The sequence below is a fragment of the Streptomyces sp. NPDC002564 genome, from assembly GCF_042889645.1.
GTDB lineage: Bacteria > Actinomycetota > Actinomycetes > Streptomycetales > Streptomycetaceae > Streptomyces.
In genome coordinates this window covers 55,672-111,248 of record NZ_JBIARE010000015.1, presented here as the reverse complement: position 1 = coordinate 111,248, position 55,577 = coordinate 55,672, and the positions used below count along the sequence as shown (strand labels likewise).

The 55,577-nt window shown below is 72.2% G+C and carries 54 protein-coding genes and 3 tRNA genes (2 of these 57 only partly in view); 40 read left to right on the top strand and 17 right to left on the bottom strand.

All coding sequences use genetic code 11. The annotated features are described in order from the left end of the window. From ACFYXE_RS34905 to glmS, 3 genes are all read left to right on the top strand, one after another. Nucleotides 1–349: the final stretch of a DUF4429 domain-containing protein gene (locus ACFYXE_RS34905; RefSeq protein WP_389319565.1), read on the top strand. The gene continues 539 nt to the left of window position 1, outside the view; only the last 349 of its 888 coding nucleotides appear in the window; the start codon falls outside the window, past its left edge; it ends in the stop codon at nt 347–349. Nucleotides 350–511: 162 nt separating this feature from the next. After that, a complete protein-coding gene (locus tag ACFYXE_RS34900) occupies nt 512–769 on the top strand; it encodes a hypothetical protein (protein WP_361178721.1) in 258 nt (85 codons plus the stop codon). 54 nt (nt 770–823) lie between these two features. Next, nucleotides 824–2,641 (top strand): glutamine--fructose-6-phosphate transaminase (isomerizing), encoded by a 1,818-nt coding sequence (gene glmS, locus ACFYXE_RS34895; RefSeq protein WP_389319562.1) that lies wholly within the window; start codon nt 824–826, stop codon nt 2,639–2,641. A 339-nt stretch (nt 2,642–2,980) separates the two neighbouring features. Here glmS and ACFYXE_RS34890 read toward each other — a convergent pair whose 3' ends face one another. After that, nucleotides 2,981–3,505, bottom strand: a complete 525-nt coding sequence (locus ACFYXE_RS34890; RefSeq protein ID WP_361178717.1) for a universal stress protein — start codon at nt 3,503–3,505, stop codon at nt 2,981–2,983. A 359-nt stretch (nt 3,506–3,864) separates the two neighbouring features. On the opposite strand from ACFYXE_RS34890, the gene ACFYXE_RS34885 reads away from it, so the two are divergent. The 7 genes from ACFYXE_RS34885 (at nt 3,865) to ACFYXE_RS34855 (ending at nt 9,082) form a co-directional block, all read left to right on the top strand. Further along, nucleotides 3,865–4,362 carry a hypothetical protein gene (locus ACFYXE_RS34885; protein WP_389319560.1) on the top strand — a complete coding sequence of 166 codons (498 nt, stop codon included), beginning with the start codon at nt 3,865–3,867 and terminating at the stop codon, nt 4,360–4,362. A gap of 414 nt (nt 4,363–4,776) precedes the next feature. Next, nucleotides 4,777–6,006: a helix-turn-helix domain-containing protein gene (locus ACFYXE_RS34880; protein ID WP_361172802.1), complete on the top strand. Its 1,230-nt coding sequence runs from the start codon at nt 4,777–4,779 to the stop codon at nt 6,004–6,006. Between the two features lie 10 nt (nt 6,007–6,016). Further along, a complete protein-coding gene (orn, locus tag ACFYXE_RS34875) occupies nt 6,017–6,619 on the top strand; it encodes an oligoribonuclease (RefSeq protein ID WP_361172804.1) in 603 nt (200 codons plus the stop codon). A 110-nt stretch (nt 6,620–6,729) separates the two neighbouring features. Then, nucleotides 6,730–6,802: transfer RNA gene (locus ACFYXE_RS34870), tRNA-His, on the top strand. A 187-nt stretch (nt 6,803–6,989) separates the two neighbouring features. Further along, nucleotides 6,990–8,225, top strand: coding sequence for a helix-turn-helix domain-containing protein (locus tag ACFYXE_RS34865; protein WP_389319557.1), 1,236 nt, complete (start codon nt 6,990–6,992; stop codon nt 8,223–8,225). Nucleotides 8,226–8,429: 204 nt separating this feature from the next. Beyond that, nucleotides 8,430–8,891 carry a hypothetical protein gene (locus ACFYXE_RS34860; RefSeq protein ID WP_389319555.1) on the top strand — a complete coding sequence of 154 codons (462 nt, stop codon included), beginning with the start codon at nt 8,430–8,432 and terminating at the stop codon, nt 8,889–8,891. Next, nucleotides 8,888–9,082 (top strand): hypothetical protein, encoded by a 195-nt coding sequence (locus tag ACFYXE_RS34855; RefSeq protein WP_389319553.1) that lies wholly within the window; start codon nt 8,888–8,890, stop codon nt 9,080–9,082. Before ACFYXE_RS34860 ends, ACFYXE_RS34855 begins: the two co-directional genes overlap by 4 nt. A 203-nt stretch (nt 9,083–9,285) precedes the next feature. On the opposite strand, the gene ACFYXE_RS34850 is transcribed toward ACFYXE_RS34855, so the two are convergent. The 3 genes from ACFYXE_RS34850 to ACFYXE_RS34840 form a co-directional block, all read right to left on the bottom strand. Continuing rightward, nucleotides 9,286–9,456 (bottom strand): hypothetical protein, encoded by a 171-nt coding sequence (locus ACFYXE_RS34850; protein ID WP_389319551.1) that lies wholly within the window; start codon nt 9,454–9,456, stop codon nt 9,286–9,288. Nucleotides 9,457–9,504: 48 nt separating this feature from the next. Then, nucleotides 9,505–10,116: a hypothetical protein gene (locus tag ACFYXE_RS34845; RefSeq protein WP_389319549.1), complete on the bottom strand. Its 612-nt coding sequence runs from the start codon at nt 10,114–10,116 to the stop codon at nt 9,505–9,507. A 280-nt stretch (nt 10,117–10,396) separates the two neighbouring features. After that, nucleotides 10,397–11,491 carry a LacI family DNA-binding transcriptional regulator gene (locus ACFYXE_RS34840; protein ID WP_389319547.1) on the bottom strand — a complete coding sequence of 365 codons (1,095 nt, stop codon included), beginning with the start codon at nt 11,489–11,491 and terminating at the stop codon, nt 10,397–10,399. A 288-nt stretch (nt 11,492–11,779) separates the two neighbouring features. Between ACFYXE_RS34840 and ACFYXE_RS34835 the strand changes: the two genes are divergently transcribed. From ACFYXE_RS34835 to ACFYXE_RS34805, 7 genes are all read left to right on the top strand, one after another. Further along, nucleotides 11,780–13,114 carry an ABC transporter substrate-binding protein gene (locus tag ACFYXE_RS34835; RefSeq protein WP_389319545.1) on the top strand — a complete coding sequence of 445 codons (1,335 nt, stop codon included), beginning with the start codon at nt 11,780–11,782 and terminating at the stop codon, nt 13,112–13,114. A gap of 5 nt (nt 13,115–13,119) precedes the next feature. Next, on the top strand, nt 13,120–14,127 hold the full coding sequence (locus tag ACFYXE_RS34830; protein WP_361172828.1) for a sugar ABC transporter permease: 1,008 nt from the start codon (nt 13,120–13,122) through the stop codon (nt 14,125–14,127). Between the two features lie 9 nt (nt 14,128–14,136). Further along, nucleotides 14,137–15,003: a carbohydrate ABC transporter permease gene (locus ACFYXE_RS34825; RefSeq protein ID WP_361172831.1), complete on the top strand. Its 867-nt coding sequence runs from the start codon at nt 14,137–14,139 to the stop codon at nt 15,001–15,003. 63 nt (nt 15,004–15,066) lie between these two features. Further along, entirely contained in the window at nt 15,067–16,527 is a 1,461-nt protein-coding gene (locus ACFYXE_RS34820) for a glycoside hydrolase family 1 protein (protein ID WP_389319542.1), read from the top strand. Nucleotides 16,528–16,650: 123 nt separating this feature from the next. Further along, nucleotides 16,651–18,327, top strand: a complete 1,677-nt coding sequence (gene aspT / locus ACFYXE_RS34815) for an aspartate-alanine antiporter (protein WP_389319540.1) — start codon at nt 16,651–16,653, stop codon at nt 18,325–18,327. 4 nt (nt 18,328–18,331) lie between these two features. Then, nucleotides 18,332–20,035 (top strand): aspartate-alanine antiporter, encoded by a 1,704-nt coding sequence (aspT, locus tag ACFYXE_RS34810; RefSeq protein ID WP_389319538.1) that lies wholly within the window; start codon nt 18,332–18,334, stop codon nt 20,033–20,035. Between the two features lie 29 nt (nt 20,036–20,064). After that, on the top strand, nt 20,065–21,717 hold the full coding sequence (locus ACFYXE_RS34805) for a bifunctional aspartate transaminase/aspartate 4-decarboxylase (RefSeq protein ID WP_389319536.1): 1,653 nt from the start codon (nt 20,065–20,067) through the stop codon (nt 21,715–21,717). A gap of 139 nt (nt 21,718–21,856) precedes the next feature. On the opposite strand, the gene ACFYXE_RS34800 is transcribed toward ACFYXE_RS34805, so the two are convergent. The 3 genes from ACFYXE_RS34800 to ACFYXE_RS34790 all read right to left on the bottom strand — a co-directional run bounded on the left by ACFYXE_RS34800 (nt 21,857) and on the right by ACFYXE_RS34790 (nt 25,653). Then, complete coding sequence (locus ACFYXE_RS34800; RefSeq protein ID WP_389319534.1) at nt 21,857–22,906, bottom strand: chitinase; 1,050 nt, start codon at nt 22,904–22,906, stop codon at nt 21,857–21,859. Between the two features lie 657 nt (nt 22,907–23,563). Further along, on the bottom strand, nt 23,564–24,952 hold the full coding sequence (locus ACFYXE_RS34795; RefSeq protein ID WP_361172849.1) for a HAMP domain-containing sensor histidine kinase: 1,389 nt from the start codon (nt 24,950–24,952) through the stop codon (nt 23,564–23,566). Continuing rightward, complete coding sequence (locus ACFYXE_RS34790) at nt 24,949–25,653, bottom strand: response regulator transcription factor (RefSeq protein ID WP_361172852.1); 705 nt, start codon at nt 25,651–25,653, stop codon at nt 24,949–24,951. The genes ACFYXE_RS34795 and ACFYXE_RS34790 overlap by 4 nt, the downstream gene beginning before the upstream one ends. Nucleotides 25,654–25,775: 122 nt before the next feature. Between ACFYXE_RS34790 and ACFYXE_RS34785 the strand changes: the two genes are divergently transcribed. Continuing rightward, the gene (locus ACFYXE_RS34785) at nt 25,776–26,312 is read left to right on the top strand and encodes a hypothetical protein (RefSeq protein ID WP_389319531.1); all 537 of its coding nucleotides are present in this window, start codon (nt 25,776–25,778) and stop codon (nt 26,310–26,312) included. Nucleotides 26,313–26,327: 15 nt separating this feature from the next. Here the strand turns inward: ACFYXE_RS34785 and ACFYXE_RS34780 are convergent, their stop codons facing one another. Further along, on the bottom strand, nt 26,328–27,188 hold the full coding sequence (locus ACFYXE_RS34780; RefSeq protein WP_389319529.1) for a spermidine synthase: 861 nt from the start codon (nt 27,186–27,188) through the stop codon (nt 26,328–26,330). 68 nt (nt 27,189–27,256) lie between these two features. Beyond that, a complete protein-coding gene (locus tag ACFYXE_RS34775; RefSeq protein WP_389319527.1) occupies nt 27,257–27,787 on the bottom strand; it encodes a hypothetical protein in 531 nt (176 codons plus the stop codon). Nucleotides 27,788–28,096: 309 nt separating this feature from the next. On the opposite strand from ACFYXE_RS34775, the gene ACFYXE_RS34770 reads away from it, so the two are divergent. Next, entirely contained in the window at nt 28,097–29,596 is a 1,500-nt protein-coding gene (locus ACFYXE_RS34770; RefSeq protein WP_389319525.1) for a tetratricopeptide repeat protein, read from the top strand. On the opposite strand, the gene ACFYXE_RS34765 is transcribed toward ACFYXE_RS34770, so the two are convergent. Further along, nucleotides 29,593–30,186: a histidine phosphatase family protein gene (locus ACFYXE_RS34765; RefSeq protein ID WP_361172864.1), complete on the bottom strand. Its 594-nt coding sequence runs from the start codon at nt 30,184–30,186 to the stop codon at nt 29,593–29,595. The two genes, ACFYXE_RS34770 and ACFYXE_RS34765, sit on opposite strands and share 4 nt — an antisense overlap. 254 nt (nt 30,187–30,440) lie before the next feature. On the opposite strand from ACFYXE_RS34765, the gene ACFYXE_RS34760 reads away from it, so the two are divergent. From ACFYXE_RS34760 to ACFYXE_RS34730, 7 genes are all read left to right on the top strand, one after another. After that, on the top strand, nt 30,441–31,412 hold the full coding sequence (locus ACFYXE_RS34760) for a phosphatase PAP2 family protein (RefSeq protein ID WP_361172867.1): 972 nt from the start codon (nt 30,441–30,443) through the stop codon (nt 31,410–31,412). Beyond that, complete coding sequence (locus tag ACFYXE_RS34755; protein WP_389319523.1) at nt 31,345–32,502, top strand: hypothetical protein; 1,158 nt, start codon at nt 31,345–31,347, stop codon at nt 32,500–32,502. Before ACFYXE_RS34760 ends, ACFYXE_RS34755 begins: the two co-directional genes overlap by 68 nt. Before the next feature lie 103 nt (nt 32,503–32,605). Beyond that, the gene (locus tag ACFYXE_RS34750; protein ID WP_389319521.1) at nt 32,606–34,201 is read left to right on the top strand and encodes a hypothetical protein; all 1,596 of its coding nucleotides are present in this window, start codon (nt 32,606–32,608) and stop codon (nt 34,199–34,201) included. Next, nucleotides 34,201–35,562, top strand: a complete 1,362-nt coding sequence (locus ACFYXE_RS34745; protein ID WP_389319615.1) for an AAA domain-containing protein — start codon at nt 34,201–34,203, stop codon at nt 35,560–35,562. The genes ACFYXE_RS34750 and ACFYXE_RS34745 overlap by 1 nt, the downstream gene beginning before the upstream one ends. A gap of 124 nt (nt 35,563–35,686) precedes the next feature. After that, the gene (locus tag ACFYXE_RS34740) at nt 35,687–36,037 is read left to right on the top strand and encodes a hypothetical protein (RefSeq protein ID WP_361172876.1); all 351 of its coding nucleotides are present in this window, start codon (nt 35,687–35,689) and stop codon (nt 36,035–36,037) included. A 146-nt stretch (nt 36,038–36,183) separates the two neighbouring features. Next, nucleotides 36,184–36,849 carry a bifunctional DNA primase/polymerase gene (locus ACFYXE_RS34735; protein ID WP_389319519.1) on the top strand — a complete coding sequence of 222 codons (666 nt, stop codon included), beginning with the start codon at nt 36,184–36,186 and terminating at the stop codon, nt 36,847–36,849. After that, nucleotides 36,840–36,913 (top strand) — tRNA-Lys (locus ACFYXE_RS34730). The genes ACFYXE_RS34735 and ACFYXE_RS34730 overlap by 10 nt, the downstream gene beginning before the upstream one ends. 64 nt (nt 36,914–36,977) lie before the next feature. Here ACFYXE_RS34730 and ACFYXE_RS34725 read toward each other — a convergent pair. After that, nucleotides 36,978–38,258: a M6 family metalloprotease domain-containing protein gene (locus ACFYXE_RS34725; RefSeq protein ID WP_389319517.1), complete on the bottom strand. Its 1,281-nt coding sequence runs from the start codon at nt 38,256–38,258 to the stop codon at nt 36,978–36,980. A gap of 327 nt (nt 38,259–38,585) precedes the next feature. Here ACFYXE_RS34725 and ACFYXE_RS34720 point away from each other — a divergent pair, with 327 nt between their 5' ends. After that, entirely contained in the window at nt 38,586–40,403 is a 1,818-nt protein-coding gene (locus ACFYXE_RS34720) for a putative bifunctional diguanylate cyclase/phosphodiesterase (RefSeq protein ID WP_389319515.1), read from the top strand. 262 nt (nt 40,404–40,665) lie between these two features. Here the strand turns inward: ACFYXE_RS34720 and ACFYXE_RS34715 are convergent, their stop codons facing one another. After that, the gene (locus tag ACFYXE_RS34715; RefSeq protein ID WP_389319513.1) at nt 40,666–41,808 is read right to left on the bottom strand and encodes an LLM class flavin-dependent oxidoreductase; all 1,143 of its coding nucleotides are present in this window, start codon (nt 41,806–41,808) and stop codon (nt 40,666–40,668) included. Nucleotides 41,809–41,934: 126 nt separating this feature from the next. Here ACFYXE_RS34715 and ACFYXE_RS34710 point away from each other — a divergent pair, with 126 nt between their 5' ends. Then, nucleotides 41,935–42,183 carry a hypothetical protein gene (locus ACFYXE_RS34710; RefSeq protein ID WP_389319511.1) on the top strand — a complete coding sequence of 83 codons (249 nt, stop codon included), beginning with the start codon at nt 41,935–41,937 and terminating at the stop codon, nt 42,181–42,183. Nucleotides 42,184–42,248: 65 nt separating this feature from the next. After that, nucleotides 42,249–42,440, top strand: a complete 192-nt coding sequence (locus ACFYXE_RS34705) for a hypothetical protein (RefSeq protein WP_361172914.1) — start codon at nt 42,249–42,251, stop codon at nt 42,438–42,440. On the opposite strand, the gene ACFYXE_RS34700 is transcribed toward ACFYXE_RS34705, so the two are convergent. Together ACFYXE_RS34700 and ACFYXE_RS34695 are read right to left on the bottom strand one after the other, a co-directional pair. Beyond that, complete coding sequence (locus ACFYXE_RS34700; RefSeq protein WP_389319509.1) at nt 42,430–43,167, bottom strand: decarboxylase; 738 nt, start codon at nt 43,165–43,167, stop codon at nt 42,430–42,432. The genes ACFYXE_RS34705 and ACFYXE_RS34700 overlap by 11 nt on opposite strands. After that, nucleotides 43,164–43,985 carry a decarboxylase gene (locus ACFYXE_RS34695; protein ID WP_389319507.1) on the bottom strand — a complete coding sequence of 274 codons (822 nt, stop codon included), beginning with the start codon at nt 43,983–43,985 and terminating at the stop codon, nt 43,164–43,166. Before ACFYXE_RS34695 ends, ACFYXE_RS34700 begins: the two co-directional genes overlap by 4 nt. A 287-nt stretch (nt 43,986–44,272) precedes the next feature. Here ACFYXE_RS34695 and ACFYXE_RS34690 point away from each other — a divergent pair, with 287 nt between their 5' ends. Then, nucleotides 44,273–45,229, top strand: a complete 957-nt coding sequence (locus ACFYXE_RS34690; protein WP_389319505.1) for a D-2-hydroxyacid dehydrogenase — start codon at nt 44,273–44,275, stop codon at nt 45,227–45,229. A gap of 47 nt (nt 45,230–45,276) precedes the next feature. After that, a complete protein-coding gene (locus ACFYXE_RS34685) occupies nt 45,277–46,698 on the top strand; it encodes an amidase (RefSeq protein ID WP_389319503.1) in 1,422 nt (473 codons plus the stop codon). Here the strand turns inward: ACFYXE_RS34685 and ACFYXE_RS34680 are convergent. After that, a complete protein-coding gene (locus ACFYXE_RS34680) occupies nt 46,695–47,195 on the bottom strand; it encodes a DUF3830 family protein (protein WP_361166266.1) in 501 nt (166 codons plus the stop codon). The genes ACFYXE_RS34685 and ACFYXE_RS34680 overlap by 4 nt on opposite strands. 97 nt (nt 47,196–47,292) lie before the next feature. On the opposite strand from ACFYXE_RS34680, the gene ehuB reads away from it, so the two are divergent. The 9 genes from ehuB to ACFYXE_RS34635 all read left to right on the top strand — a co-directional run bounded on the left by ehuB (nt 47,293) and on the right by ACFYXE_RS34635 (nt 54,277). Then, nucleotides 47,293–48,225, top strand: coding sequence for an ectoine/hydroxyectoine ABC transporter substrate-binding protein EhuB (gene ehuB, locus ACFYXE_RS34675; protein ID WP_389319500.1), 933 nt, complete (start codon nt 47,293–47,295; stop codon nt 48,223–48,225). After that, a complete protein-coding gene (gene ehuC, locus ACFYXE_RS34670) occupies nt 48,225–48,956 on the top strand; it encodes an ectoine/hydroxyectoine ABC transporter permease subunit EhuC (RefSeq protein ID WP_361166285.1) in 732 nt (243 codons plus the stop codon). The genes ehuB and ehuC overlap by 1 nt, the downstream gene beginning before the upstream one ends. After that, a complete protein-coding gene (gene ehuD, locus ACFYXE_RS34665) occupies nt 48,953–49,600 on the top strand; it encodes an ectoine/hydroxyectoine ABC transporter permease subunit EhuD (protein WP_389319498.1) in 648 nt (215 codons plus the stop codon). Before ehuC ends, ehuD begins: the two co-directional genes overlap by 4 nt. Continuing rightward, nucleotides 49,590–50,405, top strand: a complete 816-nt coding sequence (gene ehuA, locus ACFYXE_RS34660; protein WP_361166257.1) for an ectoine/hydroxyectoine ABC transporter ATP-binding protein EhuA — start codon at nt 49,590–49,592, stop codon at nt 50,403–50,405. Before ehuD ends, ehuA begins: the two co-directional genes overlap by 11 nt. 214 nt (nt 50,406–50,619) lie before the next feature. Further along, nucleotides 50,620–51,387, top strand: a complete 768-nt coding sequence (locus ACFYXE_RS34655) for an IclR family transcriptional regulator C-terminal domain-containing protein (protein WP_361166254.1) — start codon at nt 50,620–50,622, stop codon at nt 51,385–51,387. Between the two features lie 59 nt (nt 51,388–51,446). Further along, nucleotides 51,447–51,520: transfer RNA gene (locus ACFYXE_RS34650), tRNA-Lys, on the top strand. A 219-nt stretch (nt 51,521–51,739) separates the two neighbouring features. Then, nucleotides 51,740–52,420 (top strand): DedA family protein, encoded by a 681-nt coding sequence (locus ACFYXE_RS34645; protein ID WP_389319495.1) that lies wholly within the window; start codon nt 51,740–51,742, stop codon nt 52,418–52,420. 10 nt (nt 52,421–52,430) lie between these two features. Then, nucleotides 52,431–53,642 (top strand): sensor histidine kinase, encoded by a 1,212-nt coding sequence (locus ACFYXE_RS34640; protein ID WP_389319493.1) that lies wholly within the window; start codon nt 52,431–52,433, stop codon nt 53,640–53,642. Further along, on the top strand, nt 53,633–54,277 hold the full coding sequence (locus ACFYXE_RS34635) for a response regulator transcription factor (protein ID WP_361166245.1): 645 nt from the start codon (nt 53,633–53,635) through the stop codon (nt 54,275–54,277). The genes ACFYXE_RS34640 and ACFYXE_RS34635 overlap by 10 nt, the downstream gene beginning before the upstream one ends. Nucleotides 54,278–54,307: 30 nt before the next feature. On the opposite strand, the gene ACFYXE_RS34630 is transcribed toward ACFYXE_RS34635, so the two are convergent. After that, nucleotides 54,308–54,664, bottom strand: a complete 357-nt coding sequence (locus ACFYXE_RS34630) for a hypothetical protein (protein WP_389319491.1) — start codon at nt 54,662–54,664, stop codon at nt 54,308–54,310. A 104-nt stretch (nt 54,665–54,768) separates the two neighbouring features. Continuing rightward, nucleotides 54,769–55,577 carry the final stretch of an AMP-binding protein gene (locus tag ACFYXE_RS34625; protein WP_389319489.1) on the bottom strand. 856 nt of this gene lie beyond the right edge of the window, so 809 of the gene's 1,665 nt are visible here — the last part of the coding sequence; its start codon lies beyond the right edge, outside the window; it ends in the stop codon at nt 54,769–54,771.

The window sequence follows — 55,577 nt, the reverse complement described above, 5'->3', positions numbered from 1 at the left end:
CGGCCTGGAGAACGGCTACCTGCGCTTCGCCGTGCGCAACGCGCCGACCAAGACCCCGCCGAAGTACGACCCGAACGCGGTCGAGCTGTGGGGCTTCAAGAAGGACCCGCTGATGGCGCTGGTGGCCGCGGCGGTCCAGGCCCGCCTGCCGCACCCCTCGGGCCCCGCCGCCCCCAAGACGCTCGCGCCGCCCGCCCCCGGGGCCGCCGCCCCGGCCGCGCAGCCCCCGGCCGACGACCACGACGCGCTGCTGCGCCGCCTGCGGGAGCTGGGCGAGCTGCACCGGGCCGGGATCCTCACGGACGAGGAGTTCTCGACGGCGAAGCAGGCGGTCCTGCGCCGCATGTGAGCGCGCCGGACGGGCACGCGGTGCGGTGCGCGCGTCCCGCGTGCGGACCCGGGCCCGCACGGAAGCGTCGTTTGCGCCACCCGGTGGCCCGTTCCGACACGACCCTGCCCGATTCCGGGCAGGATTCTTGCGAACGGTCATCCGATACCCCAGGATCGACGCATGCACGACGACCTGGTGGATCACCTCACCCGCAGCACCCCGCTCCAGCGGGGCGAAGCGCTGCGGGTCGTCCAGGACGTGCTCGCCTACTTCGACGAGACGACCGAGCAGTTCGTCCGTCGCCGCCACCGCGAACTGCAGGGTCAGGGCCTGCTGAACGCGGCGATCTTCCAACAGATCTCGGCGGACCTCGGGTACCGCGCGGTCGCCCCGCCGGAACTCACGCTGAGACAGCTGCGCCGCATCGTCTACGGCTGACCACGCCGGGACCGCGGCCCGCCAGGCCATCCCTCTACGACTAGGACACCCTCCATGTGCGGAATCGTCGGATATATCGGCAAGCGTGACGTCGCCCCGCTCCTCCTCGAAGGCCTCCAGCGCCTGGAGTACCGCGGCTACGACTCCGCGGGCATCGCCGTCACCTCCCCCAAGGCCACGGGCCTGAAGACGGTCAAGGCCAAGGGCCGCGTACGCGACCTGGAGGCCAAGGTGCCGGCCCGCTTCAAGGGCACGACGGGCATCGCCCACACCCGCTGGGCCACCCACGGCGCCCCCTCCGACGAGAACGCGCACCCCCACCTGTCCCAGGACGGCAAGGTCGCCGTCGTCCACAACGGCATCATCGACAACGCCTCCGAGCTGCGCGCCAAGCTCACCGCCGACGGCGTCGAGTTCCTCTCCGAGACGGACACCGAGGTCCTCACCCACCTCGTCGCCCGCGCCCAGGCCGACACCCTGGAGGAGAAGGTCCGCGAGGCGCTGCGGCACATCGAGGGCACGTACGGCATCGCCGTGCTGCACGCCGACTTCAACGACCGCATCGTGGTCGCCCGCAACGGCTCCCCCGTCGTCCTCGGCATCGGCGAGAAGGAGATGTTCGTCGCCTCGGACGTCGCCGCGCTCGTCTCGCACACCCGCCAGGTCGTCACCCTCGACGACGGCGAGATGGCCACGATCAAGGCCGACGACTACCGCACGTACACCACCGAGGGCTCCCGCACGACGGCATCGCCGACCACCGTGGAGTGGGAGGCCGAGTCGTACGACATGGGCGGCCACGACACGTACATGCACAAGGAGATCTTCGAGCAGCCCGACGCGGTCGACCGCGTGCTCCGCGGCCGCATCGACGACCGCTTCTCCACCGTGCACCTCGGTGGCCTGAACCTGGACGCGCACGACGCCCGCAAGGTGCGCCGCGTCAAGATCCTCGGCTGCGGCACCTCGTACCACGCGGGCATGATCGGCGCCCAGATGATCGAGGAGCTGGCCCGCATCCCCGCCGACGCGGAGCCCGCGAGCGAGTTCCGCTACCGCAACCCGGTGGTGGACCCCGACACCCTCTACATCGCCGTCTCGCAGTCCGGCGAGACCTACGACGTGCTCGCCGCCGTCCAGGAGCTCAAGCGCAAGGGCGCCCGCGTCCTCGGCGTGGTGAACGTGGTCGGCTCGGCGATCGCCCGCGAGGCGGACGCGGGCGTGTACGTCCACGCGGGCCCGGAGGTCTGCGTCGTCTCCACCAAGTGCTTCACCAACACCACCGTCGCCTTCGGCCTGCTCGCCCTGCACCTGGGCCGCATCCGCGACCTGTCGGTCTCCGACGGCAAGCGGATCATCGAGGGCCTGCGCAAGCTGCCCGGCCAGATCTCGGAGATCCTCAAGCAGGAGGACGAGATCAAGAAGATCGCCAAGCAGTACGCGGACGCCCGTTCGATGCTCTTCATCGGGCGCGTGCGCGGCTACCCCGTCGCCCGTGAGGCCTCCCTCAAGCTCAAGGAGGTCTCGTACATCCACGCCGAGGCCTACCCGGCCTCCGAGCTCAAGCACGGCCCGCTCGCGCTCATCGAGCCCGCGCTGCCGACGGTCGCGATCGTCCCGAACGACGACCTCCTGGAGAAGAACCGCGCCGCCCTGGAGGAGATCAAGGCCCGCAGCGGCAAGATCCTCGCGGTCGCGCACCAGGAGCAGGAGAAGGCCGACCAGACGATCGTCGTGCCGAAGAACGAGGACGAGCTGGACCCGATCCTCATGGGCATCCCGCTCCAACTCCTCGCGTACCACACGGCGCTGGCCCTGGGCCGGGACATCGACAAGCCGCGCAACCTCGCGAAGTCCGTCACCGTCGAGTAGCCGCCGCCCACCACGTGAACGACCCCCTGTGCGTGCCACCAGCACACAGGGGGTCGTTCCTGCAAGGGCCGGGGTCGCCCATTACCCCGGCCCGCGCCCGCTCCGGCCGGTGGCCGTCACCCCCCGGTCCGCGGGGCGCCCCGGGAGAGCCCTGAGCTCTGGGCCGGCGGCCGTCCGGATGACCCTTATGTACCCTTCACCAGGGCACATCGCACCTCTACGCGTGAGTAGATTTATCTGCCCGGAAGGGCAGCCCCGTACGGAAGTTGAGCATCCGTCACATGGGGAACCGTGCGCCTCGCCCGGAGCGGGCGGGTGTCGGGAAGAGCCGGGCGGGCGTCAGGGGATGACGATGACGGGCCGCTGCGCGCGCCGCGCGAGCCGTCCCGCGACGGAGCCGAAGATGCGGCCGACGATGCCGTGCGTGGAGCCGACGACGATCGCGTCCGCGCTGTACTCGCGGCCGACCTCCTCCAGCTCGTGGCAGATGTCGCCGCCGCGCTCGACGAGGATCCACGGCACCTCGGACAGATAGTCCGCGCAGGCCAGCTCCAGGCCGAGGACCTCGGTGCGGTGGTCCGGCACGTCCACGAAGACCGGCGGCTCGCAGCCCGCCCACACCGTGGTGGGCAGCCGGTTGGCGACGTGGACGATGATCAGGCCCGACCCGGAACGGTGGGCCAGGCCGATCGCGTAGGCGAGGGCCCGCTCACTGGACGTCGAGCCGTCGAAGCCGACGACGACGCCGTGCAGGAAGGCGGGATCGCAGGCGTGACGTGGTTCTTCCGCCGCTCGGGGGGTCGCTGTCGGATCGGCGACCTGCCGCTTGCGGTCCGCAGGTTCGGAGAATTCGTGACCGGCCATGGGTATCTCGGCGAAGGAGTCCTCTGTGGGAGGGTCGGCTTTTTCGGGTGATGCGAAGGTTCAGGACCTGGAAGGTCGTCCGGGAATCATCTTCCCAACCCCATACCCCCAAGGGTACGGCGACACTCCTCTCCTGCCCAGAGCCTGTGAAGGGCCCCGTACGGGGGCCGCGCCGGGCCCGTGTGCAGGGCCTCCCGGCGTTCACCGGAGCATGCACGAGCGTCGCCCGTATGGCAATGGTTGCTGCCTCCTACAGGCGGTTTGCCCACCCGTCCGGCGGCCATCCGGCCGCCTCCCCAGTGACCGGTGGCCGCACCACGCGTTGAACCCCCGTACGCCACCGCCACAGGGAGCACGCCGTGCCAGGACCTTCGACCGCGTCCCCACCCTCGACCCGCTTCCCGGCTTCACCCGAGCAAGCCCCGCCGGGCGCACACGCCCCGGCCCACCGCCGCAGGCGCCCGCACGAGGGGGCGCACGAGCGCCGCGCCGCCGGCGTTCCCGCGCCCCGCGCGCGGGAGCCGCAGACCGCGCCCCCGCAGGACTCCGCGAGCGACGTGGTCCGCTGGGCCGCGTTCAGCTGCGTGCTGGTCCCCGTCGTCCTCGTCGGATACGGGGGCTCGCTGGCCGGCGCCGCCGGTGCGGCGCTCGGCCTGGTGGCCGTCACCGGCGTCTGCCGGGTGCTCCTGCGGCAGTCCGAACGGGGCGCCGCGCGACTGCTTGCAGAACAGAACACGGAACAGCGCGCGGAGCGGCGCACCGAGCAGCACAACGGGCATCGCGGACGGCGCGGCAGGGCGGCTCAGGGGGCGCACAGGGGCACTCGTCAGAGTGCCGACAGCGCGCCGGTGGACTGACTGATTCACACACGCGCGCCCGTAGGTTTTCAGCCAACTTCCGGGGGGCCTGGATTCCTTGGCCGAACGCCCCCTCAACCCCCGTCCGACCAGGGCTGAAAGGTGCCCCTGGGCCGCCCGCACCCTACGGGGACCGGCCATGGAGCCAAGGCGCACTTCCCAGCAAGCCGCCCAAGTGCCACGCTTCGTGATCGAATGCTTCACGCCAAGTTGCCATGTCGACAATCTGCCGAGTGATGAACTGGTCACCCCGGCAGCACGGGACGCAGTAGATTCGATCTTGACTGTATTACGGCGGGGGACTGGTGGAGGACCGAGGGGAAACGTGCAGGAGCGACAAGCCAGGCAAGCGCGTCAAGCACGTCAGGCACGTCAGGAACAGGGAGCCGCGACGCCCGAGGGGGGTTTAGCACCATGAGCCACGACTCCACTGCCGCGCCGGAGGTTGCGGCTCGCAAACTCTCGGGGCGGCGCCGCCGGGAGATCGTAGCGGTGCTGCTCTTCAGCGGCGGTCCCATCTTCGAGAGTTCCATACCGCTCTCCGTGTTCGGCATTGACCGGCAGGACGCTGGAGTGCCCCGGTACCGGCTGCTCGTGTGCGCCGGCGAGGAGGGACCGCTGCGGACCACCGGCGGGCTCGAACTCACCGCGCCACAGGGGCTGGAGGCGATCGGCAGGGCCGGCACCGTCGTCGTCCCGGCCTGGCGTTCGATCACGTCGCCACCGCCGCCGGAAGCGCTCGACGCGCTGCGTCGCGCGCACGAGGAGGGCGCCCGCATCGTGGGGCTGTGCACCGGCGCGTTCGTGCTCGCCGCGGCCGGCCTGCTCGACGGCCGCCCGGCGACCACCCACTGGATGTACGCGCCGACGCTCGCGAAGCGCTATCCGTCCGTCCACGTGGATCCGCGCGAGCTGTTCGTCGACGACGGGGACGTCCTGACGAGCGCCGGCACCGCGGCCGGAATTGATCTCTGTCTGCACATCGTGCGCACGGACCACGGCAACGAGGCGGCGGGCGCGCTCGCCCGCAGGCTCGTGGTGCCGCCGCGCCGGGCCGGCGGCCAGGAGCGCTATCTCGACAGGTCTTTACCGGAGGAGATCGGCGCCGACCCGCTGGCCGAGGTCGTCGCCTGGGCGCTGGAGCACCTCCACGAGCAGTTCGACGTGGAGACGCTGGCCGCGCGCGCCTACATGAGCAGGCGGACCTTCGACCGCAGGTTCCGCTCGCTCACCGGCAGCGCGCCGCTGCAGTGGCTGATCACCCAGCGGGTGCTGCAGGCGCAGCGGCTCCTGGAGACCTCCGACTACTCCGTCGACGAGGTGGCGGGCCGTTGCGGCTTCCGCTCGCCGGTGGCGCTGCGGGGGCACTTCCGGCGGCAGCTCGGCTCCTCGCCCGCCGCCTACCGGGCCGCGTACCGCGCCCGCAGGCCGCAGGGCGAGCGGGCGCTGGAGTCGGTGTCGGCGACCGCGCAGGCCGTTCCCACGCTGGTGGAGGCCGGTCCGGTGCCGAGCCAGAGCCGGCGTACGGCGGCGGCGAGTGCGCTCGGCCCGTCGGCTTCGGTGCCCACAGAGGCCGGCAAACCGCACTCCGACGTCTACGCGCCAGGGCGTGCGCCCCTGCCCGGTCAGAGGAGCGCGCCGTAGGGTAAGACGCATGAACGATCGCATGGTGTGGATCGACTGCGAGATGACCGGGCTCTCGTTGACGGACGACGCACTTATCGAGGTGGCCGCACTGGTCACCGACTCGGAACTGAACGTGCTCGGCGAAGGGGTGGACATCGTGATCCGCCCGCCGGACGCGGCGCTGGAGACCATGCCCGAGGTGGTGCGCACCATGCACACCTCCTCGGGGCTCCTCGACGAGCTGGCCGGCGGCACCACGCTGGCCGACGCCGAGGAGCAGGTCCTGGCGTACGTACGTGAGCACGTCAAGGAGCCGCGGAAGGCTCCCCTGTGCGGAAACTCCGTCGGCACGGACCGCGGCTTCCTGCTGCGGGACATGCGGACGCTGGAGGAGTACCTCCACTACCGGATCGTCGACGTCTCCTCGATCAAGGAGCTCGCCCGGCGCTGGTACCCGAGGGCGTACTTCAACAGTCCGGACAAGAACGGCAACCACCGGGCGCTGGCCGACATCCGCGAATCCATCGCGGAGCTGCGCTACTACCGCGAGGCGATCTTCGTCCCGCAGCCCGGGCCGGACTCGGACACCGCGAAGTCGATCGCGGCCAAGCACGTCCTGCCTGCGGAGTAGCCCCGCGGAGCCCCTGTGTACGGGGTCCGGAAAACGTGTGCGCGAGCACCCCTTCGGACCCTGTACACTTTTTCTCGGCCGGTCGGAAGAACGACAAAAGACCGGACATGGTGGGTGTAGCTCAGTTGGTAGAGCACCTGGTTGTGGTCCAGGTGGCCGCGGGTTCAAGTCCCGTCACTCACCCTGAACGATCAGGGCCCGGTCTGCGAGAGCAGACCGGGCCTTTTTCGTGTCCCGCTCCGGAGACCTCCGGGTGCAGGCTCTGGCTCGCCAGCCGAGGCCTCGGGCCCGCCACCTACGCCGCAGGCCTCTTGACGTGCGCCATAGGCTGGCGAGACGGCAGCGCACCGCCTCTTGCGAGGGAGCAGGTATGGACAGCCACGACGAGCTCAGCCTCGGAGAACGCATCAGGGCCCTACGCGAGTCACGAGGCCTGTCCCGCCCCCAATTGGCGCAGTTGTGCGGCCGTGGCCCCGACTGGCTGAAGAAGATCGAGAGCGGGGAGCGCCCGCTTCGTGATCACACACTGCTTCTGCGCCTGGGTGCCGCTCTCCAGGTAGCCGACCTCGCTGTACTGACCGGCTCGGCGGACGGTCCGGCCCAGCCGATCCCGCTGGGCCGGCTCTCGCATCCGGGTATACCGGAGGTATGGGCAGCCGTGATGAACCGCGCCCTGGCACCCGTGCCGCCCTCGGCCACACAGCCGGACCCGGCCCTCCTGCAGGGCCGGGTAGACCAGTCGTGGGCGCTGTGGCACACGAGCGGCTACAACCGGAGCGAGGTTGGTGCTCTGCTGCCCGCACTGATCCGTGACGGCGAGGCCGCCGTCCGAGGTCTCGACGGCGAGCAGCGCCGCGTGGCCCTTGTCGCACTGTCCGACATCTACCGTCTGACGGGGCAGACCACCGCATACATCGCACCGGCCGAACTCGCCTGGGTCGTGGCCGACCGGGCGCTCGCCGCGGCGCAGGACGCGGATCAGCCTGCCGCGATCGCCGCTGCGGCATGGAACATGGGCAACATCCTTCGGGAAACGTCCTATCCGGATGAGGCGTTGCGAGTCGTGGACGAAGCCGCCGATCTGATTCGCCCACACCTCGACGAGGCTCCCGAAGACTGGCGTGGAATCTACGGCGCGCTACAGCTGCACGCTGCGGTGACTGTGGCACGTGAAGGGCGAGAAGGCGACGCGTGGCGGTACTGGGACAAGGGTGACGAGGTGGCGAAGTCGCTGCCCGCGTCGTATGTCCACTCCTCCACCGTGTTCGGCAGGGCCAATGTGGATTTCCACGCGGTGAGCGTGGCAACCGACCTGCGCAAGGCGCAGAAGGCGATCGGCCTGGCCGAAGACATTGACCCGGATGTCATGCCGTCCCGGGAACGTCGGGCCCGCTTGTGGGTGGAAGTCGCTCGTGGCCATCTGCAACGCGGCGACCGAACAGCCGCGTTGCACGTCATGAAAATGGCCCGGGAGATCGCCGCCGAGACGGTGTCGTACACACCGTCGGCGCGGCAGGCCGTGGCCGAGCTGTGGCGCAGCGCACCACGCGCGATGCGGAAGGAAGCGGGCGCGCTCGCTGCAGGGGTAGGCATCGTGACCAGCTGAACGAGGGGGACAGCCTGGGACAGGGGGACAATCTGTCCCTCTTCAGCACCGCTCGTGGCCCTACGGTTCTGGTTCCGCCGAACCGAGGGGGTTTCCCGTGAGGCTGCACGCATCCACGCACCGCAGTGAGCCACTGTCCATCGACGACGAGCTCCGCGGAAGAGTCCCTTACGGCGAAGGTCGAGCACAGACTGGTGGCGCGCTGTGAACGGCGTGGACACGGCGGCCGCCTTCGACTGGCTCGCGCACGCACAGGATGAACCACGACAGGCCCACCGGGAATGGGCGGAGGCGGGATTCGCGCTCCTGCCGCTCGGCAGCACGTTCAACTGCGTGCTCCTGCCCGGGCGGCTGGTCCGAGCCGCTGCGGGGACGAGTGACCCCGAGATCTTGATCGCGATGCTCGCCGAGCTCCTGGACGGGCCGGTGATCCACAACGCGGCGCAGCACGCCTACTACGCGCTCGTCGAGCCCACCGACCGGTGGTCGTACCGCGGCGTGGTGGCCATGCTCGGCGAGGGCTCCTACCTCAGCGTGCCCGCCGGCGACATGCGCGGTCCGACGGGCCTGCACTGGGCGGTACTGCCCCGGGCCGTCGGTGACCTGTGTGCGATCGAGGGCGTCGCGGCCCTGATCGAGTCAGCACGGACGGGGGAGCCCCGGTGACCATCGCCGAGGCGATCGATGCGGCGCGCCGCGCCCAGGACGTCTATGTACTCCATCTGCACCACATCGACGCCTGCGCCGCCTGTCAGGCACTGTCGGACTGCGCGCAGGGTGCCCGGATCCGGCGTGCTCTGCGGGCCGCCCGCGCGGCCGCCCGGCCGCAGGGGCACGGAAGCGGAGGCGCGACATGAGCGCGCTGAGGGCCGCGGCCCGCCACAGCAAGGGAGCGGGACGCGCGGCCGGGTACTGCTGGGCACGCGACCCCCGGGAGCCGGGACTCTGCACCTCGCCGCCCGGCCACAGGGCCGCTACGCGAAGGCCGAGCCCCGTGACCGAGCGACGTCGGCGGCCCGGGCGGCGGGCCGCCGGACGCCGTGCGGTCCGCCCGGTCCGCTCATTCCGTGCGACGACGCCGATAGCGGCGGGCCGCCCAGATACCGACCACCAACCCGGGCACCAGGCAGCTCAGGAGGTTCACGGTGCCGCCGCGCCCCTCCAGCGCCCAGATTCCCACCAAGAGCAGGAGGCCGGTACAGACGAGCGTGACCAGCACGCCGATCGCCATTTCGGTCCACCACTGACGAGAGGTGTATGCGGGGTGCACTGTCAGCCCTTACTTGGTGATGAAGTGGCACTGCACCGCTTTGCGGCTGCCGTTGATGAACAGCTGCGCGCAGGCCTTTCCGTACTTGGGCAGCGTATGCGCCCCGACCTTGTAGGTGGGGAACGTCCCCGTGTAGCACTTCGTCCGCAGCGGCCCCCGCTTGATCTTGTACGTCTTGCCCGCGGTGTCGGCGTAGTGGAATTCGAGGCGCGCGTTGCAGAACCGCGAACCGAGCGCGGCCGGGCCCACACAGTCCACACCGGCCAGCTGGCTGCTGACCTTCTTCCCCGAGCCCTTGACCGAGTGGGTCAGAAAGCAGCCGGAGGGCACCTTGATGGTCACTCCTCCGTGCGAGTACGTGAAGACGCCGAGGGCCGTCGAGCCGGTGGCCGACCGCAGCGCCCCGTCCGGCAGCTCGGAATAGTCGGGAGCCTTTACTTCCTCTTCCTCTTCCGGAGTCACTTCTTCACCGGGCACGTCTTCGATGACGACGTCGTCGGCAAGGACCTCGCCCGAATAGTCGGACGGAATGTCGTCTGACGCGTGAGCCGGCGAAGTGCCGACAGCGATCAGAGCGGCGGCGGAAACACCGGCCATGGCGACAGCAGAAAATGCGCGCACGGGAACCCCCCATAGGTCTGCGCGGAACAGGTCGGGGGAGAACCTAACGATCTTCTACAAGCGTGTCGAACTTCGACGGGCGGTCCACACCTTGAGACGTGGCGTCGACCAGGTGAGTGGGTCCGGCCCCGCGGAGGCCGGCGGCTGCCCAACGCTCAGAGCCCCAGACACATTTGGGCCACCTTCTCCTTGGTCTTGCCTTTGCCCGCCCTTTGCCCGTGCATGTGACGAGGGTCATGTTCGCCGCACCCCGGCACCGGAGCCCCGGCCCCGACGACACTCAGGACGACGCCCGCGTCACCAGTTCCGTGGGCAGCACGATCTGTGGGCGGTTCGGGCGGGCGTTCACCGGGACCGGGGGGTGCGGGCCCGCGGGGCGGGCGCCCGCCCGTTCCGCCGCCTCGGCGATCTCCGCGAGCAGGAGGTCCGTCATCGTGCGGCCCATCTCCGTGATCGGCTGGCGCACGCTGGTCAGGGGCGGGTCCATGTGACGGGCGATCGCCGAGTCGTCGAAGCCGACCAGGGCGACGTCCCGCGGTATCCGGCGACCCGCCGCGCGCAGCACCTGACGGGCGCCCGCCGCCATCACGTCCGAGCCCGCGAACACCGCGTCCAGGGCCGGGGCGCGCTCCAGGAGCTCCGTCATCGCGCGGCGTCCGCCCTCCTCGGTGAAGTCGCCCTGCACGATCAACGTCTCGTCGACCGGGTGACCGGCCTCCGTCAGGGCGTCGCGGTAGCCGTCCAGGCGGCGCTGGGCGCCGTAGACGTCGAGACGGCCGGTGATCGTGGCTATGGTGCGCCGGCCGCGGGCCAGGAGGTGGGCCACGGCCGCCCGCGCGCCCGCGAAGTTGTCCGAGTCCACCGAGGCCAGCGTCTCCCCCGCCGACCTGCGGCCGCTGATCACCGCGGGGATGTCGAGCTGCTCCAGAAGGTCGGGCAGCGGGTCGTCCGCGTGCACCGAGACCAGCAGGACACCGTCCACGCGGTGCGCCGCCAGGTACTGCGCCAGGCGCCTGCGCTCGCGGTCGCCGCCCGCGAAGGTCAGCAGCAGCTGCATGTCCGTATCGGCGAGCGCCTGGCCCACGCCGTGCAGGATGTCCGAGAAGTACGGCTCGGCGAAGAAGCGCGACTCCGGCTCGGGCACCACGACCGCGATCGAGTCCGTGCGGTTCGCCGCGAGCGCCCGGGCCGCCGTGTTCGGAACATAGCCGAGCTCGGCCACCGCCTCCTCGACCGCCGCACGGGTGCGCTCACTCACCCGCGGCGAGCCGTTGATCACCCGGGACACGGTGCCGCGCCCCACCCCGGCGCGGGCCGCCACCTCCTCGAGCGTGGGCCGCCCACCCCTGCGCCCCCTGGGCTGACCAGTCCCCATCTGTGCCTCCCATCGACGCGAATGTAACAGCCGGTCCCGGGTCGGCCACCCGCCCGTCCGGGCACCGGCCACCGCCCGCCGGACGCCTTCAACTCTTGGCGTCCGCCGCCTTGACACCCCCGCGGCGAGCCGCGACTCTTCAAGACATCACACATGGGAGCGCTCCCACCGTACCTGGCCCTTACACGACCCGCACGTCCCCCGCCCCCGTCCGACAGCCGCAACTCGCAGTCCCAGCACCACAGTTGACCGAGGGCGGTCGGCACGTCAGGGCACGAGGAGGACGCAATGCGCCACAGGACCCGTACGTACCGCAGGGTGACGGTCCTCGCGGCCGCCACCGCCCTCGCCGCCGGCCTGCTGGCCGGCTGCGCCGAGGACAAGGACGAGCCCGGCGGCTCGGCCGAGGGCGGTGGAGGCGGCGGCAAGGGCAAGACGACGCTCACGGTCGGCGTCTTCGGAGCCTTCGGCCTCCAGGAGGCCGGTCTGTACAAGGAGTACGAGAAGCTCAACCCCGACATCACCATCAAGCAGAACTCCGTGCAGCGCAACGAGAACTACTGGCCCGCGCTGCTCACCCACCTCAGCAGCGGCAGCGGCCTCTCCGACATCCAGGCCGTCGAGGTCGGCAACATCGCCGAGCTGACCACCACGCACTCCGCCAAGCTGATGGACCTCGGCAAGGTCTCCGGTGTCGACAAGAACGACTTCCTGGACTGGAAGTGGCAGCAGGGCACGAGCAAGGACGGCCGGACGATCGGGCTCGGCACGGACATCGGCCCGACCGGCATCTGTTACCGCAAGGACCTCTTCAAGAAGGCCGGCCTGCCCACCGACCGCGCCGAGGTCGGCAAGCTCTGGGCGGGCGACTGGGACAAGTACCTCGCCGCGGGCAAGCGTTACCAGGCCAAGGCGCCCGACGGCACCCACTTCGTGGACGGCGCGACCGGCGTGATGGCCGCCGTGCACGCCTCGGGCAAGGAGAAGTTCTACGACAAGGACGGGGAGCTGATCTACAAGGACAGCGCCACGGTGAAGGAGGGCTGGGACCTCGCCGCCCAGTTCGCCGAGGACGGCCTGACCGCCAAGCTCCAGCAGTTCCAGCCCAGTTGGGACCAGGCCATCTCCAACGGCTCGTTCGCCACGATCACCTGCCCGCCCTGGATGCTCGGCTACATCAAGGACAAGGCGGGCGACAAGGGCGAGGACAAGTGGGACGTGGCCCCCTCGCCCCGGCCCGGCAACTGGGGCGGCTCCTTCCTGACCGTGCCCGAGGCCGGCAAGAACAAGGAGGAGGCCGCCAAGCTGGCCGCCTGGCTGACCGAGCCCAAGCAGCTCGCCACCCTCTTCGACGAGCGCGCCAGCTTCCCGAGCGCCGACGCCGCCTACGACCTGCCCGAGGTCAAGGACGCCAAGAACCCCTACTTCGGCGACGCACCCGTCGGACAGATCTTCTCCCGGGCCGCCGAGGGCGTGCCGGTCCAGCCCATCGGCCCCAAGGACGGAATCATCTCCCAGTACCTGGCCGACACCGGGATGCTCGGCGTCGACCAGAAGGGAACCGCTCCCGACAAGGCCTGGGACAAGGCCGTGAAGACGATCGACAACGCTTTGGACCAGTGACCGGGATGACGAGCGACGCCAGCACCGCCGCGCCCTCCCAGGAGGAGGGCGCGGCCCCCCGCGACCGGGCCCCCGCGCGGTCCGCCGACGAGCGCCGCCGGGAGCGGCGCAGCCGCCGCTACCGCTGGGACGTGAAGTGGAGTCCCTACGCGCTGGTCGCCCCCTTCTTCCTCTTCTTCGTCGCCTTCGGGCTCTTCCCGCTGCTCTACACGGGGTGGGCCTCGCTGCACCGGGTGGAGCTGGGCACCCCCACCGACATGGAGTGGGTGGGGCTGCGCAACTTCTCCCGGCTCTGGGACGACGAGTTCTTCTGGAACGCGCTGCGCAACACCTTCACCATCGGGCTCCTGTCCACCGTGCCCCAGCTCCTGATGGCGCTGGGCCTGGCCCATCTGCTCAACTACCGGCTGCGCGGCTCGATGTTCTTCCGGGTCGCGATCCTCACGCCGTACGCCACGTCGGTGGCCGCGGCGACGCTGGTGTTCGTGCTCATGTTCAGCCGGACCGACCACGGGCTGATCAACTGGGGGCTCGGGCTCGTCGGCGTGGACGCGGTCGACTGGCAGAACGGCAACTGGACCGCGCGGTTCGCCGTGTCCTCCATCGTGATCTGGCGGTGGACGGGCTACAACGCGCTCATCTATCTGGCCGCGATGCAGGCCATCCCGCACGACCTGTACGAGTCGGCGGCCCTGGACGGCGCGAGCCGCTGGCAGCAGTTCCGGCACGTCACGATCCCTTCGCTGCGGCCGACGATCCTGTTCACCTGTGTCGTCTCGACGATCGGGGCCACCCAGCTGTTCGGTGAGCCGCTGCTGTTCAGCCAGGGCGCGAGCCCCACCGGGGGCTCCGACCATCAGTTCCAGACGCTGGGCCTCTATCTGTACGAGCAGGGCTGGTTCAACCAGCACCTGGGCCGGTCCTCGGCGATCGCCTGGACGATGTTCCTGATCCTCGTGCTGATCGGGCTCGTCAACTGGGCCGTCGGCCGCCGGATCCGCAAGAGCGCGTGAGGGGATGACGTGACGACCACTCTGTCCACCAGGCCGCGCAAGCGGGGCGCGGGACGCCAGCTGCACGGCGGCAAGGTGACGTACGCCGTGCTGATCCTCTTCACCGTCGGCTCGCTCTTCCCGCTGGTGTGGACCGCCATCGCGGCCTCGCGCAACAACACCCGGCTCGCCGAGACACCTCCGCCCTTCTGGTTCGGCGGCAACCTCTTCAAGAACCTGGAGATCGCCTGGACCGACGCCAACATGGGCACGGCCCTGCTCAACACGCTGGTGGTGGCGGGTTCCATCACCGTCGGCACCGTGCTCTTCTCGACTCTCGCGGGCTTCGCCTTCGCCAAGCTCCGCTTCCGCTTCCGCGGCTTCCTGCTGCTCCTGGTGATCGGCACGATGATGGTGCCGCCCCAGCTCAGCGTGGTCCCGCTGTTCATGGTGGTGGCCGACCTCGGCTGGACCGACCAGCTGCAGTCCGTCATCCTGCCGACCCTGGTCAGCGCCTTCGGGGTGTTCTTCATGCGGCAGTACCTCAAGGAGGCGCTGCCCACCGAGCTGATCGAGGCGGCCCGGATGGACGGGGCGAGCAGCTGGCGGGTGATCTGGCACGTGGTCTTCCCGGCCGCGCGCCCCGCGATGGCGGTCCTCGGCATGCTCACCTTCGTCATGGCGTGGAACGACTTCTTCTGGCCGATCATCGCCCTGACCCAGGAGGGCGAGCCGACCGTGCAGGTGGCGCTCGCCGGGCTGGGCCGCGGGGCCATCCCGGACCAGTCGGTGATCATGGCGGGCGCGCTGCTCGGCACGCTGCCGCTGCTGATCGCCTTCATGCTGTTCGGCAAACAGATCGTGGGCGGGATCATGCAGGGCGCGGTCAAGGGCTGAGCCCCTCCCCCGGCGCCCGACTCGTCAACTCCCCCTTTCCGTACGACCCATGGGAGCGCTCCTATGCCTTCGACCTCTGCGAGTCCCGCCTTTCCCGACGGCTTCCTGTGGGGTGCCGCGACCGCCGCGTACCAGATCGAGGGGGCGGCGCGGGAGGACGGCCGCACGCCTTCCATCTGGGACACCTTCAGCCACACGCCCGGCAAGGTGCTCGGCGGGGACACCGGTGACGTGGCCGTCGACCACTACCACCGATGGCGCGACGACGTACGCCTGATGGCGGATCTGGGCCTGTCCGCGTACCGCTTCTCGGTGTCCTGGTCGCGGGTGCAGCCCACCGGGCGCGGGCCCGCCGTGCAGCGCGGGCTCGACTTCTACCGGGCGCTCGTCGACGAGCTGCTCGCGCACGGCATCCGGCCGATGGTCACCCTCTACCACTGGGACCTGCCGCAGGAGCTGGAGGACGCCTTCCCCAGCGGCTCGGCGGCGGGCGGCGGGTGGCCGGAGCGGGACACCGCCCACCGCTTCGCGGAGTACGCCGGGATGGTGGGCGGGGCGCTCGGGGACCGCGTGGAGATGTGGTCGACGCTGAACGAGCCGTGGTGCAGCGCCTTCCTCGGCTACGGCTCGGGGGTGCACGCCCCGGGCCGCACCGACCCCGCGGCGGCCCTGCGGGCGGCTCACCATCTCAACCTCGCGCACGGCCTGGGCACGCAGGCGCTGCGCGGCGTCCTGCCGGGGCGGGCGCGGATCGGTGTCAGCCTCAATCCGAGCGCGGTGCGCCCGCTCACCCCCTCGGCCGCCGACCAGGACGCGCGGCGCCGGATCGACGCCCTGGCCAACCGGGTCTTCACCGGGCCGATGCTGCGCGGCACGTACGACGACGATCTGCTGGCGGACACCGCGCACGTCACGGACTGGTCCTTCGTGCGGGACGACGACCTGCGCGTGATCCGCCGGCCGCTGGATTTCCTCGGCATCAACTACTACGCCCCCTCTGTCGTGTCGGCCGCGGCCGACGACGGCTCCGGCCGGCCGCGCCCCGACGGGCACGGCGCGAGCAGCCACTCCCCCTGGCCGGGCGCCGACGAGCACGTCACCTTCCACCGGGCGCCCGGTGAACTCACCGCCATGGACTGGCCGGTGGATCCGACCGGCCTCAAGGACCTTCTCCTTGAGTACACCGCTCAGGCCCCCGGGGTTCCCCTTTATGTGACGGAGAACGGCGCGGCCTACGACGACAAGCCGAACGCCGCAGGTCAGGTGCACGATCCCGACCGGATCCGCTATCTGCACGGCCACCTCGCCGCCGTGCAGGAGGCGATCGCGGCGGGTGCCGACGTGCGCGGCTACTACCTCTGGTCACTGCTCGACAACTTCGAATGGGCGTACGGCTACAGCAAGCGGTTCGGTGCGGTCTACGTGGACTACGAGACGCAGGCCCGCATCCCGAAGTCCAGCGCCCACTGGTACGCCGGGGTCGCCGCCGCCGGCGAGCTGCCCCCGGAGAGCGCGCTGGACTGACCCGGGCGGCCCCGGGGTGCCGGGAGCCGAGTGGCAGACCCCCACTCGGCTCCTTAGTTTTCGGATATGCGAAATGTTGATTATTCGGGTCATTCCGCCGCAGAACCGGCGCGGTGAGCGCGCGTGGGCGTTCTCCGCGATCACCCTGAGCTCGCGCTGTTCCTCTGCCTGGCCCTCGGCTACCTGGTCGGCAAGCTGCGGGTCGGCCCGATCACCCTGGGCGGCATCTGCGGGACGCTGATCGTCTCGCTGCTGCTCGGCGCCTGGACCAAGGTCACCGTCTCCGACGACGTCAAGACGATCTTCTTCGCGCTCTTCATCTTCGCCCTCGGCTACATGGCGGGCCCGCAGTTCTTCGCCAACCTCAACCGCAAGAGCCTGCGCTTCTTCGCGCTCTGCGGGATCGAGCTGGTCTGCGTGCTGGCCATCGCGTTCGGCCTGGCCAAGGCCTTCGACCTGGACGTCGGCACCGCGTCGGGCATCCTCGCGGGCGCCGCCACCGAGTCCGCGGTGGTGGGCACGGCCACCGAGTCCATCGGCAAGCTGAGCGACCTCACCCAGGCGCAGATCACCGAGTACCAGGGGCACGTCGCCACCGCGTACACCGTCTGCTACCTCTTCGGCCTGATCACCATCGTGATCTACACCAGCCAGATCATGCCGATGATGCTGCGCATCAACCTCCGGGACGCCTCCCGCGAGCTGTGGGAGAAGATCCGCGGGGGCGGCGGCCTGGAGGCCGACGAGCGGGCGGCGCTGCCCGGCCTGGTCGGGCGCACCTATCTGGTGACGGCGGGCGACGGCAGGACCGTCGGCGACCTGGAGAGCGAGCTCGACGGCCGGATCACCGTGGAGGCCGTCAAGCGCGGCAGCAAGCTCCTCACCCCGGCCCCCGGCCTCGCCCTGACCCTCTCCGACCTGGTCCTCGTGGTCGGCCGGCGCGCCAACGCCATCGAGGCGGGCCGGCTCATCGGCCCCGAGACCCCCGGCATCCCCGGCGTGGACACCCCGCTGGCCACCAGCCAGGTCTCGGTCACCGCGAAGGAGACCGAGGGCCTCACCGTCGACCAGCTCCAGCAGGCGCATCCCGAGTTCGTCAAGGACGGCGTGTACGTCACCGACGTCCAGCGCGGCGACCAGCACCTGCCCGCCACCGGCGACACCGCGCTGCACCGCGGCGACGTGCTCACCCTGGTCGGCGCCCGCTCCGGCCTGAACAAGCTGGTCTCGCGGATCGGCGCGGTCGTCAAGAACGACGCCACCGACTTCATCTACGTGGGCCTCGGCATCGCGGCGGGCTCCCTGCTCGGCCAGGTCGTGGTGAAGTTCGGCGACGTCCCGATGTCGCTGGGCACCGGCGGCGGCTGCCTGATCTCCGGGCTGCTGTTCGGCTGGTTCCGCTCCCGCAAGCAGACCTTCGGCGCCTTCCCGCCGCAGGCCGCGGCGACCATCAAGGACATGGGCCTCGCGGTCTTCATCGCCTGCACCGGACTGGTGTCGGGCCCGCAGGCCTGGCCCCTGCTCAAGGAGTACGGGGCGCTGCTCCCGTTCGCCGGGATCGCCATGGTGCTGGTCCCCGCGACGCTCTCGCTGTTCATCGGGCGCAAATTCCTCAAGATCGAGAAGCCGCTGCTCATCGGAGCCATCGCGGGCCAGCAGTGCTCGACCCCCGCGATCACCTCGGTCACCCAGGTGGCCCAGAGCTCCGTGCCGATGCTCGGCTACACGATCACGTACGCGCTCTCCAACTTCCTGCTCCCTTTGACCGGGCCGATTCTCGTCGGCGTACTAGGAGCGTAGACACGTGATCGACTTCCTGAACCGGAACATCTTCCAGCCCCATCCGGAGCTGCTGGTCTTCATCACCGTGGCGCTCGGCTTCCTCATCGGGAAGCTGCGCTACCGGGCCATCGCCCTCGGCGCCGTCACCGGCTGCCTGGTCGCGGGGCTGCTGCTCGGCGCGCAGTTCAAGGTGACCATCGACGGGACGGTGAAGAACCTGTTCTTCACCATGTTCCTCTTCGCGCTCGGCTACAAGGTCGGCCCGCAGTTCTTCCGCGGCCTGAAGAAGGACGGCCTGCCGCAGGTCGTCAACGCCGTCGTGGTCTGCGTGACGGGCCTGCTGGTCTGCTGGGGCTTCGCGGCGATGCTCGGCTACGGTCCCGGCCTCTCGGCGGGCCTGCTCGGCGGGGCGCTCACCCAGTCCGCCGTCATCGGTGTCGCCCAGGACGCGATCGGCAACCTGCCGGGCCTGTCCCCCGGCGACGTCAAGGAGCAGGAGAACCTCGTCGCCATCGGGTACGCCGTCTGCTACCCGCTCGGCACCATCCTGTGCGCGATGCTGCTCGCCAACATCCTGCCCAAGCTGTACCGCAAGGACCTGGCGGCCGAATCCGCGGCGCTCGCCAAGGAGTTGGACGCTCCGGCGGACGACCCCGACCTCGGCGAGGGCTACTACGAGGTGGTCCTGCGCGCCTACCGGGTGGAGCGGCCCGACGTCGTGGGCCGCACCATCGACGACTTCGAGGAGCAGCAGAAGACGCTGGGCCGCCGGGTCTACATCACCGGGGTGCGGCGCGACGGCGAGATCCTGCCGCACGACCAGCGGACCGTGCTGCGCGCGGGCGACACCGTGGCGGTGAGCGCGATCCGCGGCGACCTCGTCAGCTACGACGCCCGCACTCACGTGGGCGGCGAGACCGACGACGTCGACCTGCTCGGCTACCAGACCGAGACGCTGCACGTCGTCGTCTCGGAGAAGGCGCAACTGGGCAAAACAATCGGCGAGTTGCGTGCGGAGCCGTTCATGGTCGGCGTGTACGTCGACAAGCTCTACCGCTCGGGGTCCGCCTTCCCCTACCGGCTCTCCACCACCCTGGAACGCGGCGACACCCTGATCCTCACCGGCCCCAAGCGCCTGGTGGACCCGGCCGGCAAGGAGATCGGCAAGCCGGTGCCGACGTCCTTCGCCACCGACATGGTCTGGGTGGGCCTCGGCATCTTCCTCGGCGGCTGCATCGGCATCCCCGCGCTGACCGCGGGCGGCGTGCCGATCTCGCTCTCCACGTCCGGCGGCGCGCTCATCATGGGCCTGGTCTTCGGCTGGATCCGCGGCAAGTACCCGACGTACGGCAATGTCCCGCCCGGCGCCCAGTGGTTCATGGACACGCTCGGGCTCTGCCTGTTCGTCGCGGTCGTCGGCATCAACGCCGGGCCGAGCTTCACCAGCGGCCTCTCGACGGCCGGGTGGGGGCTCCTGGTGTTCGGCGCGGTGGCCACCGTGATCCCGCTTCTCGTCGGGTTCCTGGTGGGCCACCACATCCAGAAGATCCGCTTCCCGATCCTGATGGGCGTCCTCGCGGGCGGCCAGACCACCACGGCGGCGATCGGCGCGATCAACGAACAGTCCAAGTCCCAGGTGCCGACGCTCGGTTACACGATCCCCTACGCCGTCTCCAACGTCCTGTTGACGATCTGGGGCGCGGTCATCGTCCTCCTCCACCACTGACGCGTACGTACGAGACGTAAGGAAGCACCGTGCCGAAGACCACGTTCACCCGCGAGGAAATCCAGTCCTTCGCCCAGCTCAGCCCCTTCGAGCTGAAGGACAAGTTCATCCAGATCGCGCAGGCGGTCCAGGAGGACAAGCCCGGCCAGAAGGAGAAGTCGAGCGCCCAGATGCTCAACGCGGGCCGGGGCAACCCGAACTGGACCGCGACCGGGCCGCGTGAGGCCTTCTACGCGCTCGGCTACTTCGCGCTGTCCGAGTCGCGCCGGGTGTGGACGGCCGACAACCTCGGCGGCATGCCGGAGAAGCCGGGCTCGGCGGAGCGCTTCGACACCTTCGTGCGCCGCCACCCCGACCTGCCCGGCATCGAGCTCCTGGAGAAGTGCGTCGCGCACGCCGTCGAGCGCTTCGGCTTCGACCGGGACGCGTTCATCCACGAGCTGACCGACAGCTCCATCGGCGACAACTACCCCGTACCCGACCGGATGCTGACGCACGCGGAGCAGATCGTGCGCGGCTACCTCGCCGACGAGATGTTCGCCAAGAACCCGCCCGAGGACACCATGTCGCTGTTCGCGACCGAGGGCGGCACGGCGGCGATGTGCTACATCTTCGACTCGCTGATGAAGAACGGCATCCTCAAGAAGGGCGACAAGATCGCCCTGATGGTGCCGGTGTTCACGCCGTACATCGAGATCCCCGAGCTCGACACCTACGAGTTCGAGGTCGTGCAGGTCTCGGCGAGCCTGTTCACCGAGACCGGCGTGCGCGAGTGGCGCTACCCCACCGAGGAGGTCGCCAAGCTCGCCGACCCCGCGGTCAAGCTGCTCTGCATCGTCAATCCGTCCAACCCGCCGTCCCTGGCGCTCAGTCAGCGCGTCGCGAACCAGATCAAGGACATCGTCGCGACCGACAACCCGAACCTGCTGATCGTCACCGACGACGTGTACGGCACGTTCGTCGAGGGCTTCCGCTCGATCGCCGCCGACCTGCCGCGCAACACGCTGCTCGTCTACTCGTACTCCAAGCACTACGGCTGCACGGGCTGGCGGCTCGGCGTGATCGGGCTGCACGACGACAACGTCATCGATCAGATGATCGCGGGGCTGCCGGACGCGGAGAAGGCGCGGCTCGCCAAGCGGTACGGGACGCTGTCGCTGGAACCCGAGAAGATCCGGTTCATCGACCGCCTGGTCGCCGACTCGCGGCAGGTCGCCCTGAACCACACGGCGGGCCTCTCGCTCCCCCAGCAGGTCATGCTCACCCTCTTCTCGCTCTTCGACATGCTGGACGAGGGCCAGGCCTACAAGGAGCGGATCCGCGCGATCGTGAAGCAGCGTCTGGACCTGCTCCTCGAAGGCGCCCAGATGAAGATCTCCGACGACCCGAAGCGGGCGGGCTACTACATCGAGCTCGATCTGCTCGCGGAGGCCGAGCGCGTGCACGGCAAGGACTTCGCGGACTTCCTGGAGAAGAACTACGAGCCGGTCGACCCGCTGTTCCGGCTCGCCGAGCAGACCCACGTGGTGCTGCTCAACGGCGGCGGCTTCGACGGCCCCGAGTGGTCGGTACGGGTCTCGCTCGCCAACCTCGACGACCTCGACTACCTGAAGATCGGCCACCACCTGCGGTCCATCTTCAACGACTACGCGCAGGAGTGGCGGGCGGCTACGGGGGCTTGAGGGGGGGAGGGATTGAGGGGGTGAGGGGTTGAGGGGGTGACGGGTGGAGATGCCCCGGCCGGGTGGGGGGGGTGACCGGCCGGGGCAGCTCTATCTCTGGGGGGGTGGTTAGGGGGTGATAGTTACGGGGTGGCGGTGGTTACTTGTAGGCGCCGAGCGCCTTCGTGAACGCCAGCGGCTCCTGCTCGATCGACGAGCAGGTGGGCTGCGCCGAGCCCGACGCGCCGCCCTCGCAGGCCTTGTCACGGGTCGAGGACCACATCGACAGCCAGCCGAGGCCCTTGTCCTCGGCGAACTTCACCAGCTGGCCGGCGTCCTCGGTCGTGAACACCTCGCCCGCGACGTCGTTGACGCCGATCATCGGGGTGACCGCGACGGCCTTCCACGCGGCCTCGTCCGACAGGTCGAGCGCGCCCTTGACCTGCTTCTGGGTGGCGGTGGCCGCGTCGACGGCGTACGTGCCCATGTCGCCGTCGTAGGACGGCCCGTAGTCCATGGCCATGATGTTCACCGCGTCGACCTGTACGCCGTTCTTCTTGGCGTCGGCGATCAGGTCCACGCCGGGCTGGGTCAGCCCCTCGGGCATCACGGGGAGGGTGAACGAGACGTCCAGGCCCGGGTGTTCCTTCTGCAGCGCGGCGATCGCCCCGGCGCGGCGGGTGTTCGCCGCGGTGTCCGGCAGCGCGGCGCCCTCGATGTCGAAGTCGACCTTCGTCAGCTTGTACGCATCGACGACCTTGCCGTACGCCTCGGCGAGGGCGTCCGCACTGTCGCACTTGAGGCCGAGCTCGGATCCCGCGGCGCCGCCGAAGGAGACGCGGACGTCGCCGCCCTTGGCGCGCAGGGCGTCGATCTGTGCGGCGACCTTGTCGTCGTCGAGGCCGGTGGCGCCGCCCCACTTGGGCTCGCAGCCGCCGCCGGAGGTGACGAAGGCGAGGGTGAAGTCCTTCACGCCGGTCTTCTCCGCGGTGTCCACGAGGTCGTAGGCGGGGGCGAGAGAGGTGTCGACGAAGGGGGCGAAGGCGGCGGCCTTCGCCTGGGCTCGGTCCTGCTGTGCCGGGGCGGCCTTGGTCGCGAGGGCCGTCCCGGAGAACAGGAAGGCGCCGCCGCCGACGAGGGATGCGGCGGCGAGTCCGCCGATGACCTTGGAGCGGGTGGTCATCGTGCGGCGGTGCGTGCGGCTGCTCATCGGTTCCTGCCTTTGGGGTGCGTGGGGGTGGTGGGGGTGTGATCACGCTAGCCGCGGGCCGGGCGACAAATGGGGCAATGTTTCTTGGAGTTGGGGTCCTTAGGGTGCGCTTAAGGGAGAGATGGGGGGTGGTTAAACCGGGGGTGTTCTGTGGGGGGTCCCTGCGGGTGCGTTGTGGCTCATCGCGCAGTTCCCCGCGCTGCTTCGGGGGCCGTCGCTGTTCGTCGTCTGCGGGTGCGGGGTGGCGGGTCGCGCAGTTCCCCGCGCCCCTTAAGGGGGGACCTCGTGTTCGTCGTCTGCGGGTGCGTTGTGGCCGATCGCGCAGTTCCCCGCGCCCCTGGGGGGAGCTTCGTCGTTGCTCGTCTGCGGGGGTGTCTTGGCTGAGCGCGCAGTTCCTCGCGCCCCTGGGAGGTCCGTCCCGGGGCCCTCGCGAACAGCCCGCAGAAAGACCACACGGGGGACCACCCTCAGGGGCGCGAGGAACTGCGCGAGCAACCCACGAGCAGCCGCAGACAAAGAACACCAGGCCAAGCCCCCCCCCAAGGGGCGCGGGGAACTGCGCGACCAGCCCACCAGCGGCCGCAGACGAAGAGCATCAGGCCAGGACCCTCAAGGGGCGCGGGGAGCTGTGCGGCCAGGGGCCGCCGGGTGGGGGTGTTACGGGAGCGGAGGCGTTCGGTGGCGGCGACGGACCGTCGCACCCCTGTGCCCCCGCCGCACCGTCGACGGCCCCCGAGGATCGAGCTGGATCCAGATCCGGACCTCCGTCCCACCCAGCACCGAGCTCCCGACCCGCACATCCCCGCCCGTCGCCTCCGCCAGCCTCCGCACGATGTCGAGCCCGAGCCCCGTCGACCCGTCCTCCCCCGACCCCGCCCCCCGCGCCAGCGCCGCCTCGGGGTCGGCGATGCCGGGCCCCGCGTCGGAGACGAGGACGATCACCGCGTCCTCGCCGCTGTGCACGTCCACGGAGAAGGCCGTGCCCTCCCGCGTGTGCCGGAAGACGTTGCCGAGCAACGCGTCCAGCGCGGCGACCAGTTCGGGCCGCGCCACCGGTATCCGGACCGGACGCTCGACGCCCGCCACCCGGACCTCGCGCCCCTCGTCCTCGGCGAGCGCCGACCAGAAGGCCATCCGCTCGCGGATCACCTCGGCCGCGTCGCACCCCGTGCCGGGCCCGACCGTCGCCGTCTGCGGCTTGGCGTCCCGCGCGGTGCGGATGATCGTGTCGACCTCGCGCTCCAGCGTCTCGACCGCCGTACGGGTCTGCTCCGCGGCGGGCCCGTCGCCGAGCGACGCCGCGTTCAGCCGCAGCACGGTCAGCGGTGTGCGCAGCCGGTGCGAGAGGTCGGCCGCCAGCTCCCGCTCGTTGGCCAGGAGCTGGACCACCTGGTCGGCCATCGCGTTGAACGCCACCGCGGCCAGCCGCAGTTCGGTGGGGCCCTCCTCGACGACCCGCGCCCCCAGCTTGCCCTCGCCGAGGTCGTGCGCGGCGCCCACCAGGCGTTTGGCGGGCTGGACCATGCGTACGCCGAGCCGGTCCGCGACCGCCACCGAGCCGATGATCAGCGCGATGCCGACGCCCGCGAGCACCAGCCACGCCGTGGTGACGCCGTTGCTGATCTCGGCCTCGGGCACGAATATCTCCACGACCGCCGTGCCGGAGCTGAGCGCGGTCGGCTGGAGCACCGCGAAGCCGCCGGGCACCTCGGTGGTCCTGGCCCGGCCCTCCTTGCGGGTCGCCTCGACGGCCCGCGCCCCGGCCCGCGGGTCGCCGACCTCGAAGGCGGGGGCGTCGTCGACGGCCGGGACGTACACGGCCATCCGCCCGTCGCCGCCCGCCTCGGAGGAGGCGACGGCACGGGTGAGTTCCCTGCGGTCGGTGGTGATGGAGAGCGTGGGGCCCATGCCCGCGCCGTGCCGCTCCGCGTTCGAGATGGCGCGGTCCCTGGCCATCTCCTTGACGACGAGGCCGAGCGGCACCGCGAAGGCGACCACGACCATCGTCGTGACGGCCAGGCACACCTTGACCAGGGCCCACCTCACAGCGGTGGCTCCACCAGCGGCGGTTCCAGCTTCACGCCGACCCCGCGCAGGGTGTGCAGATAGCGCGGGCGCGCGGCCGTCTCGCCCAACTTCCGGCGCAGCCACGACAGGTGGACGTCGATGGTCTGGTCGTCGCCGTAGCTCTGCTGCCAGACCTCGGCGAGCAGTTCCTTGCGCGGCACGACGACGCCGGGCCGCCCGGCGAGGAAGGCGAGCAGGTCGAACTCGCGCCGGGTGAGGTCGAGGCGGGCGCCGTCCAGTTCGGCCTGGCGGCGCAGCGGGTCGATGGAGAGCCCGCCGACCTGGAGCACGTTGCCGGGCGGCGCCTCGCCCGCCGTGACGCGGGCGCGGCGCAGCACGGCGGCCATCCGGGCGGAGAGGTGCTCGACGGAGAACGGTTTGGTGAGGTAGTCGTCGGCGCCGTCGTTGAGGAGCCGGACGATCTCCGCCTCGTCGTCCCGGGCGGTCGCGATGATCACGGGTACGTCGGTGATGCCGCGGAGCATCTTCAGCGCCTCCGACCCGTCCAGGTCGGGCAGGCCGAGATCCAGGATCACCACGTCAAAGCGGAAATGGGCGACCTCGCGCAGCGCCTCCAGGGCCGTGCCGACGCTGCGCACGGTGTGCGACGCATCGGTCAGGTGCCGGATGAGGGCGGAGCGTACGAACTGGTCATCCTCGACGACGAGCACACTTGCCATGGGCGGCACCGTACGCCATCCGGAGGAACGCGGTCCTCCCCGGGACGTCCGGCCCCGCGCGGGGTGCGGGCCCACCCGCCCCGTGGGACACGGCCGGACACCGTGGTGCAGTATGGCCCGCGATGCACAGAGGACTCGTACACGGAATCGCGTGGTCGCTCGCCACCGGCGCGGCGGTCACGCTGTCCTGGTGGGGCGTCCACACGGTGATGGCGGGCACCGCCTACGACCCGCCGCGCGCCCTGCCGCTCGCGGCCGACGACGGGGGCGGCGGGGACCACGCGGAGCCGCGGGCCTCCTCGACGCACCGCCCCGAGTCGTCGCCGGCGCACCGGACCGCCGAGCCCCGTAGGCCCACGAGGTCCCCGGAGTCGGCGAAACCGTCCCGGACCCCCACGCACAAGCCCTCGTCACCGCCGCCCACGAGCTCCGGCACGGGCACGGTGAAGAGCTACAGCACCGACGGCGGCCGGGTCGTCCTGGACCTCGGCAAGGACTCCGCCTCGCTGGTGTCGGCGACCCCGGCCACCGGCTGGTCGGTGCAGACGTGGAAGCAGGACAAGTGGATCCGGGTGGACTTCACCGGGGGCGCGGCCCGCGTCTCGGTGTTCTGCACCTGGCACGACACGGCACCGCGCGTGGAGATCCAGAAGAGCTGACGGATCCGGCCGCGCTCACCGGAAGACCGAGGGCGGCGGCGCCGGCGAGGCGACCGCGGCGGCGTCCGTGACGGCCGCCGCTCCCCCGCTGAAGTCCCGCAGGCCCCGGCCGTGTTCGACCCGGCAGGGGTGCGGGTCGCCCGCGCAGCGGCGGGTGAGCTCGGCGACGGGCAGCGGGCCGTCGGAGCCGAGCAGCACGGCGTTGCCGAAGCGCTTGCCGCGGAGCACGGCGGGGTCGGCGGCGAGGGCGAGTTCGGGGAAGAGCGCGGCGGCGGTGGCGAGCTGGCCGCGCAGGTGGGCGAGCGGCGGGCCGTCGGCGAGGTTGGCGGCGTAGTACCCGCCGGGCGCCAGGACCCTGCGGACGTCGGTGAGGAATTCGGTGCTGGTGAGGTGCGCGGGGGTGCGGGCGCCGCTGAAGACGTCGGCGATGACGAGGTCGGCCCAGCCGTCGGCGATCCTGGTGAGGCCCTCGCGGGCGTCGGTGCCGCGCACCCGTATCCGGGCCTGGGGGTCCAGCGGCAGCTCGCGGCGGACCAGCCGGACGAGGGCGGTGTCGCGCTCGACGACCTGCTGGGTGGAGCGCGGGCGGGTGGCGGCGATGTAGCGGGCGAGGGTGAAGGCGCCGCCGCCGAGGTGCACGGCGCGCACGGGCCGGCCGGGCGGGGCGACGAGGTCGGCGATGTGGCCGAGCCTGCGCTGGTACTCGAAGTCGAGGTACGCGGGGTCGTCGAGGTCGACGTGGGACTGCGGGGCGCCGTCCACGAGCAGCGTCCAGGCGCGCGGCCGGTCCCGGTCCGGCATGAGTTCGGCGAGCCCGCCGTCCACCGTCTCGACGACGGCCTCCCGTGCTTCCCGGGTCCGCTTGTTCCGTGCCATCAGGCCATTATCGGCGCCCGCGCGGGAAGCGGCCCGGCGGCCGGTGCGGGGCGGCGTGCGGGGGCCGGTCAGCGGCAGTTGTCGGCGGCCTCGATGGTGCGGGCGGCCTGGCCGAGCGCGGCCCGCAGGACGGCCGGGTCGGTGACGGGGTCGGTCTCGCCGCCGGGCGGCAGCAGCCAGCCGGTGCCCGCGACCGGGGGCTCGGGGACGGCGGGCCCCGGCTCCGGGTCGGCGTACACGCTCATGCCGCGGCCGAAGGTCTGGGTGCAGGCGCTGCCCGGCAGGTCCCAGCCGTCGGCGGTGCCGGGCGGCACGAGGAAGCCGAGGGTGTCGCAGCCGCCGTCGTGCAGCACGGGCCCGATGGTGTCGCCCGCGCCGCGGCGCAGGATGTCGACGGCTTCGAGCCCCTGTCTCGCGGGGACCGTGACGAGGTCGCAGCACTCGTCGTCGCAGGCCTGCGCCCCGTAGGCGGGCGGGGCGCTGCCGTCCGGGGTGGGCCAGTGGTGCGCCGTGGTCAGGGACGGCGGGGGCGCCTGGGCCGCCGGGGACGCACCGCCGCGCGTACGGGAACCGCTGTTCTCCGTGCCGATCTCCAACAAGGGGACCCCTCCTCGCCAGTGCGGCAGCCGCCCGGCTCCCGCTCCTCGTTGTTCAACGCGGGAAGGCGTCAACAGGCACTGCGGCACGCCGCCGCAAAGGATGGCAGTTCATGGCGGATCCCGGGTGAGATATCCGGTTTGTAGCCAAACTCCACGTGGCGGACCCGTCACGGACGGTAGGTTCGTGCTCCGCCGGAACAGGGGCGGCCCGCCATCCAGTGCGCGGGCGCGGCATCCCGTGCGCGAGCGCGGCATCCAGCGCGCGAGCGTGGGCACGCTCCGGCACGATCCGTACGAGAGGATCCGGCCATGGCGTCCTCACCGGGGGCATCGTCAACTCCGTCCCCACGACCGAACCTTGTCTTCCGACAGCTCCGCGGGCAGCTCTCACCGGGCGAGTTCGCGGCGGCCGTCCGGCGGGCCGCCCGCGAGATCGGCGAGCGGGTCAGCTGCGACGCGCGCTACGTCGGACGGGTGGAGGCGGGCGAGATCCGCTGCCCCAACTACGCCTACGAACGCGTGTTCCTGCACATGTTCCCCGGCCGCACCCTGACCGACCTCGGCTTCGCCCCCCGCGCACTGGTGCGCGGCCGGGCGGCTCGCGGCGCACCCGACGCGCCCCCGGTCCACGGCACGATCCGGACCGGCACCACGAGGCAACAACCCACCACGATCCAGTTGTACGAGTCCCATCCGTCCGGGTCCGACCCCCGCGCCTGCGATCCGTACGCGGTCCAGACCCACGAGGAGAGCGACGTGCAACGTCGCGCGTTCATGACCGGTTCCACGGCCACCGTGGCGGCCGCCCTCGGGCCGATCGGCCCGACCCTGGGCGGCCCGGCGGAGGCGGCCGCCCTGCGCGGGCGCCGGGTCGGCGAGGCCGAGGCAGGCGCGGTCGAGGAGGCCGTGCGCAAGATCAGGCTGCTCGACGACCGGCACGGCGCCGACGGCCTCTACCGGCGCGCCGCCGCCCCGCTGCGCACCGCGTACACCCTGCTCGACGCGGGCACCACCACCCGGCAGTCCACCTCGGACCGGCTGCACGCGGGCGCGGGCGAGCTCGCCATCTCGGTGGGCTGGCTGGCCCACGACTCCGGCCGCTTCGACGACGCCCGCTCGCACTACGCCGAGGCCCTCGCCACGGCCCGGGTCTCGGGCGACGCGGCCCTGGAGGCGCACGCCTTCTGCAACACGGCCTTCCTCGCGCGGGACGCGGGACGCCCCCGGGAGGCGGTGCGGGCGGCGCAGGCGGCCACCCGCGCGGCCCGCCACCTCGGCTCGCACCGGCTGCTGTCGCTGCTCGCGCTGCGGGAGGCCGGGGGGTGGGCGGGGCTCGGCGACCGCGCGGGCTGCGAGCAGGCGCTCGCCCGCGCGCACGGCCTCTTCGAGCGCGGCCCCAGGGACGCCGACCCGGAGTGGATGACCTTCTACGGTCCCGCCGAGCTCGCGGGCCTGGAGGCGCAGTGCTGGTCGGCGCTCGGCGAGTGGGCGCGGGCGGCGGGGCACGCGCGGCTCGCCGCGACCACCGCGGCCGCCCAGACCCCGCAGTTCACCCGGAACATCGCGCTCTACACCGCCGAGCTCGCCGACGACCTGGCCCGCGCGGGGCGCCCCGACGAGGCGGCCAGGGCGGGCCTGCGGGTCCTCGCGCTCCTCGGCGAGGTGCAGTCCTCACGGATCCAGTCGATGCTCGCGACGACGGCACGGGTGCTGCTGCCGCACCGCAGCAGCGCCGGGGTGAGCGAGTTCCTGGAGGCGCACGCCTCGCTGCCGCGGGCGGCCGAGCGGCCGTGCGTGCGGAGGGGTTAGGACAGGTGGCCCGTCTCGTTCCAGGACTCGACGGCGGGCTCTCCGTAGGCCCAGCCGAGCACCGAGAGGGACGTCGGGCTGAGGCGGATGCGGGCGGCGAACTCGACGCCGAGGCCCAGCCAGCGCGCGCCGATGACCCGCAGGATGTGGCCGTGCGCGAAGACCAGCACGTCGCGGTCGGCGCTCCTGGCCCACTGCACCACCTCGTCCGCGCGCGCGGCGACCTGCGCCAGCGTCTCGCCCCTGGGGACGCCGTCGCGCCAGATGAACCAGCCGGGGCGGATCGCCTGGATGTCGGCGGGCGTCATCCCGTCGTACGAGCCGTAGTCGAACTCCATGAGCGCGTCCCAGGTGGCGGCGCGGTCACCGAAGCCGGCGATCTCGCAGGTCTCCCGCGCGCGGGAGAGCGGGCTGGTGCGCACCTCGACGTCCGGGAGGCCGTCGTAGGGGGCGCGGTGCAGTCGCTCGCCCAGGAGCTCGGCCCCGCGCCGGCCCTCGTCCAGGAGGGGGATGTCGGTCCTGCCGGTGTGCTTCCCGGACAGCGACCACTCCGTCTGTCCGTGCCGGGCCAGCAGGATGCGGGGTGCCATGGGATCTCTCCAACTCGTACACATGTCCGTCCGGCCACCTCTGCCCGACGGACTTTTGCTGCTATGTGCGGACAGCGCGCGCCTGCCCCCTCCATCATCGCCCACCTGTGACGGAGCGCTCGCCGGGCCTGGCAACCCGGCCACCGATCTCTGCGTCTAAGACGACCGGGGGACGCCTCGGCGTCCCCCGCGCACGCCGTAAGGTGATGCGGCGGCATACGCCGCGTGAACAGAGACGATGGGGGACCGACCGGATGCCGAAGACCGACATGCCGGGCACCACGGGCATATCCGGGCACCGGCTCCGCTGGTGGACCGAGCTGCCGCTGATCGTGCTGGTGTACGCCGCGTACTCGGCGGGCCGGCTGATCGTGCGGGGTGACGTCGCCGGTGCGATCGACCACGGCGTGAGCATTCTCAAGACCGAGCAGTTCCTGCGGCTCGACGCGGAGACCCCTCTCAACCGTCTGTTCACCGCCCACGCCTGGATCGGCGTCCCCGCCGACTTCTGGTACGCCTCGCTGCACTACCTCGTCACGCCCGCCGTGCTGATCTGGGTGTTCCGCAGCCACGCCGTCCACTACCGGGCGGCACGCGCGTGGCTGATGATCTCCACGATGATCGGCCTGATCGGCTTCACTCTCCTGCCGACCTGCCCGCCCCGGCTGCTCAGCAAGGGGTACGGCTTCGTCGACACCATGGCGCAGTACAGCGACTACGGCTGGTGGGGCGGCGAGGCGAGCGCGCCCCGCGGTCTCGGCGGGATGACCAACCAGTACGCGGCGATGCCCAGCCTGCACGTGGGCTGGGCGCTGTGGTGCGGAGTGATCCTGTGGCGCCACGGCCGGTCCCCGCTGACCCGGGTCGCCGCCGTCGGCTACCCGCTGATCACCACGATCGTCGTCATGGGCACCGCCAACCACTACCTCTTCGACGCGCTCGCGGGCGCCGCCGTGATGGGGGTGGGACTGCTCCTCGTACGCCCGGTGCAGCGCCTCGCGGACCCCGTCACGAACCGCCTGCGGGCCCGCTTCCTGCCCGCCTCCACGGCCACGTCGGCCACAGAGTCCTCGATTGTCGGTGCCGGGTGCCAGACTTCGACGGGTGAGCGAATTCCCCGACAGCGCAAGCAAAGTGCCGCCCCGGGCGCCGAGTCGAGTGCCCGCCCCGCCGACGCGCCCCGACCCGCCGACGCGGGGGACGGGGCTCCGGCACCGGCTCACTGAGCTGCGCGGCGCCGACCTGCCCGCGCGGCCGCTGGACGCCCGCGCCCTGGCCGCGCTCGCGGCGAACCCGGGGTGCAGACGCCGTGCGCTGCTCGACGGCGCGGGTGTGGACAAGACGGCGCTCGCGCAGTCCCTCGGCTCGCCCTCCGGCTTCGGCCAGTCCCAGTTCGCCTTCATGCGGGGCAACGCCTTCGAGGCCCGGGTCAAGGCCGACGGCGGCGCGGAGCTGCTGCGCCTGACCCACCAGCGCCTGGGCGGCGGTCCCGAGCCGGTGCCCGGCGAGTCCGCCGTGCCCGACCTGTCGGCGGCGGGGCCCGAGGGCCGCGCCGCGCGCACCGCGCTCGCGCTGCGGGAGGCCACCGGCTCCGGCGGCTGGACGCTCCTGGACCACCCCATGCTGGCCCTGGACGTCGCGGGCACGCCCGCCTTCCTGGAGCCGGACGCCGTGGTGGTCCACCCCGACGGCGGCTGGACGGTCGTCGAGATCAAGTCCTTCCCGATGATCGACGGCTCTGCGGACGCGGCCAAGGTCGGCGCGGCCGCCCGCCAGTCCGCGGTGTACGCGCTGGCGCTGGAGCAGGTCGCCGGGCGCATGGACCCGGCCCCGCAGGTCCGCCACCACGTCCTGCTGGTCTGCCCCAAGGACTTCTCCAACCTGCCGACGGCCTCCGCGGTCGACGTCCGCAAACAGCTCTCGGTCACCCGGCGCCAGCTGGACCGCCTGGCCCGCGTCGAGGACATCGCCGCGGAGCTCCCCGAGGGCACCACCTTCGACGTGCGGCGCCCGGCGGACGAGCTGACGGCGGCCGTCGAGGCGGTCCCCGCCACGTACGCACCGGAGTGCCTGGCCGCCTGCGAGCTGGCCTTCCACTGCCGGGACCGGGCCCGCGACGAGGGCGAGGTGACGTCGCTCGGCCGGGCGATCCGCGGCGAGCTCGGCGGCCTGACCACCATCGGCGAGGTCCTCGCCGCGGCCGCGGGCACGGCGGGCGATCCCGCGGACCCCGCGGTGGCCGCGCTGCGCAGGGCGGCCGGGCTGCGCCGGGAGGCGCTGTCCGCGGCGGCCGGGTCCGGGGGTGCGGCATGCTGAGGCCTCCCCGCGTCACCGTCACCGCCGTCACCGCCACCGCCACCGCCACCGCCGTGCACGGTCCGGACCGTGTGCGGATCCGCCCGCCGAAGGAGGGTCACCCGTGTCGCTGATCGACAGTCTCGCCCGCCTGGAGGCGGTGGCCACCGGCCGGGCCCGGCCGCGGGCCACGGTCCGCCACCGGCACATCTCCCAGCGCCCCCTCGTCCTGGTCCCGCTGATCACCGCGGGCGAGGCGGGCGCGCCGCTCGGCGCCCTCGTCGGCACCGAGCGGACCGCGCCCCGGCTGCTCGCCGTGCCGCAGCCCCGCGACCGCGACCAGCGCTTCGCGTTCCTCGCGGAGCTCGCCGAGATCGTCCTGCCGTACGTCGACTCCTTCGCGCGGGACGTCGAGGCCGCCGAGCGCAACGAGACCGACCCGGAGACCGGCAAGCGCGTCAAGGTCGAGGTCGAGCTCTGCGCGGACGCCCCGCAGTTGATCGTGCCGAGCCGCGCGGGCATCGAGTTCGTCCGGCTCCTCGGGCGCTCGATGCGCTTTCGCCGCACCGCCGAGCAGGACCCCGAGACGCCCTACCCCGCCCCGCCGCGCGTCCCCCTCCTCGGCCGCTGGCTGACGCACTACGGCGAGCGCGCCCGGGTCCCCGGCTCGTCCCTGCTCACCGCCATGACCGAGCTGCTCTCGCGGCACTGGGCGACCGGCCAGTCCAGCCTGGAGGACCAGCACCTGGGCGCCCTGCTCGCCTGGATCGAGGCGCCGGAGGGCACCTCGGGCGCCGAGGCCGCGCGCCGTGCCGAGCTGGCCCGCGACGGCGCGGGCCAGCTCCTCTGCCCGCCCGCGGGCCCGGCCACCGACCCGGCCTTCGACAACGACCTGCTGGCCCCGGCCATGGAGCGCTACGACCGCGCGCGCACCGCCCTGGCCGCCGCCGAGGACGGCGTCGAGGCGGACGAGCGCCTGGGCGCCCTGACCGCCGCCGAGCGCGAGATCCACGCCTTGGTCGACAGCAGGACCCGGCCCACCTGGGACGCCGTGTGGCGCGGGCTCGACGCGCTGTGCACGCTGCCCGAGGCCGCGCACCTGCCCGACCGGTGGACCCGCGACCGCTGGTCGTTCACCGGCCACCGCGACCGGGTGAGCGCGGGCGAGCCGCCGCAGCCGCGGGTCGACGACGCGGTCACGGCGGCCAACAAGCTGGCCACCCGCGAGCGCGAACAAGCGCGCCTGGAAGCCCAGGAGGCCCTCGACGACCCGCTGGTGATGGCGGGCCGCCGGCTCGCGGGCGAGGCCTTCGCCGGCGAGGTCACCGAGGTCGTGATGGCGTACACCGAGGCCAAGAGCCCGCGCCCGCGCCCCCTGGTCACCGTGCGCACGGAGGACCACCCGCACCTCGGCGAGCGCTCCAAGGTCTACCGCGCCCTCGGCGGCAAGCCGCAGGCCGCGGAGTTCGTCGCGTACGAGGGGGAGGGCGCCGTCGTGCTGCGCCTGACCGACAAGATGGGCCGCGGCAAGGAGCCCGACGAGGGGTCGGTGCCCGTCAAGGGCGACCGGATCTGCTGGACGCTGTTCGAGCACGAGCAGCGCGGCGGCCCCAAGCTGCCCGACCCCGAGGCCACCCCGTGGACGCACGGCGGTCCGCCCGCCGACCACGCCGACGCCGCAGAGCGCCCCGACCCCGTGACCGCGGAGGACACCCTGTGATCCAGCTCGCCCCGCCCGCGGGCGGCACCTTCGACCCCGGCGCCGAGGCCGCGCGCGCCACGGAGGCGATCCTCCACGACACGCTGCACGGCACCCACCGCGGTGTCGTCGTCGACTCGCCGCCCGGCGCCGGAAAGTCCACGCTCGTGGTCCGCGCCGCCCGCGAACTGGCCGCGGCGGGCCACCCGCTGATGGTGATCGCGCAGACGAACGCGCAGGTGGACGACCTGGTCCTGCGGCTCGCCGAGAAGGACCCCGAGCTGCCCGTCGGGCGGCTGCACAGCAGCGACCCCGACCCCTACGACAAGGCCCTCGACGACCTGGCGAACGTCCGCAAGTCCACCAAGGCGGGCGACCTCGCGGGCCTGGACGTGGTCGTCTCGACCGCCGCGAAGTGGGCGCACGTCAAGGCCGACCAGCTCGACGCGCCCTGGGGGCACGCCATCGTCGACGAGGCGTACCAGATGCGGTCGGACGCGCTGCTGGCCGTGGCGGGTCTGTTCGAGCGGGCGCTGTTCGTGGGCGACCCGGGGCAGTTGGACCCGTTCTCGATCGTCGGCGCCGAGCAGTGGGCCGGTCTGGCGTACGACCCGTCGGCGTCCGCGGTGGCCACGCTGCTCGCCCACAATCCCGAACTGCCCCAGCACCGGCTGCCGGTGTCCTGGCGGCTGCCCGCTTCCGCGGCCCCCCTGGTCTCGCACGCGTTCTACCCGTACACGCCCTTCCGCAGCGGCACGGACCACGGCGACCGTGCGCTGAACTTCGCGGTGCCGTCGGACGGTTCGGCGCCGGACCGGGTGATCGACGAGGCGGCGCGGGCGGGCTGGGGCCTGCTGGAACTGCCCGCGCGGAACACGCCGCGCACCGATCCGGAGGCGGTGCGGGCGCTCGCCCAGGTGGTGCGGCGCCTGCTCGACCGGGGCGGGGCCGCGACGTCGGAGCGGGACCCCGGTCCCACGCCGCTGACCGCCGGGCGGATCGCGGTCGGCACCGCCCACCGCGACCAGGCGGCGGCGGTCCGCGCGGCCCTCGCCGAGCTGGGCGTCCCGGACGTCACGGTGGACACGGCGAACCGTCTGCAGGGCCGGGAGTACGACGTGACGGTCGTCCTGCACCCGCTCTCGGGGCGGCCCGACGCGACGGCGTTCCACCTGGAGACGGGGCGGCTGTGCGTGCTGGCCTCGCGCCACCGGCACGCGTGCATCGTCGTCTGCCGTGCGGGGGTCAGCGAACTCCTGGACGACCATCCGTCCACGGAGCCGGTCCAGCTGGGCGTCACCGTGAAGTTTCCCGACGGCTGGGAGGCCAACCACGCGGTGCTGGCGCGGCTGGCCGAGCACCGGGTGGCGTGGCCCGGTTAGCGGGGCGGGGCGGGGTGCGCCCCCGCCGGGTCCGGGGCACGCCCTGCGCCCTTGTGCGGCGAGGGAGAATGGGAGGCGGCCGGACAGCGGACGGACGGCCCGCCCCGTACGAGGAGGATCAGACATGGGGGAGCCCGAGCGGCCCCGGACCGAACAGCGCATGCGCCCCGCACCTCTGCTCTTCGAGCCCGCCGAGGCCGGCGCCGACCCCGAGCACTTCTTCGATCTGGAGTCGATGGAGGACCCCCGCGAGCTGCTGGACCGCGCGACCGAGCTGACCCACGCGTTCCGCGCCGCGACGGACCGGTCCGTCGAGTTCCAGGCCATCGCGGCCGCCCAGCTCGCCGACCCGCGCCGGTTCGACCGGATGACGCTCGCGTCGATCGCGGAGCGCGCGGAGTGGACCGAGGACTACGCGAAGAAGATGGTCGAGTTCGGCCGGGACCTGCTGCGGGGCGGCGTCGAGAAGCGGTAGGCGCTCCCGGGGAGGGCGCGGGCGGCCGGAGATCACGGGCGCCTGGCATATGCCAGGGGGGCAAGATACCCCAACCCGCCCCCCGCTGTCCCGGTTTCCGGCAACTCTGGGAAAGCGGGCCGTCACCGCCGGTACACCTGACCGGTATGAGCAGCAGCACGCCCCTTCATGCCGCAGCCCCGTCCCCCACCGCCCGGGCCCCCCGCGCGGCCCCCGCCGGACCCGTGGGGCCCGCCCAGGACGCCGGTGACGTGACCGCCGCGGGCGCCGCCTGGCTCGCGTCCGCGGAAACGTATCCGCGCAGCGCCCTCGCCCTCTGGCGGAGCAGGCCCACCGCCCCGGCCGTGCTCCCCTGCGGGTCCGCCTTCGACGTGGTGAGCGTGCCCGCGGTCTTCGGGCGCCGCATGCTCGACCGGCTGTGGGACGAGGGGCCGGGGTCGGGCCCGGTGGCCGCGCACCGCGGCCGCGTCCTGCTCTTCGCCGCCCCGGGCACCGCCTCGCGCCTGCCCGCCCTCCTGGAGTGGGAGGAGTGGGGCCGCGAGGTCTCCGTGCTCTGCCACGGCACGGGCGACGCGGTCACCGTGCCGCCGCTCAGCGCCGCCGAGGGGCCGGACGCCGGGTCCGGCGACCGCCTGGGATCGCGCTGGCTGGTGGCCCCGGACACCCGCCACCCCTGGCTCCCCGGCCCCGAGGTGATGCTCTGGGCCTGCGTCCGTGCGGCGAGGTCGGCCGCGTCGTCCGCCGTGCGCATATCGATTTTTCCTGGCGGCGATCAGAGTGCTAAAGTCTACGACGTCAGCAGGCGCCGCTAGCTCAGTTGGTTAGAGCAGCTGACTCTTAATCAGCGGGTCCGGGGTTCGAGTCCCTGGCGGCGCACAGACGGTGAGAAGCCCCTCGCGGAAGCGAGGGGCTTCTTGCGTATGCCCTGCCGCGGGGCGCCTCAGCCCGTGGTGACCTTCACCGTCCAGGCCCCGGACGCCGTGCGGCCCTCCACCTCGATGCGCACGTCCTCGCCGGGCACCGTGAAGCTCTCCCCCGCCCGCACCGGGGCGTCCGCCAGCTGCGGGTACACCGAGTCGCCCCAGCAGGACTCGGACTCCGGATGGGCGTCGACGACCTCGACGGGGCCGCCGCCCGACGCCGTCTCGTTGCGCACCTCGTAGACCAGGACGCCCTCCGTGCACGTCGCGCGGTCGTTGCCCACCGCGCCGCGCGCCTCCAGGGCGAGCGCCGTGCCCCGGCCGGTGCGGACCACGGCGAGCCGGGTGCCGCCGAGGGCGCCGCGCACCGGGGGCGCCGCGAGCGGGTCCAGGGTCAGCCGCTCCGTGCCGGCGCGCACGCACCGCACCTGCCGCGGCTCCAGCCAGCCCAGCTTCCACTTGTGCCAGCCGAAGAGGTCGGGGGCGAGGCCGAACTGGCTGCCCATGACGTCCCAGTCCCCCACGTGGGTGTCCCAGTCGCCCTTGCCGTCGGTCGGCCGGTGGTAGAGGTCGGGCAGGTCGAAGACGTGGCCGGTCTCGTGGGCCAGGACGTTGCGGTCCGGGGGGTGCCGCTCGAAGACGGTGACGATGCGCCGCAGGTCGGTCCCGTCGGCCCGCATCGGCCGGTCGAAGTTGACCACCTTCGTGGCGTCCGAGTCGACGCCGGGCGCGTCCGGGTCGGCGACGAAGTAGACGATGTCGTAGCGCGAGAAGTCGACCTGCGGATCGGCGGCGGCCACCGCGTCGCGCAGGTAGGCGGCCCGGCGCTGGGCGTTCCAGTCGCGCCGTATGGCGTACGACCGGGAGCTGTGCGGCATCTCGACCCAGGAGCGCCCGGGGTCCGGGGTCAGCTCGAACCTGCCGTACGAGGCCCGCTCGAAGAACTGGCTGGTGGCCGGGAAGTAGTCGGCGGCCAGCTCCCCGGGAGTCGTGAGGGGCGGGGAGTCGGGGAAGGAGAGGAACACCATGACCGCCTTGAGGGCCCTGGTCGGGCGCGGGTAGGCGGTGTTCCAGGTGTCGAGGCCCTCCGAGTGGTGGGCCGCGGTGCGGCGCAGGGCGCACGGGCCCCCGGCGGACTCCGCGATCGCGGGGCCGGCGACCAGCGAGGTGGCGGCCAGCGCGGTCAGGGACGTGAGGAGGGCTGCGGTGCTGCGAAGACGGGCATGCTCCCCTCCACGGGTGAGTCCCCAAGGGGGGAGCTGACGCGGCACGTCGACCTCCGGGTGCGGAATGCGGGACACCCCACCCACCTTGTGATGTTTTGTTGAACTACGCCCTGTTTGTCTGGCCCTTCCGAGTGAGTGCGAGGCAAGGGGGCGACACCCCGAACGCTCACGGAACGTCACAAGCGATCGGGTCACAAAGGAACCAGTTCAGGGACGAGCAGAAACGATCTGCCGTCGGCGGCGGGCCCCGCCCGCACCGGTGGCGCGGCTGGATCAGGCCTCTGGCCAGCCTCTATGATCGGCACACTTTCCAGCGCGGGCCCGGCTCCACGCCGCCGCCCGCCGGCTGCCCGCCGCCCGACGAGACCTGTTCGAGAACAAACTGCACTGCGGGAGCAAGCGGTGAACGGAACGTCCGAAGGGCCCACCCCCACGGCCACAGCACCCGGCCGGACCCGCGGCGACGTCACGGAGCGTCGCCGCACCGAGCGGTCCGACTACCGCGCCGCCTTCGCGGTCGCCCCGCTGCCGCTGGCCGTCGTCGACCACGAGGGCCTGGTCATCAGCGCCAACGACGCCCTCGCCGCGCTCTTCGGCACGGCCCCCGGCGCCCTCACCGGCCGGGTCGCCGCCGAGCTGATCGACCTGTCCTCGGACGCCCGCACCTGGCACGCGTACCGCGAGGTGCTGCGCGGGCGCCAGGCCAGGCTGCGCTGCACCCGGCGCCTGAAGCACTCCGACGGGCACTCCCTGTGGGTGCAGATCACCGTCTCGCCGATGCCGGAGGCCGCGGAGCGGGGCGAGGCCGGGGCCGTCCTGCTGGCCGCCGCCGACATCAGCGCCCGCCGCGAGCTGCAGGCCCGGCTGCGGCATGTGCAGATGCACGACCCGGTCACCCGGCTGCCCAACCGCAACCTCTTCTTCGAGCGCCTCGCCGCCGCGCTGGAGGCCGGCACGTACGACGACACGAGCACCGGCCGGATCGGGCTCTGCCACCTCGACCTCGACGGGTTCAAGGCGGTCAACGACACGCTGGGCCACCGGGTCGGTGACCGGCTGCTCGCCGCCGTCGCCGAGCGGCTGACGCGCTGCGCCGACCGGGCCGGGTACGGCAGGGCGTCGGTGCCGCTCGTCGCGCGCCTGGGCGGCGACGAGTTCGCGCTGCTCGTGGAGGACTCGACCGGCACCGACCAGCTGGTGGCGCTGGCCGAGGCGGCGCTGAAGGCACTGCAGGAGCCCTTCGACCTGTCGGGGCAGCGGCTCTCCGTCTCCGCGTCCATCGGTGTCGTGGAGCGGCGCGCCGCGGGCACCACCACGACGGGCCTGATGCAGGCCGCCGACACCACGCTGTACTGGGCCAAGACGGACGGCAAGGCCCGCTGGACGCTCTTCGACCCCGAGCGCAACGCCCACCGCATGACCCGGCAGGCGCTGGCCAGTTCGCTGCGGCCCGCCGTCGAGCGGGGTGAATTCGTCCTGGACTACCAGCCGTTGGTGGGGCTCGACGACGAGGGCCTGCACGGGGTCGAGGCGCTGGTGCGCTGGCAGCACCCGCAGTTCGGCCTGTTGACGCCGAATCGGTTCATCGGACTGGCCGAGGAGGACGGCTCCATCGTGCAGCTCGGCCGCTGGGTGCTGCGCAGTGCCTGCCGGCAGGCCCGGCGGTGGCAGCTGGACCATCCGGAGCGGGACCCGGTGTTCGTCAGCGTCAACGTGGCGGTGCGGCAGGTGTGGGACTCCGACCTGGTCGCGGACGTCGCGGAGATCCTCGCGGAGACCGGACTGCCCGCCCGGCTGCTGCAGTTGGAGCTCACCGAGTCCGCCGTGATGGGCTCGGCGGGCCGTCCGCTGCAGGCCCTGCAGGCGCTCAGCGACATGGGCGTGCGGATCGCCATCGACGACTTCGGCACGGGGTACTCGAACCTGGCGTACCTGAGCCGGCTGCCGGTGTCCGTGCTGAAGCTGGACGGGTCCTTCGTGCGGGGTTTCCAGTACGAGGAGGGGGAGACGCACACCAATCCCGCCGACGAGGTCATCGTCGAGGCGATGGTGCAGCTCGCCCACCGGCTGGGGCTCACGGTGACCGCGGAGTGCGTGGAGACGGCGGCGCAGGCGACGCGGTTGCGGCGGATCGGCTGCGACACGGGGCAGGGGTGGCTGTACTCCCGCCCCGTGACACCGGACCGCATCTCCGCGCTCCTCACGGACGAGTCGAGGTAGCCCGCGGGGTAGCCCGCGGGGCCCGTAGACACCCGAGCCGCCCCCATCCGGGTCACGGCACCCCGTCCCGGGGGGGGCGGGGAACGCGCAGGGTGCGCCCCGTAAGGGGCGCGGGGAACTGCGCGCTCAGCCCCCTGCGGGCCGCAGCGGCCGATCCTCCGGCGGTCCGCGGGCGCGTCTGCCTGCGGGGCCTGTTCGCGGGTGCGGGTTGTGGGGGTTGCTCGCGCAGTTCCCCGCGCCCCTGACGGGGCGCACTCGGCCGTTATCGCGCCGCAGGCAACCCGTAGGAGTCGGCGATCAGGTCGTAGGAGCGCAGGCGGACGTCGCCGCCATGCGCGTTGCCCGTGATCATCAGTTCGTCCGCGCCCGTGCGCTTCGCCAGGTCGTCCAGGCCGGTGCGGACCTGGTCGGCGGTGCCGTGGATGACGTTGGCGTTCCAACTGGTGATGAAGTCCCGCTCCATCTCGCTGAACCGGTGCGCCTCCGCCTCCTCGGGCGTGGGCACGAGGCCGGGGCGGCCGGTGCGCAGGCGGACCATGTTCAGGGCGGCGGCCATGACCTGGCGCCGGGCCTCGTTCTCGTCGTCCGTCGCGAGCGCGGAGACGCCGATGAGGGCGTAGGGGGCGTCGAGGACCGCGGAGGGCTTGAACGACTCGCGGTAGAGGTCGAGCGCCGGAATCGTGTTCTGCGCGGAGAAGTGGTGCGCGAAGGCGAACGGCAGGCCGAGCACGCCGGCGAGCCGCGCGCTGAAGCCGGAGGAGCCGAGCAGCCAGATCGGCGGGCGGTGCGCGGACTGCACGCCGCCGGGCGAGGTCGCCTGGATCGGCCCGGGCACCGCATGGATGCGCCCGTAGGGGTGGCCGTCGGGGAAGTCGTCGTCCAGGAAGCGGGTGAGCTCGGCGAGTTGCTGCGGGAAGTCGTCCGCGCCCTCGTTCAGCCGCTCGGCCCTGCGCAGCGCCGCCGCCGTGGCGCCGTCGGTGCCCGGCGCGCGGCCCAGGCCCAGGTCGACGCGGCCGGGGGCCATCGCCTCCAGGGTGCCGAACTGCTCGGCGATGACGAGCGGGGCGTGGTTGGGCAGCATGACGCCGCCCGAGCCGAGCCGGATGCGCCCGGTGTGCGCGGCGAGGTGGGCGAGGATCACGGCCGGCGACGAGGAGGCGACGCCGGGCATGGAGTGGTGCTCGGCGACCCAGTAGCGGTGGTAGCCGCGGGCCTCGGCGAGGCGGGCGATCTCCACGCTGGTGCGCAGGGCGTCGGTGGCGGTGCGCCCGGCGCCCACCGTGACCAGGTCGAGCACGGACAGGGGCACGGGCGCGGTGCCGTGCCGCTCGCCGCGGATGCCGTCGTCGTCCGGCCGCGCCCCGCGGTCGTCACGGGTGCCGTCACCGGTCGGGTCCACTGTCACTGGGGGTGCCTCCTGCACTGCGTACATACGTCACGTGGGTACGCACGGCAGAACAGGAGGGTCACTCCGTTTTATTCCCGGCGCTCGGCGCGCCCCGGGAGCGGTACGGGGGCTACGGTGCCGACCATGGCTGATCCCTTGAAGACCCTCGTCGACGGAGTAGAGGTCGAGGTGCCCAACACCATCCCGGACATCCGCGCCGCCCTCCCCGAGGAACGGCGCGCGGAGTTCGACCGGGCCATCAACGCGGCCGGGGTCGACGAGATCCACTCCGTGATGCGGCACTGGATGCTGGAGGCGGTGCCCGATCCGGACGCCGAGGCCCGGCTCGCCCGGCTGGCCTCCGACGAGGCCGAGAGGCGGGGCACGTCGTGAGCCCTCGCCACCGCCGGGGCCACCGCGTCACCTACGCGCCGCCCGCCGACGACACCCTCGCCAAGATGGGCGACGCCGACGCCTTCCGCGCCGCGCTGGCCCGGACCGTGGGCCGCGACCCCTACGGCCACGGCTCCACGCCCGTACGGGAGGACCCCGACCGCAGGGAGGCCACGGTCGACGGGGCCATCGTCCTGTACTACGTCTCCGGCTCGGTCCAGACGTTGACGGTGGTCCGGCTGATCCTCAGCCCCTGACCTGCACCACCGGCTCCTTGGTGAACAGGGTGCCGAGGTCCGGCGCGTTCACCCGGCGCCGGGCGAGCCGCAGGCCCTCCCAGACGGTGACCTGGTTCGCCGTCAGGACCGGCTTGCCCAGTTCGGCCTCCAGGTCCCTGACGTGGGCCGCGGTGTGCAGGGCCGTGTCGGGCAGGAGCAGGGCCTGCGCGTCCGGGTGGTCGCCGTCGCGGGCCAGCGCGAAGACCTCCTCGCGGCCCCACGTGCCGACCTCGGCCGCCGTGACGATGCCGCTCCCGCGCGCCGAGACGACCTCGGCGCCCGCGTCCTTGAGGAAGGCCTCGAAGTGCCCGGCCACGTCCTGCGGATAGGTCGCCGCGACCGCCACCCGGACCGCGCCGACCTCGCGCACCGCGTGCACGAAGGCGAACGAGGTCGAGGAGGCGGGCAGGCCCGCCGTCGTCGCCAGCTTGCGGACCTGGTCGTGGGCGCCCTCCCAGCCGAAGACGAAGCTGCCGCTGGTGCAGGCCCACACCACCGCCTCGGCGCCCGCGAGCCGCAGTTCCTCGACGCCCGCGGCGAGCCGCTCGGCCGAGCCCATCTCCAGGAGCGCGTCGACCCGGTGGGCGTCCTCGCCGATGTCCGTGTGGACGACCTGCAGCCGGACATCGCTGCCGAGCATCTGCTCCATGCGGGGATATTCGTCCTCGGCCGAGTTCCCCGGGTAGAGAAATCCGAGTGCCGTCACGTCCAGCCTCCTCCTTCTGCGGATGGTCCTTCGGGCAGGCCCTGCGGCGGTGCCGGCGGGTCGAGCGCGCTCGCGCCCGGCCGTGCCGACGGATCGATCAGCGCCTGATAGGGCCCTACCGCACGCGTACCCAGCCGACTCAGGGCGGACCACATCGTCACCTGGTTCGCCGAGATCACCGGCATCCGCAGTTCCGCTTCCAGTTGCGGGATGATGTCGTAGGTCGCGAGGTTGGTGCAGCTGATGAACAGGGCGTCGACGCTGCCGTGCACCGCGCGCCGGGCCATGTCGGCCACGTCCCGGTAGGGGACCTTCCAGATGTGCCGGGTGAGGCCGAGGTAGGCGCGGCCGGTGACGGCGACCCCCGCCTCGGCCAGGTAGTCCTCCAGGGCCTGGGTGACCGACCAGGTGTAGGGCGTGACCAGCGCGATGCGCCGTGCGCCCAGTTCCTCCAGGGCCTCCAGGAGCGCGCCCGACGTGGTCACGGAGCCGACCGCGCCCTCGCGCGACATGGCCTCGCACATCGCCCGCTCACCGGCGGTGCCGCCGACGAAACTGCCCGACGTACAGGCGTAGGCCAGCACGTCGGGTTCGGCGGCGGTCAGCGCGCGGACCGCCTCGGCGAGCGTCTCGTGCTCGCTGACCAGGCGGGCCAGGTCGAGACTGACCTCGACCGGCACGTACGGGGTGCGGGTCAGGTGGAGCGAGATCTCGTCCGGGATCCAGCGCCACAGTTCACGGTCGAGGGCGAAGTCGAAAGGGGCAACGACACCGACACCTCGTTGTGGGTGTGGTCCGCCGAGGAAAGAGACGTCCATGAGCAGTCCCCAAGTTCGAGCGTGGTTTCAGGGACCGGCCGGGGGCCGGGACGAGCGATGCCGGCGACGCGCCGGGACGTCGGGACGGGGAGCCTGGGCGGCAGAGCCGCACAGAAAGTGCGAGCGGTCGCACGGACAGTACTGGCTTCTCGCACTGCCGGTGCGGCAGTGCCTCTGTTGACGAAGGTAGGTTCGGGTGCGAGCGTGGTCAATCCGCACATCTCAGACGGCTGAACCGTACCTCTCCCCAGGGAAGCGGAACCTCATTGCGAAACGGTTTCCCCTCGATGACCGAACCGACCGTTCTTGTCCTTGACGCGGGTCCGCCCGCACCCCCTCCGCGCCTGGGCAGCCTGACCGGACGCGCCCGCGTCCTGCACACCGACGCGGCCTCGCTGCCCGGTCAACTTCCGCTCGCCGACGTCCTGTTGGTGTGGGACTTCGCCTCCGACGCGGTGCGCCGCGGTTGGCCGGGCGAGGGCCCGCGGCCCCGCTGGGTGCACACCGCGAGCGCGGGCGTGGACCACCTGATGTGTCCCGAACTCGCCGCGTCGGACACCGTGGTGACCAACGCCCGGGGCGTCTTCGACCGGCCCATCGCGGAGTACGTCGCCGCGCTCGTGCTGGCCATGGCCAAGGACCTGCCGGGCACCCTGGAGCACCAGCGCGAGCGCACCTGGCGGCACCGCGAGACCCTGCGGGTCGCGGGGACGCGCGCCTGCGTGGTGGGGTCGGGGCCGATCGGGCGGGCGATCGCCGACACGCTGCGGGCGCTCGGCATCACCACGGCGCTCGTGGGCCGCACCGCGCGCCCCGGCGTGCACGGCCCGGACGACCTGGACCGGCTGCTGACCAGGGCCGACTGGGTGGTGTGCGCGGCTCCGCTGACGGACGACACCCGCGGCATGTTCGACGCCCGGCGCTTCGGCGTCATGCAGCCGTCGGCCCGGTTCGTCAACATCGGCCGGGGGCCCCTCGTCGTCGAGGACGACCTGGTGGAGGCGCTGACCAAGCGGTGGATCGCGGGCGCGGCCCTGGACGTCTTCGCGCACGAGCCACTGCCCGCGGACAGCCCGCTGTGGACGGCCCCGGGCCTCCTGGTCTCCCCGCACATGAGCGGCGACACGATCGGCTGGCGTGACGAACTGGGCCGCCAGTTCGTCGAGTTGTACGAGGCGTGGGAGGCGGGACGGCCGCTGGCGAACGTGGTCGACAAGAAACGCGGGTATGTCCCGGGGCACTGATCGTCCCGCCGCCCGGCGCCGTCCCGACTGCTTCCGGAGGAGTGCGCATGACCGAGCTCACCGATCTCACCGCGGTACAACTCGTCGACGGCTACCGCAAGGGCGAATTCAGTCCGGTCGACGCGACCCGCGCCGTGCTGCGCCGGGCCGAGGAGACCCAGCCGGTGGTGAACGCGTTCGTGCGGACGGCGCAGGAGGACGCGCTCGCGCAGGCGGAGGCCAGTGCCGAGCGGTGGCGGCGGGGTGCGCCGCAGGGGCTGGTGGACGGCGTCCCGGTGTCGGTGAAGGATCTCCTCCCGCTGCGTGGCGGCCCCACCCTGCGCGGCTCGCTGACGGTCCGCCCGGAGGGGAAGTGGAACGAGGACGCGCCCTCGGTGGCGCGGCTGCGCGAGCACGGCGCGGTCTTCGTCGGCCGCACCACCACACCCGAGTTCGGATGGAAGGGAGTGACGGACGGGCCGCAGAGCGGAATCACCCGTAATCCGTACGATCCGGCACGTACCGCGGGTGGTTCCAGCGGCGGCAGCGCAGCCGCGGTGGCGGTCGGCGCGGGCCCGCTGTCGCTGGGCACGGACGGCGGCGGCTCGGTGCGGATCCCGGCGGCGTTCTGCGGGATCTTCGCGCTCAAGCCGACGTACGGCCGGGTGCCGCTGTACCCCTCGAGTCCCTTCGGGACGCTGGCGCACGTGGGGCCGATGACGCGGGACGCGGCGGACGCGGCGCTGATGATGGACGTCATCTCCGGTCCCGACGCGCGCGACTGGTCCCAACTGGGGCCGGTGGAGGGGAGTTTCCGGGCCGGTATCGAGGGGGGCGTGCGCGGTCTGCGGATCGCCTACTCCCCCTCGCTCGGCGGGCAGGTCGCGGTGCGGCCCGCCGTCGCGGCGGCGGTGCGGCGGGCGGTGGAGGCCCTGGCGGCGCAGGGCGCGTACGTCGAGGAGGCCGACCCCGACTTCTCCGACCCGGTGGAGGCCTTCCACACCCTGTGGTTCAGCGGGGCGGCCCGGGTCGTGCAGCACTTCGCGCCCGCGCAGCGGGAGTTGCTCGACCCGGGGCTGCGGGAGATCAGCGGGCAGGGCGCGCGCTGCAGCGCCCTGGACTACCTCGCGGCCGTCGACGCCCGGATGGACCTGGGGCGCCGCATGGGCCGCTTCCACGGGACGTACGACCTGCTGGTCACGCCGACGCTGCCGATCACCGCGTTCGAGGCGGGCGTCGAGGTGCCCAAGGGGTCGGGGCACCGGCGCTGGACGGGCTGGACCCCCTTCACGTACCCCTTCAACCTCACCCAGCAGCCCGCCGCGACGGTGCCCTGCGGGACCGACGGCGACGGGCTGCCCGTCGGGGTGCAGATCGTCGGCGCGCGGCACGCCGACACGGTGGTGCTGCGGGCCGCGCACACGCTGTACGAGGCGGGGTCCTGCGCGATCGCCCGGCCCGCCGCGGGTGGGGCGACCGACCTTCGCTAGGCCCTTCTGAAGGTGAGCGTCTCGCCCTGCGCGCCCCCGCGCCACAGGTCGTTGCAGGCCTCGGCCATCCGGTCGAGGCCGTCGACGATCTGGCCCCAGACGATGCCCGGCACCCAGCCGACGTCGCCGTTCAGGAGCAGGTTGTTGCGCTCGTAGAAGAGGGCGAGGTCGACGACGGTGACGCCCGCCCGCACGTCGGCCTCCGCCTCGTAGCCGTAGGCCTGCGTGCCCAGTTGTGTCCCGGAGAAAGAGAAATAGCAGAGATCTCCCGGGATGGGGGTGACCGTCGGATTCTCCAGGGGCGGCTCGCGGTCCGCGAATGCCGGGAAGAGGGCGTAGATCTCATTGCGCGCATATTTCGCGTGGTAGACGTCCGAGCCCAGCGGAAGTGCCTCCCACACCGCCGCGCAGGTCAACGGAGCCCGGTCGTCGAGCAGTTTTGCCGTGCACTGAACTCCTCGCTTGGCGAGGGAGACTTCGATGAATCGCTCTGCCATGTGTCCCATGCTCCTCCCTGGGTCAAGAGCACAACGATTGCATCAGGGGCCGGAATTCATCGGCATATCTTGCTTCGAGTCGGGTAGCCGCGCGCCCATGGCTCCACCACGTGGGAACAACGAGGGAATCATCGGCAGAGCGGTCCGCCGCCGCGCCTTGCTCACCGGAGCGGGCGGGGCGGCGCTGGGCGCCTTCGGGGTCTCGGCATGCAGCCGGGTCCCCGACGAGGGGAAGGTTGAGGGGGGCGATCTGCTGGACCGCCTGCGCGACAGCGGCACGGTCAGGATCGGTGTCGCGGGCGAGGTCCCGTTCGGGTACATCGACGAGAACGGCGAGGTCACCGGTGAGGCGCCGGCGATCGCCAAGGTGATCTTCCCCCGCCTCGGCATACCCGAGGTGAAGGCCGTGCCCACCAAGTTCGGCGCGCTGATCCCCGGCCTGACCCAGGCCCGGCAGTTCGACGTGGTGTCGGCGGGCATGTACATCAACCCGACGCGGTGCGCGCAGGTCCTCTTCTCCGACCCGGACTACCTGATGCTCGACTCCTTCATCGTGAAGAAGGGCAACCCGCACGGCATCAAGGACTACGACGACATCGCCAAGAAGGGCCTGAAGCTGGCGAGCGGCACCGCCTACGCGGAGATCGACTACGCCAAGGCCGCCGGCGTGAAGTCCGTCCTGGTGCTGCCCGACCAGGTGGCCGGGCTCGACGCCGTGGCCCAGGGCCGGGTGGACGCCTTCGCCGGCACCAACGTCACCGTCCGCACGGTGATCAAGAAGAACGCGCGGGTCGAGGCGACCAAGCCCTTCCAGCCCGTGGTCGACGGCAAGGAGGCCTACGGCGCGGGCGGCTTCGCCTTCCGGCCGTCGGAGAAGAACCTGCGCGACGCCTTCAACGAGGAGCTGCACAAGCTCAAGAAGAGCGGCGAACTCCTGCGGATCGTCAAGCCGTTCGGCTTCACCGAGGCGGAGATGACCGATCTGACCCTGGAAAAGCTCTGCCCGCCGGCGAAGGGCGCCTCCTCATGATGTCGTCGGAGTTCTTCGGGAACTGGTTCCTGCCCGGTATCTGGATCACCGTCCAGGTCACCTTCCTCAGCGCGGCCCTCGCCTTCGTGATCGCCTTCCCGATCGGCGTGCTGCGCACCAACCGGCTGTGGATCGTGCGGTTCCTCGCCGGGGCCTACTTCGAGATCTTCCGCAGCACCTCGTCGCTGGTCTTCATGTTCTGGATCGCGTTCACGGTGCCGCCGGTCTTCAACATCAGCTTCCAGCCGATGTTCGCGGGCATCCTCGCGCTCGGCATCACCTACGGGGCGTACGCCTCGGAGATCGTGCGCGGCGCGCTCGCCGCGGTGCCGCCCGCGCAGCGCGAGGCGGGCATCGCGCTGAACTTCACCCCGCTGCAGCGGCTGCGCCGGATCGAACTGCCGCAGGCCTGGCCGGAGATGATCCCGCCGTTCAACAACCTGCTGATCGAGCTGCTCAAGGGCACCTCGCTGGTGTCCCTGATCGCGGTGGCCGACATGACCTTCGCCGGTGACCTGCTGCGTCTGGTGAAGAACGAGAGCGCGCCGATCTACACGCTGCTGCTGGCCCTGTACTTCGTCCTCGCGTTCGTCCTCACCCGCGCCATGCGGCTCCTGGAGCGGCACGCGAAGAAGCGCATCGGGCAGACCACCGAGAAGTCGGGCCTGTTCGGCGGGCTGCGCTCCACGTCGACGATCGATGCCGTCACCGGCACGGGGGGTGCCAAGTGAACTGGAACTGGTCGCACGTCGACGACTTCATGCCGCTCTTCTGGGACGGCGTGGAGCTCACCCTCAAGGCGCTGTTCTTCGGCACCCTGATCGCCTTCTCGCTCGGCCTGGTCTGGGCGGTCGCCCAGCGCTCGGAGAAGAAGTGGATCCGCTGGCCGGTCACGGTGGTCACGGAGTTCATCCGCAACACCCCGCTCCTGGTGCAGCTGTTCTTCCTGTTCTACGTGGTGCCGGAGTGGGGCCCCTCGATGTCGCCCCTGACCACCGGCATCGTCGGTCTCGGGCTGCACTACTCGACGTACACCTCGGAGGTCTACCGGGCCGGCATCGACGGCGTCCCGGCCGGGCAGTGGGAGGCGGCGACCGCGCTCAGCCTCTCCAAGCGCCGCACCTGGACGTCCGTGATCCTGCCGCAGGCGGTCCGCCGGGTGATCCCCGCGCTCGGCAACTACGTGATCGTCATGCTCAAGGAGTCGCCGCAGATGGCCGCCATCGGCGCGCTGGACATGCTGGGCCAGGCCCAGGGCTACAGCCAGGCGACCTTCACCTACGAGGCGATCAGCGTGGTCGGTGTCGCCTTCATCGTCATCGCCTACCCGGCCTCTCTTCTTCTGCGAGTTTTGGAGCGTCGCCTTGTCCGCTGACAGCAGCACTTCCCAGGAAATCGCCAACCCGGCCGTCGACGGCAGCGAGCTGATCCGCTTCGACAAGGTCGTCAAGCGCTACGGCACGAACACCGTCCTCGACGAGCTGGACTTCTCCGTCGCCTCCGGCAAGCACGTGACGCTGATCGGCCCGTCCGGCTCCGGCAAGACCACCATCCTGCGGCTCCTGATGACGCTGGTGAAGCCGGAGGAGGGCACGATCAAGGTGGGCGGGAAGTACCTCACCCACGAGGAGAGAAACGGCAAGCTCGTCCCGGCGGGCGAGAAGCACGTCCGTGAGGTCCGCAAGAACATCGGCATGGTGTTCCAGCAGTTCAACCTCTTCCCGAACATGAAGGTGCTGCGCAACGTCACCGAGGCGCCCGTCTCCGTCCTCGGCCTGTCCAAGGACGAGGCCGAGGTGCGGGCCCGCGAGCTGCTCGACCTGGTCGGGCTCGGCGACCGCTGCGACGCGTACCCGACGCAGCTCTCCGGCGGCCAGCAGCAGCGCGTCGCCATCGCCCGCGCCCTGGCGATGCGCCCGCAGGTGCTGCTGCTCGACGAGGTGACGTCCGCGCTCGACCCCGAGCTGGTGGCCGGTGTCCTGGACGTGCTGCGCGACATCGCGCACACCACGGACATCACGATGCTCTGTGTGACGCACGAGATGAACTTCGCCCGGGACATCTCCGACCAGGTCCTCATGTTCGACGCGGGCCGGGTCATCGAGTCCGGGACCCCGGAGAAGATCTTCACGGAGCCCGAGCACGAGCGCACCAGGGAGTTCCTCAGCGCGGTCCTGTGAGTCCCCGGGGAGCCGACCGGGGGCCTTTCGAGGAGTCCCCCGGAAAGCCCTCCGAATCAGAGCATGACCTGGGCATATGCCAGGGTGGCGCGTTCCCGCCGACCGGGCGGGAGCGCGCCGGCAATCTCGCCGACGCCGGCGACCGGCAAGCTACTTGGCAGTTATCGTGGGACAGAGCCCAACTGTCCGGAACCGTTCCACGCAGGGGGAAGCCGTGGCGTTGCAGCACGAGGCGACCACGCCGCACCACTCCGTACAGGGCGCGCTGCGGGTGCTGGAGACCGTGACGCGGCACGCCACCGGAGTCACCGCGGCCCGCATCGCCCGCGAGACGGGGCTGCCCCTGGTCCGGCTCACGCCCCTGCTGCGCATGCTGCGCCGCGAGGGATACGTCGAGCAGCTCACCGAGGGCCCCGCCGGGGCGTATGTCGCCGGGGAGTCCCTGGACCGGCTCACCTCCACCGAGCAGCACGCCGAGGCGCTCCGCGAGAAGCTCCAGCGCACCCTGGACGGCCTGCGCGACTCCATCGGCGCCGCCGTCTACATCAGCCGGTACGTGGACGGCGAGGTCCGCGTCACCGACTTCGCCGCGGGCCCGCGCACCCCCGCGGTCCACGAGTGGGTGGACTTCCGCTCCTCGGCCCACGCCAGCGCGGTCGGCAAGAGCCTGCTCACCCAGCTCGACGTGGACGGCCGCAGGGACCACCTCTCGCGGCACAAGATGGCCCGGCTCACCTCCCGGACGATCACGAACGAACGCGTCCTGCTGAACCGGCTCGCCGCGCAGCCCGCGACGGTCCCGGTGCTCGACCTCCAGGAGTACGCGGTCGGCACGGTCTGCGCGGCCGTCCCGATCACCGCGGGCTCCGCGGTGGGCTGCCTGGCCCTGTCCCTGCCGGTCGAGCACGCGCACCGGCTGCGGGAGGCCGCCGACACGCTGAACCGCGGGGCGGCGCCGGTGCTGCTCTCCCTGGCGATCTAGCCGCGGGCGCGCCGGTCGAGGGCACCCCCGCGGACCAGGTACTATTTACGAGTCAGCAGGCGCCGCTAGCTCAGTTGGTTAGAGCAGCTGACTCTTAATCAGCGGGTCCGGGGTTCGAGTCCCTGGCGGCGCACTTGCGAATGCCGAAAGGGCGTTCCCGGTCTCCGGGGACGCCCTTTCGCGTGCCCGCTTCCGTGTGTCCCGGGAGACCGGCGTACTCGCGCGTAGCTCCCGGCGTACGGAAGCCGGGGTGCGGAAGTCGGCGTACGGAAGCCGGGGTGCGGGAAACCGCACCCTGATCCGGCGGGAACCCTCATACCCCTGCTGACCTGCGCTTCCTAGCGTTGCTCGCATGGACCTCATGACTCTCGCGCTCCCCCAGGAGCCCGCAGGCGGCATCGCGGGGTGGGCGGCCGACCTCGTGGACACCCTGGGCGGCCCCGGCGCCGGGCTCGCCATCGCCCTGGAGAACCTCTTCCCGCCGCTGCCCAGCGAGGTCATCCTGCCGCTGACCGGCTTCGCCGCCGGGCAGGGGGTCATCAGCCTGTTCTCCGCGCTGTTCTGGACGACGCTCGGCTCGGTGGTCGGCGCGGCCGCCCTCTACGGCATCGGCGTGCTGTTCGGCCGGGAGCGCATGCACGCCCTGTGGGCGAAGCTGCCGCTGGTCAAGGCGTCCGACCTGGAACGCACCGAGGCCTGGTTCGCCCGGCACGGCACCAAGGCCGTGTTCTTCGGCCGGATGGTGCCGATCTTCCGCAGCCTGATCTCCGTCCCGGCCGGGGTGGAACGCATGCGGCTGCCGGTCTTCCTGGCCCTGACCACCCTGGGCAGCCTGGTCTGGAACTCCGTGCTCGTCCTCGCCGGGTACTGGCTGGGCGACCAGTGGGACGCCGTCGAGGTGTACGTGGGGCTCCTCTCCAAGGTCGTCCTGGTCCTTGCGGTGGCCGCGGTCGCCCTCTACCTGGCGCTGCGCGTCCGCTCCCGCAAGCGGCCGAAGAGCGGCACCGAGGCCCGCCACCGCCGCGCCGGCTAGGGGTCGGCTAATGTCGGACGGCGTGAAGCAGCCCGTGGCCGCCCCCTTCGTTCTCCGGGTCGCCGGTGTGCTCGTCGGCTGCCTCACCGCCGTCCTCGGCCTGCTCTACTTCGCCGTCGCCGGCACCGCCCTCGGCGCCTTCCTGCTCTGGCCGCGCACCCGGCGCCGCGCCCACGCCCTGCTCGCCACGGGCGCCCGCAGGCTCACCGCCCTGGAGCGGCGCCGCCGGTCCGTCTTCTTCCGCGACGGCTTCCCCGAGCACCGCGCCTCCGACCGGCAGATCCTGCGCTACCTCGCGGCCCGGACGTGCTCCGGCCTGCTGTGCGCCGTGGTGGTCGCCCTGGTGGACTTCGGCGCGGTCCTCGCCGCGGTCTTCGCCGTGTCCGTCACCCGGTCCTCGCTCACCTGGGTGGACCTGCTCAGCCAGCTCGTCCTCGGGGGCACCCTCCTCTTCCTCGCCGTGCAGGGGCTGCGCGCGCTCACCGAGCAGGACGCCCGGCTCGCCCGCGAGTGCTTCGGCCCCTCCGAGCGCGAGCTCCTGCGGCGCCGCATCGACGAGCTGGCCACCAGCCGGGCCGCGGTGGTGCACGCCGTCGACGTGGAGCGGCGCCGCGTCGAGCGCGACCTGCACGACGGCGTCCAGCAGCGGCTCGTCGCCCTCGCCATGCTGCTCGGCCGGGCCCGCCGCGGCCGCACCCCGGAGCGGGCCGACGCCCTGCTGGAACAGGCCCACCGCGAGGCGCAGGAGGTCCTCACCGAGCTGCGCGAGGTGGCCTGGCGGGTCTACCCCACCGCGCTCGACAGCCTGGGCCTGCGCGAGGCGCTCGGCGGGGTGTCGGAGCGGTGCGCGGTGCCGGTGCGGATGGAGTACGACGTACCGGAGGGCGACGGACCGGAGGGCGACGGACGGGTGCGTGGCGCGGCGGGCGGGCGGCCGGGGCCGTTGCCCGCCGCCGTGGAGACCGCCGCGTACTTCGTCGTCTCGGAGGCGGTGACCAACGCGGCCAAGCACGCGTGTGCCGACGAGGTCTTCGTCCGGGTGCGCAGGGCCGGGGACCGGCTGACCGTCGTCGTCCGGGACACCGGCGTCGGGGGCGCCGATCCCGGGGGCAGCGGGCTGACCGGGCTGCGCAGCCGGGTCGCCGCCCTGGACGGCACGCTGGATGTCGACAGCCCCCTCGGGGGACCCACCACGATCACCGCGGAGCTGCCGTGCGCGTAATCCTCGCCGAGGACTCGACCCTGCTGCGGGAGGGCCTGGTCCGGCTGCTCGCCGAGGAGGGCCACGAGGTCCTCGCCGCCGTCGGCGACGCGGACGCGCTGCTGCGCGAGGTCGCGGCGCACACCCCGGACGTCGTCGTCACCGACATCCGCATGCCGCCCGACCACACCGACGAGGGGCTGCGCGCGGCGGTGCGGATCCGCGAGCTGCGCCCGGAGATCGGCGTGGTCGTCCTGTCGCAGTACGTGGAGCGCACCTACGCCGCGCAGTTGCTGACGTCGAGCGCCGAGCGGGTCGGCTATCTCCTCAAGGACCGGGTGGCGCAGGTCGAGGAGTTCCTCGACGCGCTGGAGCGGGTGCACGCGGGGGGCGCGGCCATCGACCCAGAAGTCGTACGGCAGTTGCTCATCCGCACCACCCACGCCGACCCGCTGGCCCGCCTCACGCCCCGGGAGCGCACCGTCCTGGAGGCGCTCGCCGAGGGGCACACCAACGCGGCCATCGGGCAGAAGCTGCACATCTCGCTGAGCGCGGTCGAGAAGAACCTCAACGCCATCTTCGACAAGCTGGAGCTGTCCCGGACGGACGGCTACAGCAAGCGGGTGCTCGCCGTGCTGCGCTACCTGGAGTCCTGACCTCCCGATCGGCGGGCGGGTGCGGCGCGGCTACGACAGGACGAAGCCGTCCATGAACAGCGCGGCCGCGAGGCCCGCCGCCAGGAGCCAGCTGCCGAGCCTGGTCCGGCCGCGGCGGCTCAGCTCGATCACTCCGCCGCACAGGATGAGCAGCACGCCGTAGACCCCGACGACCAGGACGGACGACCGGCTCGCCAGGCGCAGCGCGAGGACCACGGCCGCCGCGGCCATCAGGACCGCGGCCGCGGCGATGCGGGCGCGGCGGGCGCGGGCGGCGGGGGTGGGGCCGTCGTGGGGCGCGTCGGTGGCGGGGGTGTCGAGGTCCGCCGTGCCGGGGTCCGACCGGTCGGTGTCCGCCGTGGGTTCGGTCTGTTCGGGCGCGCTCATGGACGTGGATCGTAATCGCTCGAACGAGCGGTTTTGCCGACTTGTGTCCCTTCCCCACGGATCCCTCACGCCGGCGGTCGCGCGGAGCGGCGCCCGCCGGGGCGTCACGGCCGCAGCAAGTGATCGCGGCCCTGGGCCCGGTAGCGGTCGACCAGTTCCGTCACGTCGGTCGGCGTCATGCGGTGGTAGGCGGATGTGCCCGGGGGGCGCCACCAGACGGGGTCGTCCCCGCGGTGGAATCCCGTGTGGCGCAGCTCCGCGCGGGCGACCTTGTTGGTCGCCGTCACCGGCATCCTCGGCACCACCCGCACGAAGCGCGGCAGCATCTTCGTCCCCAGGTCCGGCTGGGCGTGCAGGAATTCGGCGAAGGCGAGCGGATCGAAGGGGGTGTCCCGCGGCGGCGCGAGGGCGGCCATGACCTGGTCCCCCGCCACGGGGTCCGGCACCGCGTAGACCGCGACGGCCGCCGCCCCCTCGTACCGCGCGAGGATGTTCTCGATCATCGCGGCGGCCAGGTTCTCGCTGTCCACGCGCAGCCGGTCGTCGGTGCGTCCGGCGAAGTAGAGGTAGCCCTCGGCGTCCCGGTAGAAGAGGTCTCCCGTCCAGTACCAGCCGTCCCGCCGCCGTTCGGCCTGGGCCCGTTCGTTGCGCCAGTAACCCTCGAAGGGGTTCGCGCCGCGGTTGACCAACTCCCCTATCGCCGCCTCGCCGTTCAGCAGGCGTCCGTCGGCGGTGAACCGTGCGGCCGGGCACTCGCGCCGCGTCCCGGCGTCGACCACCGCGAGGTCGTCCCCGGGGGCCGCCCGGCCGATCGCGCCGGGCGGGGTGCCGGGGGTCCGCTGGATCGCCGCCCCGCCCTCGGAGGATCCGTAGCCCTCGACGAGCCGCACCCCGAACCGCTTCTCGAACCGTG

What these genes read in the sequence shown, in the direction of transcription:
- ACFYXE_RS34900 (WP_361178721.1), top strand. Translation starts at nt 512, where the DNA reads ATGCACGACGACCTGGTGGATCACCTCACCCGCAGCACCCCGCTCCAG.
- glmS (WP_389319562.1), top strand. Translation starts at nt 824, where the DNA reads ATGTGCGGAATCGTCGGATATATCGGCAAGCGTGACGTCGCCCCGCTC.
- ACFYXE_RS34890 (WP_361178717.1), bottom strand. Translation starts at nt 3,505, where the DNA reads ATGGCCGGTCACGAATTCTCCGAACCTGCGGACCGCAAGCGGCAGGTC.
- ACFYXE_RS34880 (WP_361172802.1), top strand. Translation starts at nt 4,777, where the DNA reads ATGAGCCACGACTCCACTGCCGCGCCGGAGGTTGCGGCTCGCAAACTC.
- orn (WP_361172804.1), top strand. Translation starts at nt 6,017, where the DNA reads ATGAACGATCGCATGGTGTGGATCGACTGCGAGATGACCGGGCTCTCG.
- ACFYXE_RS34865 (WP_389319557.1), top strand. Translation starts at nt 6,990, where the DNA reads ATGGACAGCCACGACGAGCTCAGCCTCGGAGAACGCATCAGGGCCCTA.
- ACFYXE_RS34850 (WP_389319551.1), bottom strand. Translation starts at nt 9,456, where the DNA reads ATGGCGATCGGCGTGCTGGTCACGCTCGTCTGTACCGGCCTCCTGCTC.
- ACFYXE_RS34840 (WP_389319547.1), bottom strand. Translation starts at nt 11,491, where the DNA reads ATGGGGACTGGTCAGCCCAGGGGGCGCAGGGGTGGGCGGCCCACGCTC.
- ACFYXE_RS34835 (WP_389319545.1), top strand. Translation starts at nt 11,780, where the DNA reads ATGCGCCACAGGACCCGTACGTACCGCAGGGTGACGGTCCTCGCGGCC.
- ACFYXE_RS34830 (WP_361172828.1), top strand. Translation starts at nt 13,120, where the DNA reads ATGACGAGCGACGCCAGCACCGCCGCGCCCTCCCAGGAGGAGGGCGCG.
- ACFYXE_RS34820 (WP_389319542.1), top strand. Translation starts at nt 15,067, where the DNA reads ATGCCTTCGACCTCTGCGAGTCCCGCCTTTCCCGACGGCTTCCTGTGG.
- ACFYXE_RS34800 (WP_389319534.1), bottom strand. Translation starts at nt 22,906, where the DNA reads ATGAGCAGCCGCACGCACCGCCGCACGATGACCACCCGCTCCAAGGTC.
- ACFYXE_RS34790 (WP_361172852.1), bottom strand. Translation starts at nt 25,653, where the DNA reads ATGGCAAGTGTGCTCGTCGTCGAGGATGACCAGTTCGTACGCTCCGCC.
- ACFYXE_RS34785 (WP_389319531.1), top strand. Translation starts at nt 25,776, where the DNA reads ATGCACAGAGGACTCGTACACGGAATCGCGTGGTCGCTCGCCACCGGC.
- ACFYXE_RS34780 (WP_389319529.1), bottom strand. Translation starts at nt 27,188, where the DNA reads ATGGCACGGAACAAGCGGACCCGGGAAGCACGGGAGGCCGTCGTCGAG.
- ACFYXE_RS34770 (WP_389319525.1), top strand. Translation starts at nt 28,097, where the DNA reads ATGGCGTCCTCACCGGGGGCATCGTCAACTCCGTCCCCACGACCGAAC.
- ACFYXE_RS34765 (WP_361172864.1), bottom strand. Translation starts at nt 30,186, where the DNA reads ATGGCACCCCGCATCCTGCTGGCCCGGCACGGACAGACGGAGTGGTCG.
- ACFYXE_RS34760 (WP_361172867.1), top strand. Translation starts at nt 30,441, where the DNA reads ATGCCGAAGACCGACATGCCGGGCACCACGGGCATATCCGGGCACCGG.
- ACFYXE_RS34740 (WP_361172876.1), top strand. Translation starts at nt 35,687, where the DNA reads ATGGGGGAGCCCGAGCGGCCCCGGACCGAACAGCGCATGCGCCCCGCA.
- ACFYXE_RS34735 (WP_389319519.1), top strand. Translation starts at nt 36,184, where the DNA reads ATGAGCAGCAGCACGCCCCTTCATGCCGCAGCCCCGTCCCCCACCGCC.
- ACFYXE_RS34710 (WP_389319511.1), top strand. Translation starts at nt 41,935, where the DNA reads ATGGCTGATCCCTTGAAGACCCTCGTCGACGGAGTAGAGGTCGAGGTG.
- ACFYXE_RS34705 (WP_361172914.1), top strand. Translation starts at nt 42,249, where the DNA reads ATGGGCGACGCCGACGCCTTCCGCGCCGCGCTGGCCCGGACCGTGGGC.
- ACFYXE_RS34695 (WP_389319507.1), bottom strand. Translation starts at nt 43,985, where the DNA reads ATGGACGTCTCTTTCCTCGGCGGACCACACCCACAACGAGGTGTCGGT.
- ACFYXE_RS34690 (WP_389319505.1), top strand. Translation starts at nt 44,273, where the DNA reads ATGACCGAACCGACCGTTCTTGTCCTTGACGCGGGTCCGCCCGCACCC.
- ACFYXE_RS34685 (WP_389319503.1), top strand. Translation starts at nt 45,277, where the DNA reads ATGACCGAGCTCACCGATCTCACCGCGGTACAACTCGTCGACGGCTAC.
- ACFYXE_RS34680 (WP_361166266.1), bottom strand. Translation starts at nt 47,195, where the DNA reads ATGGCAGAGCGATTCATCGAAGTCTCCCTCGCCAAGCGAGGAGTTCAG.
- ehuB (WP_389319500.1), top strand. Translation starts at nt 47,293, where the DNA reads ATGGCTCCACCACGTGGGAACAACGAGGGAATCATCGGCAGAGCGGTC.
- ehuC (WP_361166285.1), top strand. Translation starts at nt 48,225, where the DNA reads ATGTCGTCGGAGTTCTTCGGGAACTGGTTCCTGCCCGGTATCTGGATC.
- ACFYXE_RS34645 (WP_389319495.1), top strand. Translation starts at nt 51,740, where the DNA reads ATGGACCTCATGACTCTCGCGCTCCCCCAGGAGCCCGCAGGCGGCATC.
- ACFYXE_RS34640 (WP_389319493.1), top strand. Translation starts at nt 52,431, where the DNA reads ATGTCGGACGGCGTGAAGCAGCCCGTGGCCGCCCCCTTCGTTCTCCGG.
- ACFYXE_RS34630 (WP_389319491.1), bottom strand. Translation starts at nt 54,664, where the DNA reads ATGAGCGCGCCCGAACAGACCGAACCCACGGCGGACACCGACCGGTCG.